General features: G+C 41.1%; 43 protein-coding genes, 2 tRNA genes and 3 pseudogenes. 19 read left to right on the forward strand and 29 right to left on the reverse strand.

Features of this window, described 5'->3' with window-relative positions:
• The first annotated feature begins 285 nt into the window (after positions 1 to 285).
• A complete protein-coding gene (locus tag ABES52_RS15360; protein ID WP_429652077.1) occupies positions 286 to 462 on the forward strand; it encodes a hypothetical protein in 177 nt (58 codons plus the stop codon).
• A 40-nt stretch (positions 463 to 502) separates the two neighbouring features.
• Here ABES52_RS15360 and ABES52_RS15365 read toward each other — a convergent pair whose 3' ends face one another.
• Positions 503 to 1,420 carry a DMT family transporter gene (locus tag ABES52_RS15365; RefSeq protein ID WP_429652079.1) on the reverse strand — a complete coding sequence of 306 codons (918 nt, stop codon included), beginning with the start codon at positions 1,418 to 1,420 and terminating at the stop codon, positions 503 to 505.
• Between the two features lie 141 nt (positions 1,421 to 1,561).
• On the opposite strand from ABES52_RS15365, the gene ABES52_RS15370 reads away from it, so the two are divergent.
• The 9 genes from ABES52_RS15370 to ABES52_RS15410 all read left to right on the forward strand — a co-directional run bounded on the left by ABES52_RS15370 (position 1,562) and on the right by ABES52_RS15410 (position 9,496).
• Positions 1,562 to 2,245, forward strand: coding sequence for an MgtC/SapB family protein (locus ABES52_RS15370; protein ID WP_429652146.1), 684 nt, complete (start codon positions 1,562 to 1,564; stop codon positions 2,243 to 2,245).
• 251 nt (positions 2,246 to 2,496) lie between these two features.
• Positions 2,497 to 4,008, forward strand: a complete 1,512-nt coding sequence (gene trpE / locus ABES52_RS15375; protein WP_429652081.1) for an anthranilate synthase component I — start codon at positions 2,497 to 2,499, stop codon at positions 4,006 to 4,008.
• Positions 4,005 to 5,030 (forward strand): anthranilate phosphoribosyltransferase, encoded by a 1,026-nt coding sequence (trpD, locus tag ABES52_RS15380; protein WP_429652083.1) that lies wholly within the window; start codon positions 4,005 to 4,007, stop codon positions 5,028 to 5,030. The genes trpE and trpD overlap by 4 nt, the downstream gene beginning before the upstream one ends.
• Positions 5,011 to 5,775 (forward strand): indole-3-glycerol phosphate synthase TrpC, encoded by a 765-nt coding sequence (gene trpC / locus ABES52_RS15385; protein WP_429652085.1) that lies wholly within the window; start codon positions 5,011 to 5,013, stop codon positions 5,773 to 5,775. Before trpD ends, trpC begins: the two co-directional genes overlap by 20 nt.
• A complete protein-coding gene (locus ABES52_RS15390; protein ID WP_429652087.1) occupies positions 5,765 to 6,412 on the forward strand; it encodes a phosphoribosylanthranilate isomerase in 648 nt (215 codons plus the stop codon). Before trpC ends, ABES52_RS15390 begins: the two co-directional genes overlap by 11 nt.
• A complete protein-coding gene (gene trpB / locus ABES52_RS15395) occupies positions 6,393 to 7,607 on the forward strand; it encodes a tryptophan synthase subunit beta (RefSeq protein ID WP_429652088.1) in 1,215 nt (404 codons plus the stop codon). Before ABES52_RS15390 ends, trpB begins: the two co-directional genes overlap by 20 nt.
• On the forward strand, positions 7,588 to 8,397 hold the full coding sequence (trpA, locus tag ABES52_RS15400) for a tryptophan synthase subunit alpha (protein ID WP_429652089.1): 810 nt from the start codon (positions 7,588 to 7,590) through the stop codon (positions 8,395 to 8,397). The genes trpB and trpA overlap by 20 nt, the downstream gene beginning before the upstream one ends.
• A gap of 127 nt (positions 8,398 to 8,524) precedes the next feature.
• Positions 8,525 to 8,698, forward strand: coding sequence for a DUF4083 family protein (locus tag ABES52_RS15405; RefSeq protein WP_429652091.1), 174 nt, complete (start codon positions 8,525 to 8,527; stop codon positions 8,696 to 8,698).
• Positions 8,699 to 8,845: 147 nt separating this feature from the next.
• Positions 8,846 to 9,496: a glycoside hydrolase domain-containing protein gene (locus ABES52_RS15410; RefSeq protein ID WP_429652093.1), complete on the forward strand. Its 651-nt coding sequence runs from the start codon at positions 8,846 to 8,848 to the stop codon at positions 9,494 to 9,496.
• Positions 9,497 to 9,538: 42 nt separating this feature from the next.
• Here the strand turns inward: ABES52_RS15410 and ABES52_RS15415 are convergent, their stop codons facing one another.
• From ABES52_RS15415 to ABES52_RS15435, 5 genes and pseudogenes are all read right to left on the reverse strand, one after another.
• Positions 9,539 to 10,816, reverse strand: a complete 1,278-nt coding sequence (locus ABES52_RS15415; RefSeq protein ID WP_429652095.1) for a S41 family peptidase — start codon at positions 10,814 to 10,816, stop codon at positions 9,539 to 9,541.
• A gap of 679 nt (positions 10,817 to 11,495) precedes the next feature.
• Complete coding sequence (locus ABES52_RS15420) at positions 11,496 to 12,026, reverse strand: chromate transporter (RefSeq protein WP_429652097.1); 531 nt, start codon at positions 12,024 to 12,026, stop codon at positions 11,496 to 11,498.
• Entirely contained in the window at positions 12,023 to 12,583 is a 561-nt protein-coding gene (locus tag ABES52_RS15425) for a chromate transporter (protein WP_429652099.1), read from the reverse strand. The genes ABES52_RS15420 and ABES52_RS15425 overlap by 4 nt, the downstream gene beginning before the upstream one ends.
• A 37-nt stretch (positions 12,584 to 12,620) precedes the next feature.
• Entirely contained in the window at positions 12,621 to 14,231 is a 1,611-nt protein-coding gene (locus ABES52_RS15430) for a gamma-glutamyltransferase family protein (protein WP_429652101.1), read from the reverse strand.
• Positions 14,228 to 14,407: pseudogene (locus tag ABES52_RS15435) on the reverse strand (oligopeptide/dipeptide ABC transporter ATP-binding protein); the annotation flags it as partial. The gene ABES52_RS15430 and the pseudogene ABES52_RS15435, both read right to left, overlap by 4 nt.
• 29 nt (positions 14,408 to 14,436) lie before the next feature.
• On the opposite strand from ABES52_RS15435, the gene ABES52_RS15440 reads away from it, so the two are divergent.
• Entirely contained in the window at positions 14,437 to 14,622 is a 186-nt protein-coding gene (locus tag ABES52_RS15440; protein WP_429652103.1) for a hypothetical protein, read from the forward strand.
• Between the two features lie 177 nt (positions 14,623 to 14,799).
• On the opposite strand, the pseudogene ABES52_RS15445 reads toward ABES52_RS15440, so the two are convergent.
• Positions 14,800 to 15,501 (reverse strand): annotated as a pseudogene (locus tag ABES52_RS15445) (MFS transporter); the annotation flags it as partial.
• 318 nt (positions 15,502 to 15,819) lie between these two features.
• Positions 15,820 to 16,367, reverse strand: a pseudogene (locus ABES52_RS15450) (LysE/ArgO family amino acid transporter); the annotation flags it as partial.
• A gap of 334 nt (positions 16,368 to 16,701) precedes the next feature.
• On the opposite strand from ABES52_RS15450, the gene ABES52_RS15455 reads away from it, so the two are divergent.
• From ABES52_RS15455 to ABES52_RS15480, 6 genes are all read left to right on the forward strand, one after another.
• Positions 16,702 to 17,070: a VOC family protein gene (locus ABES52_RS15455; protein WP_429652105.1), complete on the forward strand. Its 369-nt coding sequence runs from the start codon at positions 16,702 to 16,704 to the stop codon at positions 17,068 to 17,070.
• Between the two features lie 141 nt (positions 17,071 to 17,211).
• Positions 17,212 to 17,445, forward strand: coding sequence for an ion transporter (locus tag ABES52_RS15460; RefSeq protein WP_429652107.1), 234 nt, complete (start codon positions 17,212 to 17,214; stop codon positions 17,443 to 17,445).
• A gap of 692 nt (positions 17,446 to 18,137) precedes the next feature.
• Complete coding sequence (locus ABES52_RS15465) at positions 18,138 to 18,377, forward strand: heterocycloanthracin/sonorensin family bacteriocin (RefSeq protein ID WP_429652148.1); 240 nt, start codon at positions 18,138 to 18,140, stop codon at positions 18,375 to 18,377.
• A 170-nt stretch (positions 18,378 to 18,547) separates the two neighbouring features.
• Entirely contained in the window at positions 18,548 to 20,512 is a 1,965-nt protein-coding gene (locus tag ABES52_RS15470; protein WP_429652109.1) for a putative thiazole-containing bacteriocin maturation protein, read from the forward strand.
• Entirely contained in the window at positions 20,509 to 22,452 is a 1,944-nt protein-coding gene (locus ABES52_RS15475) for a TOMM precursor leader peptide-binding protein (protein ID WP_429652111.1), read from the forward strand. The genes ABES52_RS15470 and ABES52_RS15475 overlap by 4 nt, the downstream gene beginning before the upstream one ends.
• Positions 22,453 to 22,474: 22 nt before the next feature.
• Positions 22,475 to 24,052, forward strand: a complete 1,578-nt coding sequence (locus ABES52_RS15480) for a SagB family peptide dehydrogenase (RefSeq protein ID WP_429652113.1) — start codon at positions 22,475 to 22,477, stop codon at positions 24,050 to 24,052.
• Positions 24,053 to 24,346: 294 nt separating this feature from the next.
• Here ABES52_RS15480 and ABES52_RS15485 read toward each other — a convergent pair.
• From ABES52_RS15485 to ABES52_RS15550, 14 genes are all read right to left on the reverse strand, one after another.
• A tRNA-Ala gene (locus ABES52_RS15485) sits at positions 24,347 to 24,419 on the reverse strand.
• Between the two features lie 409 nt (positions 24,420 to 24,828).
• Positions 24,829 to 25,524: a hypothetical protein gene (locus ABES52_RS15490; RefSeq protein WP_429652115.1), complete on the reverse strand. Its 696-nt coding sequence runs from the start codon at positions 25,522 to 25,524 to the stop codon at positions 24,829 to 24,831.
• Positions 25,508 to 25,756 carry a hypothetical protein gene (locus ABES52_RS15495; protein WP_429652117.1) on the reverse strand — a complete coding sequence of 83 codons (249 nt, stop codon included), beginning with the start codon at positions 25,754 to 25,756 and terminating at the stop codon, positions 25,508 to 25,510. The genes ABES52_RS15490 and ABES52_RS15495 overlap by 17 nt, the downstream gene beginning before the upstream one ends.
• Positions 25,757 to 25,763: 7 nt before the next feature.
• Positions 25,764 to 26,048: a hypothetical protein gene (locus ABES52_RS15500; protein ID WP_429652119.1), complete on the reverse strand. Its 285-nt coding sequence runs from the start codon at positions 26,046 to 26,048 to the stop codon at positions 25,764 to 25,766.
• A gap of 15 nt (positions 26,049 to 26,063) precedes the next feature.
• Positions 26,064 to 26,639 (reverse strand): mediator of RNA polymerase II transcription subunit 21, encoded by a 576-nt coding sequence (locus ABES52_RS15505; protein ID WP_429652121.1) that lies wholly within the window; start codon positions 26,637 to 26,639, stop codon positions 26,064 to 26,066.
• 259 nt (positions 26,640 to 26,898) lie between these two features.
• Positions 26,899 to 27,474 (reverse strand): hypothetical protein, encoded by a 576-nt coding sequence (locus ABES52_RS15510; protein WP_429652123.1) that lies wholly within the window; start codon positions 27,472 to 27,474, stop codon positions 26,899 to 26,901.
• Positions 27,475 to 27,573: 99 nt separating this feature from the next.
• On the reverse strand, positions 27,574 to 28,218 hold the full coding sequence (locus ABES52_RS15515) for a hypothetical protein (protein WP_429652125.1): 645 nt from the start codon (positions 28,216 to 28,218) through the stop codon (positions 27,574 to 27,576).
• A 31-nt stretch (positions 28,219 to 28,249) separates the two neighbouring features.
• Positions 28,250 to 28,486 (reverse strand): hypothetical protein, encoded by a 237-nt coding sequence (locus ABES52_RS15520; RefSeq protein ID WP_429652127.1) that lies wholly within the window; start codon positions 28,484 to 28,486, stop codon positions 28,250 to 28,252.
• 19 nt (positions 28,487 to 28,505) lie between these two features.
• The gene (locus ABES52_RS15525; protein ID WP_429652129.1) at positions 28,506 to 30,353 is read right to left on the reverse strand and encodes a hypothetical protein; all 1,848 of its coding nucleotides are present in this window, start codon (positions 30,351 to 30,353) and stop codon (positions 28,506 to 28,508) included.
• Positions 30,354 to 30,365: 12 nt separating this feature from the next.
• The gene (locus ABES52_RS15530; RefSeq protein WP_488168061.1) at positions 30,366 to 30,581 is read right to left on the reverse strand and encodes a helix-turn-helix domain-containing protein; all 216 of its coding nucleotides are present in this window, start codon (positions 30,579 to 30,581) and stop codon (positions 30,366 to 30,368) included.
• Positions 30,582 to 32,626: 2,045 nt separating this feature from the next.
• Positions 32,627 to 32,833, reverse strand: coding sequence for a hypothetical protein (locus tag ABES52_RS15535; protein WP_429652130.1), 207 nt, complete (start codon positions 32,831 to 32,833; stop codon positions 32,627 to 32,629).
• On the reverse strand, positions 32,833 to 33,744 hold the full coding sequence (locus tag ABES52_RS15540; RefSeq protein ID WP_429652132.1) for a tyrosine-type recombinase/integrase: 912 nt from the start codon (positions 33,742 to 33,744) through the stop codon (positions 32,833 to 32,835). The genes ABES52_RS15535 and ABES52_RS15540 overlap by 1 nt, the downstream gene beginning before the upstream one ends.
• An 87-nt stretch (positions 33,745 to 33,831) precedes the next feature.
• Positions 33,832 to 33,903 (reverse strand) — tRNA-Ala (locus ABES52_RS15545).
• A gap of 915 nt (positions 33,904 to 34,818) precedes the next feature.
• The gene (locus tag ABES52_RS15550; protein WP_429652134.1) at positions 34,819 to 35,004 is read right to left on the reverse strand and encodes a hypothetical protein; all 186 of its coding nucleotides are present in this window, start codon (positions 35,002 to 35,004) and stop codon (positions 34,819 to 34,821) included.
• Between the two features lie 255 nt (positions 35,005 to 35,259).
• Between ABES52_RS15550 and ABES52_RS15555 the strand changes: the two genes are divergently transcribed.
• The gene (locus ABES52_RS15555; protein WP_429652136.1) at positions 35,260 to 36,252 is read left to right on the forward strand and encodes a potassium channel family protein; all 993 of its coding nucleotides are present in this window, start codon (positions 35,260 to 35,262) and stop codon (positions 36,250 to 36,252) included.
• Here the strand turns inward: ABES52_RS15555 and ABES52_RS15560 are convergent, their stop codons facing one another.
• From ABES52_RS15560 to ABES52_RS15575, 4 genes are all read right to left on the reverse strand, one after another.
• Positions 36,253 to 36,660: a YugN-like family protein gene (locus ABES52_RS15560; protein ID WP_429652137.1), complete on the reverse strand. Its 408-nt coding sequence runs from the start codon at positions 36,658 to 36,660 to the stop codon at positions 36,253 to 36,255. It abuts the gene before it with no gap.
• A 106-nt stretch (positions 36,661 to 36,766) separates the two neighbouring features.
• Positions 36,767 to 38,116: a glucose-6-phosphate isomerase gene (locus tag ABES52_RS15565; protein WP_429652138.1), complete on the reverse strand. Its 1,350-nt coding sequence runs from the start codon at positions 38,114 to 38,116 to the stop codon at positions 36,767 to 36,769.
• A gap of 188 nt (positions 38,117 to 38,304) precedes the next feature.
• Positions 38,305 to 38,502, reverse strand: a complete 198-nt coding sequence (locus tag ABES52_RS15570; RefSeq protein WP_429652140.1) for a cold-shock protein — start codon at positions 38,500 to 38,502, stop codon at positions 38,305 to 38,307.
• Between the two features lie 208 nt (positions 38,503 to 38,710).
• Positions 38,711 to 39,874 (reverse strand): iron-containing alcohol dehydrogenase, encoded by a 1,164-nt coding sequence (locus tag ABES52_RS15575; protein WP_429652141.1) that lies wholly within the window; start codon positions 39,872 to 39,874, stop codon positions 38,711 to 38,713.
• Between the two features lie 149 nt (positions 39,875 to 40,023).
• Between ABES52_RS15575 and ABES52_RS15580 the strand changes: the two genes are divergently transcribed.
• Positions 40,024 to 40,257 carry a DUF378 domain-containing protein gene (locus ABES52_RS15580; protein WP_429652142.1) on the forward strand — a complete coding sequence of 78 codons (234 nt, stop codon included), beginning with the start codon at positions 40,024 to 40,026 and terminating at the stop codon, positions 40,255 to 40,257.
• A 55-nt stretch (positions 40,258 to 40,312) separates the two neighbouring features.
• Here the strand turns inward: ABES52_RS15580 and ABES52_RS15585 are convergent, their stop codons facing one another.
• The 3 genes from ABES52_RS15585 to ABES52_RS15595 form a co-directional block, all read right to left on the reverse strand.
• Positions 40,313 to 41,557 (reverse strand): Glu/Leu/Phe/Val family dehydrogenase, encoded by a 1,245-nt coding sequence (locus ABES52_RS15585; protein ID WP_429652143.1) that lies wholly within the window; start codon positions 41,555 to 41,557, stop codon positions 40,313 to 40,315.
• 47 nt (positions 41,558 to 41,604) lie between these two features.
• Positions 41,605 to 42,798, reverse strand: a complete 1,194-nt coding sequence (locus tag ABES52_RS15590) for an ornithine--oxo-acid transaminase (protein ID WP_429652144.1) — start codon at positions 42,796 to 42,798, stop codon at positions 41,605 to 41,607.
• A gap of 83 nt (positions 42,799 to 42,881) precedes the next feature.
• Positions 42,882 to 43,226, reverse strand: a 345-nt coding sequence (locus ABES52_RS15595) for an aldehyde dehydrogenase family protein (RefSeq protein ID WP_429652145.1), incomplete at its 5' end; no start/stop codon positions are given.

Consider the following 43,226-nt stretch of genomic DNA (forward strand, 5'->3'; position numbering starts at 1 on the left):
TTTAGTTTTCAAGGAACAATCACTTTTTTTAACAGCGACTTCTTCAATATATCATAACTTGTCGAAAGAAGTCAACTACTTTTTTATTTTTTTGTTCCATCGCTTGTCTCTCGCAGCGACGTTTATAAATATAGCACGAGAATATTATCTTAGCAATACTTTTTTTAAAAAAATTTATCAAAAAATTTTTTGATGTGTTTCCCAACGTTCATAAAACCATATTTTCTTTCATACATATCCATTAAAATTAACTATTCCAATTAAGATGGGAGCGATCGTCGTTTCATGCTAACGTCCCTAGCACTATACCTTTCATTGATGATGGCCATTTATTTATTTTCGTACTCTTTCATTGAAGGCTTAAAAATAAGCGAGTCAGATGATCACGTATACGGTGGTACATTTATTTTTTCCGTCACCATGGCGTTTGTCTTTTCTGGATTGACTTATGTATTCTTATAAGTAACCGAGCTCATTTTTTCGAATGGAGCTCGGTTTTTCATTAATCATTTATCATTATTTTTCCTTTTGGACGAAGCATCGCTTTACTTTTTCGTTCATCTAATAAGAACAACGATACACCTATGATGACAATTCCTCCACCGATAACTTGGGTAAATAAAATGGGTTCGCCTAATAAAAAATACGCTAAAACAGATGCTCCAATAGGCTCAAATAAAATAGCCATGGAGATCGTAGAAGTACTCAACCATTTTAACGACCAATTGAATAAACTATGACCTAACAAGGTAGGTACTAACGCCAGAAGAACAAAATAAGCCCATTCTGCTACAGGATATGGATAAAGTTGTTCTCCAATGACTAGAACGTATAGGAACAACACGATGGCACTGATTGTATAAACAACGGTCGTATATGTGACGAGAGATAATCTTTTTCTAACATTTTGCCCAAACAATAAATAAGCTGTGACTAATGCACAGGCTAATAGAGCTAAGAAATCACCAAATAAAGCCATTCCACTAATTTGTAAGTCGCCCCAACTAATAATGACACTTCCGACAATAGCTGCAATACCACACAAAATAGCTTTTAATGATATTTTTTCTTTAAAAAATAAAAACGTTCCAACAAACGCAAAAAGTGGTTGTAGTGTTACAAGAACCGTTGAGCTTGTAACGGAAGTATAGTGAAGTGATTCAAACCACAAAATAAAGTGGAACGCTAAAAACACTCCAGCAATAATCGAAAACAGCCAATCCTTTTTTGTAATGTTTTTCAACTCATGAACGTACTTCATAAGGAAAATAGGTACCATAAAAAGAACGGCAAAAAATAAACGATAAAACGCAATTACCCCCGAATCCGCCGCTGAGACTTTTACTAAAATGGCGGATGTTGAAACAGATATGACACCAATGGCTAATGCTACATATGGATTTAATTTCGGTCCCCCCATATCCGCTCCCCCTATCCATTTAGAAAAAATATGGTAAAATAGTGAAAATAATCAACAACCATTTTACATCCTTTGAAACAATTAATCTATGTTTTATTATTTCTCACTCTTCAAAAAGGAGGGTATTGCAAATTGGAATTGATTGATATCTCTATCTTGATAAAATTAGGTATTTCTGCTGTTCTTGGACTTATTATTGGTTTGGAACGAGAATTAAAACGAAAACCCGTTGGATTAAAAACAAGTCTTGTCATATCGATTGTCAGTTGTTTATTAACAATTGTGTCCATTGAATCGGCTTACGTTTTTCCAAGCGATGAAGATGTCAACATTACGATGGATCCGCTTCGTTTAGCCGCACAAATTATTTCAGGAATCGGTTTTCTTGGAGCTGGGGTGATTTTAAGACGTGGAAATGATAGTATTTCCGGATTAACGACTGCTGCCATGATTTGGGGAGCAGCCGGAATTGGTGTTGCAGTAGGTGCTGGATTTTATATCGAAGCAATGTTCGGCGTTTTTTTATTAATTATTAGTGTAGAGTTCTTACCAGCCCTGTTTACGCTTGTTGGTCCAAAGAGATTACGGGAAAAAGAGCTATTGTTAAAAATTATTGTGACAGAGAAAAAAGATATTGCTCATATTATTAATCAAGTGCAACAACAGGACATGTCAATTCAACACATACGTATTAAAGATTTAAAAAACCAAACGCATTTCGCTGAGCTAAATATTGCGGTTGATTACCGCAAAAGAACAACGGATGTATACTACACCATTTCCAATATAAAAGGCGTTGAAAGTGTTGAAGTCGAGAGTTTATAATTTTTCCATTTCTATTTGACATTTTCCTATTTTTAAAATATGATAGTGACAACTTTCTTTTGAGTTTAGATTTAGTAATTGAGTTAGAGTTGAGATGAGTTTAGGGTAGATGAGTAGAGCAGAGCGGAGTTGAGGAATGAATGATGAACGTCTACCCAAAGTGTGTTCACTTTGGGTTTTTTTATTCCACTCATAAATCCTCAAATGATCCTCCGCCATTGTTCTCTCCAACCCGTTTGGAGGAATGAATAATGGAACCATCCTTTACTTCATTTGTTAAAGATGCGCAAAGGTATCGTACAATTCCGATCATTCAAACTTTTTATGCCGATTTGTTTACACCCATTCACATGTTTCAAAAACTGCAACACGATGCAGCTTACATTCTTGAAAGTAAAGACGAATACTCCCCTTGGTCGCGCTATTCATTTATCGGACTGAATCCGATGATGAAAATAACGGAGAAAGATGGCCATCTCCTCATTGTGGATACGATTATGAAAAATCGATTCAAGGTTTCATCGCTCCAAAAAGCGATTCAACGTGTCAGCGATTGGTTACAGATCAAAATTCCAAAAACATCCTTACCATTCATTGGAGGGGCGGTCGGTTACATCGGATACGATGCGGTTTCCACGTTCGAAAAAATACCGCCACACCCGCAAAATGACCTACACATGCCGATGTATCAATTTGTCTACGCCGAAACCGTCATTGCTTTTTGTCATCAAACAAAAGAATTAACCGTTATTCAATGGGTGCGTTTAAAAGGGGATGAAACCGAGAGAGCGCTAAAAGAAAGATACGACCACGGAATCAACATGATTAATCAGGTCGCCATGCAATTACAGCATCCTTCAACATTCCCTGCATTTCTTCTTCCCCATCAAACTATAGAAATCGATTGGGGTATCGTTACATCGAATTACAACCGGGACGTATTTTTATCACATGTCAATAAAGTGAAACAGTACATCACTAGCGGAGACATTTTTCAAGGGGTCATCTCGCAACGGTTTGCCGTTCCGGTCAAAACATCGGGATTTGATTTATATCGATATTTGCGCATCATTAATCCTTCACCCTATTTGTTTTACTTACCTTTTGCAGATGTTGAAATAGTCGGAAGCTCACCTGAACGACTCTTATTAGTTGAAGGGCATCACGTCGAAATTCATCCGATTGCCGGAACAAGGCGACGCGGAAAAACGAAATCTGAAGACGAGCGGTTAGCTAACGACTTAACCAATGACGAAAAAGAACAAGCCGAACATTACATGCTCGTTGATTTAGCGCGTAATGACATCGGGCGCATTGCCGAGTACGGTTCGGTCCGCGTACCTATGTTAATGGAATTAAAACGATTTTCGCATGTGATGCATTTAGTCTCTAAAGTGACTGGAACGTTGCGCTCTGATGTACATCCAATAGAAGCCCTGTTGGCCTCTTTTCCTGCCGGGACTGTCTCAGGAGCGCCAAAATTTCGCGCAATGGAAATTATTCGAGAACTTGAACCTACCGCTCGGAATTTATACGCTGGGGCCATTACCTACATCGGGTTTGACGGAAATATCGATTCGTGTATCGCCATTCGGACGATAGTCGTAAAAAATGGCACAGCTTATGTTCAAGCCGGAGCTGGAATTGTCTCCGATTCCAAACCGGAACTTGAATGGAAAGAAACACGAAATAAAGCGAGTGCACTAATTCGCACAATTACGTATGCCAACACCATTTCACTAAAGGAGGAGACCTATCAATGAAAGCTATACTTTCTAAGTGCATTAACGGAGAAACGCTATCCATTCAAGAAGCTGAACATGCGATGGACTTGATGATGACAGGAAAAGCTACCCCAAATCAAATGGCCAGCTTGTTATCCATCCTTCGTTTTCGCGGGGAAACCGTTGACGAATTAACTGGATTTTTACGTTCTATACGTCACCATATGCAAACAATCGATTGGGACGAACCTGTCATCGACGTATGTGGAACGGGTGGAGACGGGGCATCCACGTTTAACATTTCTACCGCTGCCATGCTCGTCGTCTCTTCACTTGGTATTCCCGTGGCGAAGCATGGGAATCGAGCCGTTTCTTCAAAAAGCGGGAGCGCCGATGTACTTGAAAAATTGCAACTCCCTATCCAATCTACTCCAGAAGAGGCAAAACAAGCGTTAAAAAACCATCGCATGTGTTTTTTATTTGCTCCCCTTTACCATCAAGCGATGAAGCATGTCGTCAAACCCAGAAAAGAAATCGGTTTTCGTACCGTTTTTAATATGCTTGGGCCACTTGCGAACCCTGCTCGTAGCACGCGTCAAGTCATTGGCGTGTTTTCTAACGAGGCGGCATACAAAATGGCGAAAACCTTGCAACAAACCGATGCAGAACATGTTCTTTTCGTGACCGGTCAAGATGGATTAGATGAACTAACGGTTACAACGGCTACGAATATCATTGAACTAAAAGACGGCCACCTAGCATCGTACTCGATAACACCTGAGGAAATTGGCATCCCTCGAGGAGCTTTAACCGACCTCCAAGTACAGTCGGTGGAAGAAAGCGCCGCCCTTATTGAACGCGTGTTACAAAACGAAGCAAACGAAAGTGCTATGAACATCGTGTTAGTCAATGCCGGTGCCGCTATTTATGTAAGTGGGGCTGTTTCCACTATTCAAGAAGGCGTCCATGAAGCCCGTAAAGCCATCACCACCGGACGTGCATACCAACATTTTAAACAAATGCAACGAAAGGAAGAACGTTATGCTGCAACAAATTATTGAAACGAAAAAAGAAGAAGTCTCCCAACTGACTCTTCCAGAAAAAACGAATTTACCGCACCGATCATTATACAAAGCGTTTAACCGCCGGAAACGTCCTGTCGGTTTGTTAGCCGAAGTTAAACAGGCCTCTCCTTCAAAAGGAAAATTAACCTCTTCGTTTAAACCGTTATTAATTGCTCATGCCTATGAACAAGGCGGGGCGGATGCGATTTCGGTGTTAACGGATCGAACCTTTTTTCAAGGAGCGCCAGAACTCGTGACGACGATTAAACAAAAAGTGAATCTTCCAGTCTTACGAAAAGACTTTATTATTCATCCGAAGCAAATTGAAGAAAGTGTGCGTATTGGGGCAGATGCGATTTTACTCATTGCGGAAGTATTGCCCCCAAAACAGCTGCAAGAGTTATACGTACAAGCACACGAACAAGGGCTCGAATGTTTAGTAGAAGTCCATTCCGTCTCTTCCCTTGTGCAACTCCTCGATGTGTTTACGCCAAAAATGATCGGAGTGAACAATCGTAACTTGTATACGTTTGAAACATCAATTGACCAAACGATGCAAGTAGCTCCATACCTTCCGAAAGATACGTTGTTTATCAGTGAAAGTGGGATTCAATCCTACATAGACATTCAGCTATTACAACAAGCGGGAGCTGATGGAGTCTTAGTTGGAGAAGCGCTAATGAGAGAGGAAGACAAAGTGGCCGCCATCCAACGGTTAATGGGGGATGCCGATGCTTCTTAAATTTTGCGGTGTTCAAACGATGATGGATTATGGTTTAGTAGTACAAAGTCAAGCAGATTATATCGGTTTTATTTTTGCTCCTAGTAAACGGAAAGTAAATCCTGAAGAAGTAGGAGATTGGGTCAGACGAATCGGTACCAATCAGAAAAAATTAGTCGGGGTATTTGTTAATGCAGAGGAAACCGAGATTGCCCAAGTCCTACACTCGGTTCCGTTGGATGTATTGCAGCTGCACGGCAATGAGATGCCTACAGTTGTTCAGAAGGTAAAAAAACGATTCAATCTTTCGATTTGGAAGGCACTTCCCCATGGACCGAATACGATGCCTTTGATGAAAAAATATCACGGATTCGTTGACGGATTTTTAATTGATACAAAGGTAAAAGGGGCATTTGGCGGTACTGGTCAATCGTTCGACTGGACGCATGTTCCCGTATATATTAAGGAATCTCACCATCTAGAAGTACCTTGTTTCATTGCCGGTGGGATTCATGCTATGAATGTGGAAGGTTTACTTACGTACGCCCCAGATGGCATTGATGTCTCAAGTGGGATTGAAAAAAATGGACAAAAAGATCGAATGAAAATTCAAGTAATCGAACGGAAGGTGAAACGAAATGACATATACACTCCCTGACAAACGAGGAAGATTCGGAACGTTCGGAGGGCAATATGTTCCAGAAACGTTAATGGTCCCGCTAAAAGAAATTGAACAAGCGTTAGAAGAAGCAATGCAAGACGAACAATTTATTCATACGTATCGGGCAACCCTTCAAGAGTACAGCGGGCGCCCAACAGCGTTAACTTTTGCTAAAAACGTGACGAAAGAACTGGGCGGTGCCAAAATTTATTTAAAACGCGAAGATTTAAATCATACTGGAGCCCATAAATTAAACAACGCCATCGGCCAAGCGCTATTAGCTCAGCGGATGGGAAAGAAATGCTTAATTGCAGAAACCGGCGCTGGTCAGCATGGGGTTGCCGCCGCTACCGTTGCGGCTCGCTTTGGAATGACGTGTAAAGTGTTCATGGGAGAAGAAGATACGAAGCGACAAGCGTTAAACGTGTTTCGGATGCAGCTTCTTGGAGCGGAAGTCATTCCTGTCACAAGCGGAACTCGAACGTTAAAAGACGCCACGAATGAAGCGATTCGCTATTGGGTACAGCACTGTGAGGATCATTACTATATGATTGGTTCTGTCGTGGGGCCTCATCCATATCCGAAAATGGTTCGTGATTTTCAACGTATCATTGGCGACGAAGCAAAAGCCCAATTTTTAGCCTATGAAGGGAAGTTACCACATACCGTTGTGGCCTGTGTGGGCGGCGGCAGTAACGCGATTGGTATTTTCACCCCTTTCATTGAAGATGACGTACAGCTCGTTGGTGTAGAAGCAGGAGGAAAAGGAATCGAGACGCCGCTTCATGCCGCGACAATGACGAAAGGTTCAAAAGGAGTGATTCACGGTTCGATGACGATGTTACTCCAAGATGAACACGGCCAAATCCAAGAGCCGTATTCTATCTCGGCTGGACTCGACTATCCGGGGGTCGGCCCGGAACACGCCTATCTAGCCGAAAGGGGCCGCGTGTCGTATGAAACCGTGACCGATACAGAAGCGTTAGAAGCGTTACTGATGCTGACAAAATTTGAAGGAATTTTACCAGCAATTGAATCGGCCCACGCCCTCGCAAAAGCTTTTGCGTTAGCGAAAAAACTCCCTCCAGGGGATACGATTCTTGTTTGCTTATCGGGTCGTGGAGACAAAGACGTTTATACGTTAATGAAGGAATTGAATGGAGGGGAAAACGATGCACATACCCGTATCTAAACCGTACTTTATCCCGTTTATTACAGCAGGCGACCCTCATCCAGAGGCGACCATTGAATTAGCTCTTGCCTTGCAAGCAGAAGGTGCCGCTGTGTTAGAGCTTGGGGTCCCCTACTCCGACCCGCTTGCTGATGGACCTGTCATCCAACGGGCTTCCAGTCGTGCCTTAAAACAAGGAATGACACTCTCCCGAACGCTCGAACTGGTTGGCAAGATGCGTAAACGTGGGGTACACCTCCCTATTGTTCTATTCACTTATTACAACCCAATTCTCGCCTTTGGAGAAGAACGGTTTGCCAATGTCGCCAAACAAGTAGGTGCAAACGGTGTTCTCGTTCCAGACCTCCCTTATGAAGAGGGGGCTGCTTTTCGAAATATTTGTCGGAACCATGGGCTTGCGTACATTTCATTAGTCGCCCCAACCTCACAATCACGTATTGAAAAAATCGCTAACGAAGCCGAAGGATTTTTATATTGTATTTCCTCTCTCGGAGTAACCGGTACCCGTGACACATTTTCGAAGGAACTAAAATCTTTTGTCGATACAGCTAAAAAATACAGCCCTGTTCCCGTCGTCGTCGGCTTCGGCGTGTCTAAACAAGAGCAAATCGCCCATCTTTTGACGTTTAGTGACGGCATCGTCATCGGTAGTGCGCTCATTCGTCGTATTGAAGAATTACACGACTTGTTATATGAACCGGCCATGCGACATAAAGCGGTTCATCAATTCCGGCAGTTTGTTCGTGAGTTAATTGCTCCGATTCTTGCGATGGATACGTTTAATAGATAAAGATGAAAGTAGTATGCTTGAGGTGTGAATCCCTCAAGCTTTTTTGTATTAAAAAGGAAATTAATGCGTTTTTGTAGAATAATTTTATTAAAAAGTAAAGATAGATGCGAGGGTGATTTTTATGCATATGGGGGATGTTATATTTCAACTATTCATTTTTCTTATGCTTATTTTATTTTTTGTTTCCTTTGCCTTTTTTATTTCATCATTATTAAAAAACCAACGACAAAAAGTTCAATCAAGTAAACATCTAGAGCAAAAGCTCGACCGAATCATTGAGCTGTTGGAAAAGAAAAAATGAGGAATAGTCAAAAACGTACAGCTATCCAACTAACGACTTGTTTCTATTGCTGGAAATAAAGGCGTTTATTTTTTACAAAGCGGTGCACAGGACAGGTAACCAAACAATATATATGATGATAGCATCAAAGAGAAAGGATGTTTGCCTGTGCCCGAAATTTATTGGGGTGTTGATTCAGCGGAAGTGGTCACAAAGAATTTATACAACTGTGTGTTAAATAATTTTGGCAAACCTTTGTTTTGGGGACGATATTTATCCACGGTTACTGGGGCATCAGAAGGACTTATCCAAGAAGAAATCGACCTTCTCCATAACAGCGGGACCAAAATTCTACCCATTTATAATAATTTCACGTCTTCGATCGGGTACCAAACCGGACGCATTACAGCCCAAAACGCGATTTTTCACGCGCGCCGGTTAAATGTTCCAAAAGGGACGCCTCTTTTTGCCAATGTCGAACGCTTTTTTGATGTGAACAGCTCATGGATACTCGGGTGGTTCGACCGATTGATCCTAAGTCCCTACCTACCTGGTTATTACCTCGACCCGACGGAAGGGAATTTTAGTGACGCCTTTTGTTCAGCTGCCACTGAAAATCCACAATTACTGACCCATTCGATTTTATGGAGTGCTGAACCCGAACCAGGCGTTACGAAGGCAAGAGAAGCTCCTACATTCAATCCAAAGAAACCACCATGTAATGGTAACGTCTGGGCTTGGCAATACGGGAGGGACGCCAAAACATGCCCTATTGACACGAATTTAGCGACAAAAGAATTGTACGAAAAATTGTGGTAAAGTCCCCAACCGAATTCATTCGTGGATTCGGTTGGGGTTTTTTCACACGTTTTGTTTCAACAATTGAATCGCCTTTTGTATATCCACATCTTCTACAAGATGCGCCGGTGTCCACGGGATATAAATATCAGGTAGAATACCGACATTGGTCATTCCTTCCCCTTTATCAATCCTTGTTAGCCTTGATGTTGGGTACCATAATTCGAACGTGTCTTTCCATTTCATGCCTACAAGATTGGAGTAGTCGTTGAGTCCAGCAGTAGGCCGGCCTATGACTGTGACTTTGGCGGATGTTTTACAAAGCTCGACAAATGAATCCCCCGCACTGCCACAAGTCACATCTGTTAAAACGATCACTTGTTTTGGTGATGCTTTTCCCTTAAAAATGACCTGCTCCGCTACTTCAGAAAAATCAAAGGGCACAAACCCTTTCCCGCGATGCTTTTCCCATTCGTTTCGGAACACACGCAATACCTTTTGCATAATTGGATCTTTTACCGATTTCAAAATTTCATCCAACTCTTTGACAGCTAGCTGATAATTTCGCTCCGTACAATTGAAGAGCATCCTTGATTCGCTTTTATCACTTAAATTAACGAATCGCTCCTCAAAAAGATAAGGTAACAAAGAAAAATACGCGGAATCACTACCACCACGATTCACCCTGACATCGATAATTAACTGTTGACTTTGGTCGAGTTCTTCTACATGATCTTTTATTAACTGGTTAATCGCATCTGGATTTGTAAAGTCGGTGAGGGTCATGAGCAACAAGTCGTCTTGTAACTTCTCCAATGTGTACTTTGGCACATACGGTTCTATTTCGTATCGTTTCAGCTTTAAAGTACGATGATTCCCATTTCGATCCTCCACTTCACACGTGTGAAATTGAGGTAGGATCTTGTTCCACTTTTCACGTTCGGGGTGATGTTCAAAGAGGGCTCTTTGATGTAATTGGGCCAGTTCGGGAATCGACTTGTCGTCCAGTGAAATAATCCGTTCTCCTACTTTTACCCGTTTTTCTTTCCCTACATGGGTAATAAATAAATGGTCGCCATACCTTCTAACTTGAAAACCACAATCAGACCGTTTCTGCTTATGGCTGTTTACTAATTGAAAGTACATATGCGGATCTTTAAAATCGAGCAAATAATCTTGAACGATCTCGACAAATTGTTCTGGTGTAAGTGAATCATTTTCTTCTAACCTCTTAATTTTTTCAGCATATTTATTCGGATCATCCCACCCTTTCTTGTCTAAGCAACCAGCATAATCGTTATGCATAATCGAGACGATTTCTTCAAAAATGGCTGAGTACATCTTCCCTTCCCCTTTTCCTGAATATCAATATATATTTTATAAAATTTGGTAATCAAGACACCGAAAAATTGAAAAGATGAAACCGCCTTTAAAGTCGCCTAGAGCAATGTAAACCAGAAACACAAAAAGAATGATAAGGGGGGTAGAGTGGGGGAAAGCTGTTTAATTCATAGTTAAGTCTTCCTTTTTTATACGATTGTGGTCCCCAATACATAATACTTATTAAAAATCTCCTCTAAGTTTACATCTGTGGAGTAAACGTTGTCCCCTACGATATTTGTAGTCATGGTAAAACGGGGTCACTTTGGTCCGTTTCGTAAAATGCTACTCCAAATTTTTGTTAGCTTAGAAACACTTGTGTTCGTTATCATCGGAAGTTTTATACTATTTTTTATTGGAGGATTAGGAACATTTTTGCGGAGAATTTATTAATAACAACTTTTATGAAATTTTTTAGGGTGTCCCATAAGTAAAGGGATCCCTTTTTTGATACCATTTATACGAACATAACATTGATAACACGTATAAATATTTTATCCTGTTTGAATGAGAACAACCTTTTGAGCCAGCCCTCTTATTATGGAGCATATCGTGCTCGAACTGGTGACCTCTACGTGCAATTGTTTATATATATTTTTATAATATAAGGGACCATTTCTCCATCACATTGGTTGAAACCTCATCCAAGAAAAATAGCCCCATAAATCAACGCACTACTTATAACATAAACAGGGTGAATCTTCCATTTTTCTAAGAGGAAGAAACTTACGACTCCAATGATGACGGTTTGCCAAAGTCCAATTCCATTGTAAGCCGTACTAAAAAAACTAATGGTCATGATCCCTAGTAGTACGGCAATTGCTGGGCGCACGAGATTCGTCAACTTCTTCACTTTTGGAGAATCTTTATACTTCATTAAGAGACTAAGCAACAGAAGCATCATTATTAATGAAGGGGCGACCGTTGCAAAAACTCCGACAGCAGCTCCTAGAATCCCTGCTTGCTGGTACCCAATATATCCAGCCATCTTGGTGGCAATTGGACCAGGTAACGCGTTCGCCAGAGCCAAAACCTCACTAAATTCATTTACCGTTAGCCATCCATACCGGTCAACCACTTCATTTTCAACAAGTGGAATAGATGCTGGACCTCCACCGTACCCTAGTATCCCTGGAATAAAAAAGGCTAAAAAAATTTGAACATAAATCATGAAGCTTTCACCTGCTTTTCTTCTCTTGATGTTCGCGAGAGAAGAGCGAATAATAGTAAAGCCAAAATCACAATTGCAGGGTGTATGCCTAAGACGGACAGTAACAATACACATCCTACTAATAAAGTAATTGTTCGTTTCCAACCAAGGCTCTTTTGTGATTTCTTCACAAAATCCCAGGTAAGAACGCCGAGCATGACACCTACGACAGGAACGACTGCTTGAGACATCCCTTGTACCCACGGTTTGTCTTTATATGAATTTAATACAGAAAGGAAAAACACCATGAGAATTATGGTTGGTAGGATACTAGCTAATACCGCGTTGATCATTCCGAACGCACCGCCAACTCTCCAGCCAATATAACCGGCCATCTTAGTGGCAATCGGACCAGGCAATGCATTTCCAAGCGCTAGAACATCTGAGAAGTCATCATCATTCATCCATTTATATTTTTCAACTACTTCTTTATAAACTAGCGGAATGGAGGAAGGTCCTCCTCCATACCCTAATATACCAACGCGAAAAAAAGCTATAAAAATATGCCATTGTGTCAACGTTGTCACCCTTTTTTATAATTAATAAATAAATTTTTTACCAGGCGGCAATTGCTCCATCTGTACGCGATTCTGTTCCACCCATTAGTACTCCCGTTTGCCAGTCTCTCCAAATAATCTGGCCACGTCCAAATGCGCCATGGTCGGTGGCTACTTGAATATCATGTCCTTTTCTCGCAAGAGCTTGCGCAATATGATTTGGGAAATGAGGTTCAACTAATACTTTCCTCTCTTTCATCCACTGCCATCTTGGAGCATCTAATGCCGCTTGGGGGTTAAAATGAAAATCAATCGTATTCATAATCACTTGGAAATGACCTTGAGGTTGCATGTAGCCCCCCATGACACCAAACGGTCCGATAGCTTCGTCCCCTTTTGTTAAAAATCCAGGAATAATGGTGTGATACGTTTTCTTGCCTGGCTTCAGTGCATTCGGATGTTCCGGATTGAGCGAGAAATCATGCCCCCGGTTCTGTAGGGCAATTCCTGTTCCTGGAATGACAATACCTGAACCGAATCCCATATAATTGCTCTGTATATAAGAAATCATATTTCCTTCTTCATCTGCTGCAGCTAAATACACAGTTCCCCCTTTAGGAGGTTCATAAGCTTGTGGTAAAAGAGCCTCTTCTCCGATAAGATCTCTTCTTTTTTTTGCGTATTTTTCAGACAATAATTCTTCTACGGATAGTGGCATATCTTTTTCTTCTGTAATAAACGCTTTTCCATCTGTAAATGCCAGTTTCATCGATTCAATTTGCTTGTGATATGTATCCACTGCGTCCTTCTCATAAAAATCGAAACCTTTTACAATATTAAGTGCCATTAAAGCCACAAGTCCTTGACCATTTGGTGGGATTTCCCATACATCGTATCCTCTATAATTCGTTGAAATTGGCTTTACCCATTCTGCCTTGTATTCAGCTAAGTCATCTTCGGACAAAAATCCACCATGTTTTTTAATATAGGAAGAAATTTTTTCAGCTAGCTCTCCTCTGTAAAAACTTTCTCCTTCCGTTTCTGCAATCGATGTTAATGTCGATGCATGACCAGCAGAAGACCACATTTCCCCAATAAATGGGGCTCTGTTCTTTGGAGCAAATGTGTCAAACCAAGGTTGAAATTCTTTTCCTTTCAACAATGCTTTAAATTTTTTATAGGATAGTCCCCAATACTTTCCTAGGGTCGGGCTAATGGGATATCCTTCTTCAGCATAACGAATGGATGGAGCTAACACTTCTTTCAAAGGGAGTTTTCCAAATTTTTTCGAAAGCTCTACCCATGCTGCCGGGGCACCAGGAACCGTAATAGGGATCACTCCATGGACCGGCATGGACTCATTGCCTAGTTCTTTTACCGCTTCAATGGAAATGGATTTTGGAGAAGGTCCACTGGCGTTAAGTCCATGTAATTTCCTTTTTACCCAAACGAGTGCAAACGCATCGCCTCCAATTCCATTCGAGGTAGGTTCGACAACCGTTAAGGCAGCCGCTGTTGCAATCGCTGCATCAATCGCATTCCCACCTTTTTGCAAAATCTCTAACCCCGCCTGAGCGGCTAATGGCTGAGACGTCGCTACCATACCTTTTTTAGCAAACACCGTATTCCGAATGGACGGATAAGGCTGAAATAAATAATCCATTTTCATGAAAGTTCACTTCCTTTTTCTACATGATGGCATGCGACAAAATGATTATTCCCCTTATTTCTCCATTCCGGTTTTACTTGTTTACATACCTCTGTCGCTAATGGACAGCGTGTATGAAAAGCACACCCAGATGGTGGATTGGCTGGATTGGGAATTTCACCTAGCAAATGAATTCTCTGATGATTTCTTCCAGGGGAGGTTACTGATGAAATTTAAATATCGATTGATCATAGGGTTTATCGGTTGTTTACTTCTTTTTGTCTTTGGAATTACCCGTATGTTAAATGATTCATTAAGCAATGGTTCTCTTATTTTTGCCCTTATATCTGTAATCGGTTCACCTATTGCAGCAATCGCTATAGCAATAAACTACAAGAGGCTTAGTAATTGAATAAACGATCCTCATCAGCATTACCCAAAAATGTAAAAAAGGACATAATCCATATTACAGGTTTGCGCCTGTTTGTTAAATTTTAAAGTTATTCAAACTAGGATAACGATATGATTCACTTACGGTTGACACGAAAAATCAGTTTCTATTTCTAAACCTTTTTCAGCTTTAGCATTTTTATATCTTCATTACATTTTCTTTAATAACTAATTCCGACTTTTGCTTTTTAATTATGATTACAAATAAACTCGCCAATAAGCAAAAGATTCCCGCTAAAAAGAATGCCCATGTGTAAGAATTAAATATCTTATAGATAAGACCTCCACCGTATGCGGCGACTGCTGCACCTGCTTGGTGAGACGCAAAAATCCACCCGTAAATAATTCCACTTTTCTCTATTCCAAAGACTTGCCTTGAAATACTAATCGTTGGGGGCACAGTCGCAATCCAATCTAAACCGTAAAAGACAGAGAAGATCATTAGTAGGATGATAGAGCCTTCTTTTAGCGCATAAGTAAGTAATACTAGAGAAGCTCCTCTTAGACCGTAATACCAAAACAACTACCACCGGTTATCTAGTCGGTCTGATAACCATCCAGATATAGTTGTTCCAATTAAATCAAAGATTCCCATAAATGAAAGCAAAGAAGCTGCTGTTACAACAGGTATTCCATAGCTAATACAGTAAGAAACAAAATGCGTCCTAATTAAACCACTCGTTAAAAGCCCACAAATAAAAAAACTACCCGCTAACAGCCAAAATTCCTTCACTTTTACAGCCTCAAATAAAGACTGGAACGCGATAACAATAGGATTTTTCTTTTGAACTACAGTAGTCTCTTTTGGTTCTTCTTCAAAGCCATATGGAAAAATGCCAAGACAAATAAAATTTTGCTAACTCTTTGTTTTTAATTTAAATTATCCCAAGTAATCATCTAAACTTAGCTAGAGTGTGTTCTTTATCTACTTTTCTTTTAGCTTGATATCTTCCTACACTTCAATCAATTAAGGTAAATAAATATCTTTTTCCATCTTTTTACCATTAGCTTTAGCATTAAGAAAAATCATATGACCTATAAACGCAAAAATGATGATAAATAATATCACAATAGATACGAGTTTATTTACTTCAAATGAAGTCATTACTTGAATTCCGATATATAATCCTACTCCCCAAATGATGATTCTTGAAACCTAATTTAACCGTCTTAACAATGTTCCCTGTGTATCAATTCTCCCAATTACATGACCAGCAACAGCTAACCCTAAAAACCATAACCAGGATACAAAAATACAGGCTAAGCTGAAAGCTAACTTTTGCGGTCCCTCATAATTTAATGAACTTGTACCAATAACACCAATCGTATCTAAAATAGCGTGAGGATTTAGTAAAGAAACAGACATAGCAAACAGTATTTGTTGCTTTATTGTCATTTGGCGGTGATTATTATCTGTTGATGAAGGATCACTGTTCCAAATGCTCCAACCCATATAAAGTAAAAATAAGAAACCGCTCATAAAAATTCCTAGTTTTAGCCAAGCAAATGTAAGAACAACCACAGAAACTCCTAAAACAGCTAAAGAAATAAGTAACGTGTCACATAATGATGCAACTAATACGACGGGTACAGTCCTGATAAAAGGCTTCTGTGTTGCCCCCTGGTTAAATACAAAAACATTTTGGGCACCTAATGGTAAAATAAGCCCAAAAGCTAATAGTCTCCATGTACAATAGGCTCAAGCATATAATCACCTTTTTAAATGTTTTTTTATAAAGTTGAATTTGAAGATATTATAGATTAGGAACTGGGGAACTTTCTACAGATTTATTACCTACTAAACAAAATGTTTTTGGCGATAATTTCTCTCTTTAAATAGTCTTCTATTATGGTTTTCTTTCAGTTACCATTAATGCATCATCATATCTGTACGTACTGAATGAACCTCTCCTATCTACACTTCGCTTAGATGTGGGAGACTTTTCGGTAAACATGTTAAAACAATTAATTCTGAATATAAAGGATTTCAAACCATATTATAGAAAATAACAGTAAACAATTCCAAAAGGAGGATGTTTTAATGAGCGAATCTTTAATCAATGGAATCCACTACTTTAGAATTCCTGTTATTGATTTAGGTGAATCCGTAAAATGGTATACGGAATGCTTAGGTTTCAAATTAAGACATAATAGAGGCGACTTAGCTGTTTTGGAGTTAAAGACGGGTCCATTGTTAGTTTTGGTTCAAGCAGATAAAGATTCCCGCGGGCATTTTACTATAAATGACCAACCTGAATTTTCAGTAGGGTTCACGACTTCAGAAATCGAAAAATTACATAAACATTTATCTGATCACGGTGTAGAAGTTGATGAAATACAAATGGATAATGGACATCACTTTTTTTACTTTTATGACCCAACTGGTAACAAGCTTCAAGTCCATAATTAAAAAATTATATTTATAAAAGGTTAACTACTGTAGGATACTTCTGCAGTTTTTTTGTGTTTAGAAACTTCATTCCCTATTTATAAGTAATCCGGATGGTGAATGCACTTTTATTAACGATACCGGCAATTCCAAGTGGTGACATTGGAATCATGGGCTAGCGGTGTAATGAGACCGATTTTTGAGGAAATTCCATGGTCTTGGCTGTATTTTGTCACCTTTATCTTGTTTGGTACTTTTATTATTTTTAACTTGCTCGTCGGAGTTATTGTCAATAATGTTGAAAAAGCACATGACATGGATGATGAAACAGATGCTAAAAAAACAACATCTAAAGAGGAAGAATCAGCTGCTTTACGAAACGAAAATCCGGATTAAAACGGTTGATTGTAAAGATGCAAAGGTCGGATCCCTTACAAAATAGATCAAGCTAGTGGTGACTACCACTAGCTTTTTCCGTGGTTGGCTATATTAATTGGAAGGTCCTTTTTATTAATGTTCTTGATTTTATGGTTCGTACTCTCTGCTTTTGGTTTTATAAGGTGTTGAAAGTTTAATAAAATGTGAGCTTCCCAAGTTTTTATGGTCTTTGCTATTTTATGATAAGTAATCACTAATAATAATAATAAATCATTGTTAGAGAGATTAAGGAGAACCGAATCATAAGTAAATGAGGTTTGTGCCAAAGCTTGATAATCGATTACATAAGAATTTAAAGATGCCCCACAAATTAGACGTTGAAATAAGTTACTTGTATCCCCAGGCTTGCTAACTTAGTCTTGGTTTTTCTGAAAATCTGCAGCCTTATTGATCATGTGATCACCCCCATCTCATTTCCATTTTGTACTGTTTTACGAAAACTCAGTAAAAATAGGCCTTTCAATCAGTAACAATACCCAATTATCATTCATATTTTGTTGGGGAGAGTACTCGAAGTATTGTCAGATTTATCTGTTAAACAATTGTTTTTCAGAGGATATTCGCTCTGTTTCCCTTTTCGTGTTGCTGGCAACCCTTATGAATTTAAATACGGAGGTATGAAAATGAATAATTTCCATAGGGAACTTCAAATGTTGAATGTTGGTGATTTCCAGGCGAGTGAGGCAGTTCCTTGGAACCAAAACTATTATATTGATTCGGCTCGACAATGCGGTGGTTTTGGTCGTTGCTCTTTTAGTTGCTTTTTTAGTTGCTTTTTTTGCTTTAACTGCTCTAACTGTTTTCGTTGCGGCGGTCGTTGCGGTGATCGCTGTGGTGGTCGTTGCGGTGATCGCTGCGGTGGTCGTTGTGGCAATCGCTGTGGTGGTTAATCATTCCAGTTTTCTAAAGAAAAACTTATTGCCTAAGAAGCCCCTGCATGAGTTGTTGCAGGGGCTCTTCTCTTTAAGATTAGACATAACAGACAAAATGCGGTTCATAGGATGATAGTGAAAGTAATTGATGCAGATTCGAGAACAGCTTACAGGTAAGGAGGAGCAGAATGACAAATTTGACCCCTTCTATGCGTCTGAAAGTGAAAAGGGATACGTTTTTTCTCCCTGATTCAAACAGCGGTGTGTATATTCGAAACAACTTAAGTTCGTTCCGTATGGAAGGCAGTATGATCGATAAGTGGGTTGAAAAACTGATACCGATGTTCAATGGGGAGTACACGTTGGGGGATTTGACAGACGGATTGCCGGGACCATATCGGGATCGGGTGTATGAAATTGCAGAAGTGCTGTACCGAAACGGGTTTGTTAGGGACGTGAGCCAAGACCGTCCGCATCAATTAGCTGATCAGATTCTTAAAAAGTATGCTTCTCAAATTGAATTTTTGGACAGTTTCGGTGATTCGGGCGCGTACCGTTTTCAAGCCTATCGTCAGGCCAAAGTGTTGGCGGTCGGCTCTGGCCCTTTTTTTATCTCGTTGGTTTTTGCGTTGATTGAATCTGGATTGCCCAAGTTTCACGTGTTGGTTACGGAAACTGTGCCAACTAATCGGCAGCGGATAGTGGAACTGGTGTTACATGCCCGTAAAACGGACCCCGAGGTAGTGATAGAAGAGGTCACACTGCAGAAGGAGGAGGAACGTTCTTGGCGGCAGATTGTGCAGCCGTTTGATTCGATTTTGTATGTGTCGCAGGATCGCGATGTAGAGGAACTTCGACTTCTTCATACGGTTTGTAGAGAAGAGAAGAAGATGTTCCTCCCCGCCATATGTCTGAAGCAGGTGGGACTGGCAGGTCCGCTAGTCTCCCCAGACTCTGAAGGATGTTGGGAGTCTGCATGGCGCTGCCTGCACCAATCCGCGCTTAGCAAAGATCAGCCATTAGACACTTTCTCTTCAACAGCAGGAGCGATGTTGGCCAATGTGATTGTGTTTGAATTGTTTAAAAAGGTTACCGGAGTGACCGAATCGGAACAAAAGAATCAATTCTTCCTGCTTGATTTGGATACATTGGAAGGAAACTGGCATTCGTTCATGCCTCATCCGTTGGTGACTGGACGTATGACAGCCGAATGGGTTCAAGATTTCGATTTGCGGCTCGAACAGAGAGCAAGCCGAGGTGAACCGAGCGAATTGTTTCTTTACTTTAGCCAGTTGACATCGGAGAAATCGGGGATTTTCCATATTTGGGAGGAAGGAAATTTAAAGCAGCTGCCGTTAGCCCAGTGCCGCGTTCAGACAATTGACCCGTTATCGGAGGGACCGGCTGAGCTGTTGCCAAGCATTGTATGTACAGGTCTGACACATCAGGAGGCACGTCGAGAAGCCGGCCTGGCCGGAATTGAAGCGTATGTGTCGCGAATGATCAGTGAGCTCGTTACGGCTCTACCTCCACATCAGCAAGTAGACAGTACTATGGTAAAACCGCAGGAATTTATTGGTGTTGGAGCGGGTGAAACGTTTGCGGAAGGTGTTTGCCGTGGGTTACAAAAATATTTGGCTGAGGAACTTAGAAAGCAACAGATCGCTCAGAAGAATTCTGTCTCTCGGGTGCAGTTGAGTACGGTAGAAGATGAGCGCTGCCGGTATTATTTGCAAGCACTGACAACAATGCAGGGAGCACCAATAATCGGCTTAGGAGAGAAAGTGGCCGGCTTCCCTGTGGTATGGGTTGGAACGAACGGTCGCTGGTATGGTAGTGTAGGTTTGAATATAACATTGGCGTTACAGAAAGCGCTACAACAGGCAATTATGAAAGCACAAAACGAAGAGGATTGTCTCACGATACAAGCTTTGGAGGTTTCATCCGTACCTTTGGAAAAAAAGGTGCCGCTAAGCCTTGTAGTCCCTACATGTGAAGAGACGACACAATCTGAGGTCTTACAGTCCGCAATGCAGGTGTTGGAACGAAACCACAAGCGGCTCTTGGTCTTTGAACTAGCGCTGGAACCATTTTTGAGAAAGGAATTGGCAGGAGTGTTTGGTGTATTGGTGCGAGAGGAGGAATCCCGGTGAGTGCTATCGTGGTGGTTGTCGGAGAAGGGTTATTGGCTGATTTTGTGTGCGAAAAACTGCCTACCCAATACCAGGTAGTTCGTCGAACCGACTTCGAGGCAGGCGTACCGGAAGCAACCGATTTGGTTCTAGTATTGCACGATGGCTGGAATCCATCGGTTCATAAAAAAGCGGAAGAGGTGTTACGACCAATCGGTATCCCTTGGCTGCGAGGCTTTGTTTCATTTGGTGAGGGGGTGATTGGTCCACTGGTAAGCCCGGGTACGCCGGGGTGCTCTCAGTGTGCAGACACGCGTCTATTAATGGCAGGACGCGACCGTAAAGAGATGTGGGAGATGCAACAGAAGCTGGCGAAGCAAGGAGGAATATCGTGTGACGCGTGGGTATCTCGCACGGGACTTTTGCAGATGGCTTACTTGCTAGCGGAGGAGGCACAGAGGGTCTTACAAGGCAGCTTGCCCCGCTCGGAAGGACGGGTGTTTTTGCTTAACCTAAAAACACTGGAGAACTCATGCCACTTTATTTTACCCGATTCGTTGTGTGCAGTCTGTAGTCCTTTACCTGACGATTCATCGACAGCAGCCCAAATTTCACTGAAACCAAGTCCAAAAATCAGCCCCGATAGTTACCGTTGCCGTACGATGGACGATCTCAATAAAGTTCTGCGTAAAGACTATCTAGATCACCGGACCGGATTTTTGAATGGTAAAATATATGAATTCGCGACGCCGTTTGCTGATGTCATCGTAAACCTACCTTTGTTCACGGCAGATGAGGGAGTAGCAGGCCGGACTCATTCATATGCGGTAAGCGAGTTAACTGCCATTTTGGAGGGCTTGGAGCGGTCCTGCGGTATCGCCCCCCGTGGAAAACGGACAGTGGTGCATGATAGTTTCCGTAATCTGAGAGATCAAGCTCTCAATCCTGTCAAAGTAGGGGTACACGCGAAAGAACAGTATGAACAGCCCGGTTTTCCATTTAAACCGTTTCATCCTGATCGCCCAATGAATTGGGTATGGGGCTATTCGTTTTTACAAGAGCGTCCGATTCTGGTTCCAGAGTTGCTTGCCTATTACAGCTTGGGTTGTGGACAGGGGTTTGTCTATGAAACGTCCAACGGATGCGCGTTAGGCGGGAGTTTGGAGGAGGCTATTTTCTACGGTATTTTGGAAGTGGTGGAGCGTGATTCGTTCCTGATGACTTGGTACGCGCAGCTGTCTCTCCCGCGTCTTGACCCTTATTCTGCTAACGATCAAGAATTGCAGTTGATGGTCGATCGTGTAAGGGCGGTGGCGGGATATGATCTGCATTTGTTTAACTCGACGATGGAGCATGGAATTCCAAGCGTTTGGGCGTTAGCGAAAAATAGGAAGCAAAAGGGATTGAATATCATTTGTGCGGCTGGAGCTCATCCAGACCCGGTACGGGCGGTGAAAAGTGCGGTTCACGAGTTGGCTGGTATGATGCTGACGCTTGACGAGAAATTAGAAGCCAACCAGGAGGAGTATGTGCGAATGTTACAAGATTCTTCCCTTGTCCAGAAGATGGATGATCATGGAATGCTGTACGGTTTACCACAAGCGGAAGAGCGCCTACAGTTTTTGCTGGATGATAGTCGTCCGTTGCGAACGTTTCACGAGGAATTTAAGTGGAAGGCGAGACATACAGACCTGACCGATGATTTGCAGGACATTCTTCAGGTATTTCGTGGATTGAACCTTGATGTGATTGTGGTGGACCAGACCACATCGGAAACCTTAAGAAACGGATTGTATTGTGTGAAAGTGCTGATTCCGGGGATGTTGCCGATGACATTTGGACATCACCTTACTCGCTTAATAGGGCTGGAAAGGGTGTTGAAGGTACCAATGGAACTCGGGTATGCGAAACAACCACTGACACTTGAACAGCTCAATCCATATCCGCATCCGTTTCCATAAGTGGAGACTAGGAGGTACGAGGATGAGTCTAGAAGCATTTCTACACAATCTACATTTTGACATTGAGAAGGCAAGCCCACCGGACTGGGAAGTGGATTGGGAAGATGCACCGCTTGCGTATAAGCTCTATCGCGGTTTGCCTGTGGTTCCTCTTTCTCTGGAAGTACCACTGACGCTTGAAGGACGAAAAGTTCCCACAACGCCTGACCTTCGTGAAATCGGTCATTTTCTCTGGTATGTATACGGTCTCACTCAATTTTGTCAGTCAGTCTTTCCATTGGATTCGACAGAACAAGAGGCCGACCTCATGCAGTCATATCGACGATTTGTTCCTTCCGGCGGGGCGTTATATCCAAACGAATTGTACGTATATCTAAAGATAGAGGATTTGCCTGCTGGAGTGTACCATTATGATGTAGCGCATCATCGCTTGGTATTGTTACGAGAAGGGAAATGCGATTCATATATTGCCCGTGCTCTCGGTAATCGCTGTGACGTGTCTGCTTGTTTCGGTACTGTGTTTGTGTCAACTATGTTTTGGAAAAATTTCTTTAAATACAATAACTTTGCCTACCGTCTGCAAGGGCTGGATGCTGGTGTACTGATTGGACAGTTACTAGAAGTGGCAAAACGGTTCGGCTTTGCATCAGGGGTGTACTTCCAATTTCTTGATCGGGCCATCAACCATCTCCTTGGGCTATCCGAACAGGAAGAAAGCGTGTATACGGTTATTCCGCTATCGGTGGAACCTACAGTCTTGTTTACGAACGGGAGTGATATAGACGAGATTGTTTCTTCCGACGAATTATGCCAAGAGTTGCCAGCAATTGATTGTAATCACTATGTCCGGTCACGGAGGATTATCGACTATCCGATGTTAACTAAAATGAATGAAGCATCCATGCTGGAATCAACGCGATTGTTTCGACAGATCAAGGCAAAGGAAAGGATGAATAGTGAAGGTGAATCGGTGGTTCTACCTCACGTGAAGCGGCTATCTTATGATTTGGCGTCGGTCTGTCGAACACGATATTCACCGGACATGGATTTCGTTTTGGGAAAGGTAAGTCAACTGCAATTGGCCGCACTACTTCAGGAGGCAACGACATCCTTCTCGTATCGAAATGATTTGGATGAAGCACATAAGATGCATGAGTCCCGTGTCTCATTGTATGGCTGTTTGTATAATATTGAAGGTATTCCGAATGGTGCATATCATTATGATAGCGCTGCCCATACATTACGACAGATACATCTCGGAGATCATCGTCTCCAGTTACAATACGGAATGTCTGGACATAATGTAAATTTGTTCCAAGTACCGCTCTGCCTACATGTAGCAGGGGACAAGGATCACTTCATAACGGAACTGGGATATAGAGGTTATCGTATCCAACAGATGGAAGCTGGTATGCTCGTGCAACGATTATTGTTAGCGGCGGCAGCCCTCGGGCTGGGGGGGCACCCACTCCTAGGGTTTGATGCGAACTTATGTGATGCGATTTACAAGATGGGGCCACAAGGAAAAACCACCCTAATCCAAATTCCGATCGGTCCATATCGACCTCGCGCTTGGTTGAAGGGAAGTTTGCATAGCTAAGTAAGAAGAAGAATGAAAGCATTGGTTCTGCTATGAGTAAATGTGTTATTCAGCTTTCACCGTTAAAAATTAGCCCTAAACTTTAATGGATTGAATGAATCCACTTCCTGTCCTACCACCTTAGGATAAACAATAGAGGCTATAAGTCTAGTAAAGAACAGTAAATTGTTGAATTTATTAAATAATACGTATATGACCAAAGAGTTAGTTTAGCAAGAGTTTCTATTTGCTATATAAACAAAATTAAAGAAAAAACCTTGATATATCAAGGTTTTTTCCGCTTGTGTATAAGTATGGAGCATACCGGGCTCGAACCGGTGACCTCTACGCTGCCAGCGTAGCGCTCTCCCAACTGAGCTAATGCCCCGTACAGCCACAAGGCTTGAACCTCTTTTGGACTCCGTACAGGTTTAATTTTCAGTTTTTATTGTACAGAGTCCATCTGAAGGTTGTCAACTCACAAGTTTTACGCTGTGCGGTACGTCACTGTTGAGTTTTTAGCTCCCATGACAACAACCTCAGAGAAGCCTTGTTTGTACTTTTTTTGTTCATCCCTGATTAGAGCTCTTAGAGCAGGGGAGGGGTTCACCTCAGTGTCAATGAAAACAATTAATTTGTTAGACAGCGCAAAAGAGTTTTTTACCTTCAAAGGTTCCGCCTCCAGTTTTGTTAAAACAAAAGAGCAATCCATCAAAGACTGACCCTAAAGACTCCCCTTGCTGGAAGCAAGGTTCAGCGTCTTGTGTGAATCAGTCTGAGAGGGAAAGCTCCTTAGCTTAGTTTAATGGTTTTTGTTTTTCCTCCTCGTCATTGTCCTCTTTCTTGTTCATTGGCACGGAATCAAGCTTCTTGAGCCAAGCGTCAAGAACACTTTGAGACTGGTTCTGAGAAGTTTTCTCTTTCTTAGTCCATCCCATTTCTTTACAAGCCTTCATTAAGTCCATGAGTGGCTTTGCTGTGTGCTTTGAACCTCTCTCCAGTCTACCGCTGTTGAGTAAGCGGAAATGCAAAACAGCGTCATGAAGTAAGCCCTCAAGAATCACATCACCAAGACCTTCCTCAACCTCGTAATTCTCACGAACTTTCTTGTCAAGCCATGCCATGAATTGAATTTCCTCGTCAGTTAGAGACTTCACGAAAGTAGACTCCTCAGAGTAGAGACCATGAACAAAGCTTGCTTCTGGTCTAAGGTACTTCATGGTAACCAACTTCTGAGCTGGTGTTCTCTCCTCTCCAGCCAGCGAGTTGCCACCATGCCAAGCACAGCGTTGAGACCCCTCAACTGGAGAACGTAAGCAAGCTGAGTAAACTCCGTCTTTTCGTTTGAGAGCGCCACAAATGACAGTTTCCTTTTGGAGTTCTAACCAGAGCTCTCTACACTCTGGAGAATCTTTTCCCAGCTCATTAGCGTAAGTTTCAATCTGTCTCACTTTTAGCTGTAAATCTTTACTCAGTTCAGCGAATCTTGGCACTGTTTTCACCTCCTTGGTCAAAGACCTTGCTCAAGTAAACATCAATGACAATGTTTCCTTTTCCTTTGTTTGCTTGTGTTAAGTCGTTGAGGAACCCCATGGAGAATTCCTCGCCAACTAAGTAACAAAGCTCTTGTTCGTACTGGAACATGAGAGCCAAATCACTGCTAAAAACAGCTTCTTGTAAGTTCTTCATGGTTTCTGCAATTAAAACACGTTTGTCTTTGTCCATCTCACTCTCACCTCTGCTCAAAAAGTTGTTCACTTTTGAGAACAACAGCTTTAAATTTCTTGTCAACATCTACTGAGTTGTTAAGCTTTTTCAGAAGGTTCTTTCTTAACTCTGAAAGCTTTAAAATTTGTTCGTCTGTGTCTTTGAATTGAATCAACTTCTCATGGTGCAAATCCTCGTTTCCATTACTTCTAGCGTCACTCATGGCAACCTTTAGAGTTTCTTTCTTGTTCATTAACAGCTGAAGGGTGGTGTCAACCTCATGAATGAGCTCAAGAATTTCTTTTTCCATCTGAAAGCCACCTCATCAAAGCTTGTAGTTAAACTTCTTAGCGTACTCTTCGTAAAACTCTTGTAGTTCACGCTCCTCACGTTCTTTCTCAAGGTGTTTCATCTTAGCGTTAACCTTTGTGAAAGACTTCTCCACATTGTTAGCCTTCTCTTTCAACACCTTGAGACGTTCCTTGAGGGGGAGACTCTCAAAGAATCGCTTCTCAGCTTGCTCAAGAGCTTTCTTACCAAGAACAAGAGTCATGCTCAAATCAATTCTCTCACTGAGAGACTCCTTCTCAGTTTTCTTTTGCTTTCTTTCCTCCTCAGCTCGTTTGAGCAAGTCTTTTAGTTCGTCAATCTCAGCTTTGTTGAGTCCTTCATCATTCAGAGCTTTTTCAATCAGCTCGTTAATTCTTTCCCAGTTCACCTTTTTAGCCATTTTCTTTTCCCCCTTGAGTTGCTCATTAAATTTCTCAGTTTTGGTTCCATTAAGAAAGGAACCCCCAGCGAAAAAGCCAATCTTTTCACCATTAGAGCCATTCTTGACAACCAGCTCACCAGAGAACAAGCGAGTAATTTCTTCCTCGCTAAATGTTTTGTTTAGACTCAACTTTCCTCCCTCCTAGTTTCAAAACTTTCAACTCAGCATTGAGCTTCATCTGTTTTAGTGAAAACTTGAGGAGCTCATCTCTAAATTGAGACTCATGCTCTGTCATTCTTTTAAGCTCGTTTAGTCTCCAGTTAAAAAAATCTGAGTCAGTTTTGCTTTTGAGTTTGAACATCACGCACCCCTCCGTTTGAATTAGTGCACCTCTCCCTCTTGTTTAATCAAAGGAAGGAGGGAGAACTAAACTCCCTCATCAAATCACTTAAAGTCCAACAATCTCTTTAATTTGAGCAATCAGAGAAGCCACTTCTTTTTCAGCTTTCTCACGTGCTCGCTTGCTAGCTTCTTCGCACTTATCTAAGCCTTCTTGGTGCTCTGGTCTAAACTCTTCACCGTAGCGTAGACCGTAAAGCTTTCTTAGTGGTTGGTAATCAATCAAGCCAGTTTTAGACTCAACAACTGGAGTCAAACGAGTAAGTTCATTTCTTAGCAAGCTAATTCTGTGGTGACGGTAAGCGTAACCCTCAAACTCTTTAACCGCTTTGTCAAGTTTCTCTAGTCGCTGTCTCTCAAGCTCAGCGTCAATTTCAGCTTGAAGCTGGTTAGCTCTTTGTTGGTGCTCAGCAATTTCAGCTTCAATCTTTTTAATTCCTCCCTCGAACCGCTTAATTCTTTTCTTAATGTCTGAAGCGGAACCCTCAAGCTCTAACTCTAGTTGAGCTGAACGTAGTAATGTCTGGTACTTACCAAGCTTATCTCTCAACTCAGACAAAGTACCTTCAATCAACGCAAGTTCCTCACGGTTTTTAGTCAATTCATCTTTTTTCTTAAACATCATCATCACTCTCCATGTTTGTTTTAGTTTTTAATCCACGACAAAGAGCCCTCTGAGTCGACCTCACAAGGCTTGCTGTGGGGTTTAATTCTTTTCGTAAGCTTAAACAACCTCAGCGTTAATGACTCCCTCTTGAGCTAGTAGAATGACCTCAAGAGGAATCTCTTGACCGTAGTTCTTGTTAGAGTCTGGAGCAAATTCAAGCTTGAGAGTAATCTCCACCTCATGTGCTCCTTTTGGTACTTCTGGGAGTTGAATTTTACCTTCTTTGAACTTCTCAAGAACAAGTAAGGTGTTAAAGTCGTAGTTGTCAGTTTTCCGCTCCAGTTTTACCAGTTGAGTGAGACGTTCCTTTTTCATTTCCCTGCCAGACTCACGGTAAAAAAAGCGGTACTCTAGCATGACAACCTTCGAGAAGTTCAAGAGCTTAAATTCCTCGTAGTCTTGCTCAGCTTGTCGTTTGAAAATCAGCTCTCTGGCTTTTTCTTGTCGTTCGTAACTGAATGGCTGGTACTCATCACTTACCATGACAGCTTCCCCATTGAAAAACTCTGGGGTGACAAGCTTCTTGTCAATCAGCTCATCAATCCAGCTGTTGAATTTCTTCACTTTGTAAAGCATTTTCATGGGTTTGACTCCATTCCAAGGCTTCTCACGGTGAAGAGTCTGTACAATCATGAGACAGCGCTTTTTACCTTCATCAACGACAATGAAGCGAGTTAAGCGCAAGGTGTTCACGTTCTCCATCTTCCTCTCTCTCCTGCTGAACTTACAGCTTTTAGTTTTCTTCACGAACCATGTAAAACTCTGGTCTGCATTTTAAGCGTCTGAGAACATCAAGAATCTTTTTTTGTGTTTTCCAGTAATCACTCTTGTTGAGTTGACAGTAGCTGTAAGCGAGTTTCTTTGACAATGCTTCTAGCTTCTCAAGGTAAACTTTCTTCAAAGCTCGTTTGTCAACATTCTCAATGACGAATTGAACAATGTCATGTTCGACTCCGTAAATTTTTCTCATTGAGTAAACCCCCATTGTTTTAATTTTTCTCAATGTGGTAGCCAGAGAAGCAAATTTCTAATTCTTTCATTAGCTGGAGAACATCTCTGTTTTTCTTAATCTCTGACCACTGTGTTCTTCCAATTCTCAAGACTTCCTTGTAAACGTAAGAGCATTTCACCTTTGTTCCAGCTGGCTCATTAGCAAACTCAAACAACCAGTCAATGAGTCGCTCCTTAGAAGTCTCACCTCCAAGCTCTACTGGAGGGTTCCAGACTTCAAACCTAGCTCCAACAAAGTCCTTTTGGAAAGCTTCAACAACCTCTGGGTAACGAGTAATTAAGTAAACAGTTTTCATTTCATCAGCGTTGTAAGGTCTTAATCTACCAACAGCTTGCTTTAATGTCTCAATTAAGTCACCCATGAGGTAACTGTGAGTGTTCTCATCCTTGAAGAAAATTGTCGGTCTCTTAACCACCTCAAAGGTTTTTACTTCACCGTAAATCAAACGAGTGTTTTCAAAGTAGAAAGACTCACGTTTTCTAAAAGTACCAAGCGGAAGAATTGCGTCACACTTAGCAAACTCATTTGTTGCTGTCAAGCTGTTGAAGTAAACCAGCGAGACAGCTCCAGAGTCAATCTCGTCTTTTAGAGCTTCATGGTACTTGTTGTAGTAATCACTGAACACAATTACCAGAGTTTGTTTGTGTTGTTTTGCTACCTCTTTGGCAAGCTTCACTGAAGAGTAAAACGTGTTAAGGTCTTTAAGTTTCTCTTTGGACAACTCAAGCTTGTTGTAAATCTTGAAAGTTACGTTCTCGGTAGCTTGCCTTGCTACCAAAGGAAACATTGCATTTTTCTCAATGAGCTTGTAATCCCTAGAGTCTGAACTGGTTCCATCAAAAATTATCGTGTTCATGTAGCTCAAATCGTAAGCTCCCTTGACAGCTACAATCACGCTGGTTCCACTTTCAAACACATTAGCGGTTCCTCCTCGCTTAATTACTTCTTGGAACGCTGGGAGAAGGTCTTTGTCTTTGTCATCAACTGAGCTTATCCAGTCAGCAAGCAACTCAGAAGAAACAGAGTAAGAAGGGTCAACTGGCTCAACTAAAAATGTCTTAGCGTCACTTTTACCTCTTGGAGCTGTTAACACCTCATTGAGTTGGTCAGCTAAATGTCTCACCCGTAGGTAGTAGCCTTCAAAGTCACTACCATGCTTCCTCTGGTTAATTCCTCTAACAAGGTCAACAAAGCGGTTCAATCTGTCTGGGGTAATTACCACGTTGTTTAACAGCTTTGGTTTCTCATCAATGAGGAGCTGTACTCGTCTTTGTTTTGCTCCAGTGTAGTTGTACCAAAAGTCAATCTCATGGAGTTTGCTTGTTTTGGTAATCACCTCAAGCATTGCGTGAGTGAGAATTAACACTGGAAACTTTGCTTGTTCATCAAATTGGCTTCTGTATTTCGCTTTGTCAGCGAACATTTGTGAGCCTTTCAAACCAAAAGCAATTTTCCCATTCTTGTTAAGTGCTTTCTCAAGCTCATCAATCTGAGTAATTTTTTCAACAGCAATTACACAGCCAAAAGTTTCTGGTCTAAGCTGGCTCATGGTTTCAACAAAAGTAATCATCATGGTTGTTTTACCAAACCCAGTGTAACCAGCTGAAACAATTGGAGTGCGGTAAGGTGCTTCATAGCTCATGAAGTGGAAGTTAGCGAGTGAAAAGAACTTTTCTTCCTCGGTCAATTTCTTTCCTCTCTCACTCATTACTTCAGTGAAAGTGTTGTTCATTTCTTGAGCCAGCTTGTTAGCTTTCAATAAACCAATCAAGTGAGTGAATTCTTTAGGGTTGTCTAAATCAACTTTCACAGCTTGTAAATTCATAGTTTCACCTCTTTAGTCTTGAATCACAATTACTCGAATTACCTTTGTAATGTCTGGCTCACCAAGAGCTTCAAGAATTTCTTGGAGTCGCTCAAGAGTGTAGCGCTTTTGTTTGCAAATCTTTGAAACGGTAGGTTGGTCAACTCCTAGCTTTTCAGCGAACTGAGTTTGAGTCATTCCCTTGTTCTTAATTGCATTAGCTAAATCGTTAACAACAATCAACTTCATGACTTTAACCTCCTTAGAATGTAAATTAGCTCACTTCCATTCATTTTCTTGGCATTTAAAAAGAACAGCTAAAGAGCTGTTCACCATTGAGAAAAATTAAAAGAATGGAAGTTGATTAAGAAAATGTGTTCAGTTTTATTAAGTAATTTCTTATAAAAGCGAACACTTTTTGAGTTAACCTAACTAACTTGAAGCTCTCTCGCTCGCTTCTGTGTCTCACCTCAGAAGGTCTTGGCAAAAGAGCAACAAGGGAGAGAGTGCACCTCAAGAGGGTGCATGATTGAGCGAAATTCTTAAAAGCAACTTTGAGTGAGAACCTTAAAAAAGTGCCCTCATTAATAACCTTTACAAAAGTGTTCATTCAAAAAGTGCCCTCATTAGTGCCCTCATTAATAACCTTTACGAAAGTGTGTATTCAAAAGGAGCTTTTTCCCACCTCTGAGGAAGTGCTTTTGAGCTTCAATCCCTTGTGTACCAAGGAGTTTGAGCGTTTTAGCTTGCTTCCTCAGCTACTCAATACTGGAAACAATTACTTAAAAAAATTTTTTTTGAATCCATGAGAAAGGAAAAACGAGGTTAATTAGTGAGCTAACTCAGAGGAGGAAAAACTAAAATGGTAATATTTTATTAGGAAAACTACATAAAAAGTTACCTTTTGGAGCATTAACCATGAGAAAGAAAAATGAGGTCAACCAAGTGAGCTGGCTCAAGGAGTTAACCTTCTTTTTTGTTTTTGTAAGTAGGTAAATCTAAAAAACCAGCAATCTAGTTATAATCTATAAGTAGGTTGCTAGTTTTGAGTTAAGCTTCCTCATGGTTTTTGTTTTGAAAATGAGGAAAAGAAGTTTAAGAGAAAGTGTCAATGAGGTTAACTAATGAGCTGACTCGTGAGGAAGAGTGCTTAAAAGCAAAACCCCAACTAAGCTTATAGTTATGACTATAACAAGAGTTGGGGTTTCCAACTCAAAGATGGTTGAGGTTAACTAACGAGCTGGCTCAATGGGTGTGCCTACTTTTTGTTTTAATTAAGTAGAGATGAGGTGAAATTGGACAGTTTTATTAAGAATTTCTTATAAAAGTGTCCTTTTTGAGGTTTGCTGTCTCAATGGTTTTTCTTTGGATTGAGAAGAAGGGAAACTCCTTGAGCTGGCTCTAAGGCTCAACTCAAAAGAGGTTCTTGCAGGAATTTTGACCTAAAAGGTACAATTTTTTAGAGAGATTATCACTTAAAGGAGGTCATTTCATTGGGTAGAGCTAAAGAGGAACTAATTAAACAAAACGAAAGAGGGAATCACTTAGAACGTTGCATGAAATGTAACGCTGTCTTGAGAACTTGGGAAGAACGAGAAATTGCAATCTGCGAGAATTGTTACAAGCACTCACTTGAAAAAGATTAAAAGCAAGAAGGTGGAGCTTTGGAGGGTTTCTCTCAAAAGCGGGTTTCTGAGAAAAATTTTTCAAAAAAAATTGCGAGGTGGCTCTGAAGAAGTACCCCCCCCTAGTTGCTTAGGGGAGGGGGCTGGAGAGGGTGACTTGGGAGCTGGCTCAGAGGGTAACCTCAAAAGCGGGTTTTGAAAATTTACCTCATGTACAAATGGCAAGGTGCGAGCTGGAAGGCTCCCCCTGTCTAATTTTTTTTTGGAGTCATCCCTTTGAGGTAGCCAGCTCCAGAGCTAAGCTCTCGAAAGCTCCACTGGAGGAGTCGCTAGACTCCGACTGGCTCCACTGTTGAGGTAGCCAGCTCACGAGAAAGCCTGTTAAATCAACACTTTTTTGGACTGAGTACAGCTGGTAATGAGTCCATTAACTGTTGCGTTTCTCTGGAGGGAAAACTCCAAGGCGTGGAGGGGAGTGTAAGCACTCTGAGGAGCTCTCTGAGCCACGCTCAAGAGGTTAACTGAGAAGGGAAATGTCCTTAGTTACCCAGCTCACAGGAAGGCTCTGAGAGACTTCTAAGCCTGTCTGGTGAGGTGTACTGAGGAGGGAGCTAACTCATGAGTAAGTAAAAAAGAAAAGAGCCAGCTCACTTGGAGCCAGCTCAAGAGTCAATCTTCTTTGTAAGTGATGAATGGCGGTAATTCTCCTCCAAGCAATCTTTCCAAGCGCTCAAACTGTTTAGGGTGCTTGTGAGGTGACACTGAGAGAAGCACGCCAATGAGTTCAATCTTTACGTTAATTCTGTTTCCTTGTTTCCAAACTCGAATGGGTGAGTGGAAGTACATGTGTGAGTCGTTTAATGGTTTAAATTCCATTACAGCAATCCCCTCAATGGGTTGTTCTCGTCAAGACACTCTTTCAACTCATGTGAGAAGTAACCAATGTACTGCTTAGTGACTTCAAGCTTTGAGTGACGAGCTAAGAGTTGAACCTCTCGAATGTTTGCTCCTCCCTTGAGAAGTTGCTTAATGTAGAAGTTCCTCAAAGTGTGAGGGGAGAAGTAACCCTCTAAACCAAGCCTTGCTCGAATCCGCTTGAAAATGTTTTGAATGGAATCCTTCTTCAATGGTTCTCCTTGTCTGGTCACAAACAAAGCGTCTGGAACGCTTGGGAGCTTCCTCTTGAGATAATCTTGGTAGTCCAGTAATTCAGCTCTCAGAACATCACTGAGCGGAACACTTTGAGCTTTTCTGCTTTTACTCGTTCTAATCATGATGAGTGAGTCATCAAAGTTTACGTCTTTCCAAGTCAGTTTTTGGACTTCTGACAACCTCAAGCCAGTTCCAGCGAGGAAGAGAATCAAAGTGTAGTTTCTTCTGGCTGTGAAGCTGTCTTCTCTTCGTTTCACCCTTCTGAGGTAGCGTAAAACATCTTGTAAATCCTTCTCAGAGAGAATCTTTGGAGCGTCATCCTCTCGTTGAAGCTTTATGTTTTTGGTAAATGGCTCCTCAATCAAGCCTTCCTCAACCATCCATTTTGCGAGTGCTCTCAAAAGCTTTAGTTTAGAGTTGATTGTCTTTGGTTTGTTTCCTCGTTCTTCTTGACACCAGAGAAGGAACTGTTTAGTTGTTCTTGGATTTAGCTCCTCAATTCTTTCAATTCCCTGTTGAGCAAGCCACTCATTCCAAATTTTGAACAAATCAACGTACGATTTAATGCTTCGCTCAGTCAACCCTTCAAAACGTTTTTCTGCTAGGTAATCCTTTTGAACCATCTCAATGAGCATTAAAAAAACCTCCTTAATGTTCTCCTGTACGGAGTTCATCAAGAAGGTTGTTTCAGCTCACAAGCTGAGCCCTGTGCAATTGTTAAATGGAGATGATGGGAGTCGAACCCACGACCCCTTGCATGCCATGCAAGTGCTCTCCCACTGAGCTACATCCCCACGGAGAATTAACCAGCGGAGAACTGCCAGCGTAGCGCTCTCCCAACTGAGCTAATGCCCCGTATTATTTTTTTAACATTTTCCCTCATTGCGTAAGAAATATTATAACGTTTTATAACTGTCATTGGCAAGAGGAAATAATAAAAAGCAAAATACCTATTATATTATTACTTAAAAATATTACATTCACGACTATATTAACGTTTAATAGATAATATACGAACCTCCTTTATTACAGTTGGATTACTTTTTTCGAATTCAATCGGAATTATTACCAGTTTCAAGTAATTATTCTAGTTAACCAACTTTATTACTGGTTTGACGCTGTTCATTAAGTTCCGATGATTTTTTTCTCGGTTTCGCCCATATTTAGGTTTAACATCAATAATTCGAGATTGTCACCACTTTTTCAGTTTGCCACTTTTCTTTAGAAGGTCTCAACCTTTTGTTTTGCACTTTTCCACCTCTGATTTGCATTTACCTACCTTTGTTTTGCTGTTTTGCACATCTTTTTGCAGTTTGACGCTACTCTTTTGCAGTTCCCAGCCTCTGTTTTGCACTTTTCCGTCTTTCTTTTGCAGTTTCTCCACTCTGTTTTGAAGTTTGCCTCATTTCTTTTGCATTTTGATCCGATTTACTTGCCGTACAAAATTTATGAACAATTATTTTAGGTTTAAGGTAAAAAACTCTGGTCTTATGAGTAAATTTTCTATATTTACAAGAAAACCAACTAGGATATGGGAATAAAACTTAAACTTATGAGCAATTTCTTATTTTTTATGAGCAATATCACTAGGATATGGGAACAAAACTTAGACTTATGAGCAAATTTTCTATATTTATGAGCAATACCATCTATGAGAAGAGAAAAAACTATGACTTATGAGCAATTTCTTCATATTATGAGCAAAAAATTTATTTCTCCAAATGCCGCTCATAGACAACATAAGAATACAACCGATAGATGACAGTAAGTATAGGTATAATTAAGATTAGATTTTCATAGCCCTTAGCAACAAAAAAACAAATCATACCAATGATGACCGCAATGATAGTCCCGAATGTTCCAGAAAATCCGTTAATTGGCACATTGTCTAACAAAAGGGTTTTCACTCCTTTTTAGGTCTTTTATGTAGCAGCCCTCATGATATGGGACGACTTGAAATTATAAAAGTAACAGTCACTAAATCCCCACGGAATGTGATTTCTCGTGAACATCGGTTACAATAAATCTTTTTGGGCAAAGCGTTCTCCTCCCCATCTATCGTCTATGGTTATTTTTACCATCCCTATGTTTGTGGAGTTTACCTTTCGTCCATACTGTAACAATGGGATGGTTTGAAGGAGATGAACGTGATGCATCCGGTTTATCAAATATTTTTACGATTTCCAATATCATTACGTGTTTTTTTAATAGCAATGGCAATTATTTTTTTGTTTGGGGGCGTTATCCATCTCATTGAGCCAGAGAAGTTTCCGACGGTGTTTGACGGTGTTTGGTGGGCAATCGTGACGATGTCGACCGTTGGGTATGGCGATTATGTACCCGAGTCAATTCTCGGTCGGTTAATCGCTATGCTTGTCATCTTAAGTGGAGTCGGGTTTTTGACAACGTATTTTATATCGCTGGCGAGTGCGGCGGTGGCGACACAAAATGCCCAATTGGAGGGAAAAGGAATGTTTCGAGGAAAAAATCATACGGTCATCGTTGGTTGGAACGAGCGGGCGAAAGAGGTCATAGATCAACTGCTTCTTTTAAAGAACGGAACGATGATTACGTTGATCGATGAGACGCTCGATAAAAATCCGTACACAGACCATCATGTACATTTTATTAAAGGAAAACCAAATTTAGACGCCTCCTTGTTAAAAGCCAACATTCGTCATGCGTCGATATTATTGATTACGGCCGATCAAAATAAAGACGAGCACCAAGCAGATATGTATTCCATTTTAACATTATTAGCCGCAAAAGGGTTGAAACGTGACTTATATTGCATCGTAGAAATTTTAAAAGAAGAAAATACAACGAATGCTAAGCGGGCGGGAGCGGATGAAATTATTCAAACAAACAAGCAATCAAGCTTTTTCATGCTCAATAGTATTTTATCGAACGGGATTTCGAACACGATATTATCGATTTTAGATGAATTAAAAGGAAGCAAAATTAAATTCATTCCGGTAAAGGAAGAGTGGCAACCTTTATCGTTTCAAGAATTGAGCTCTCATTTACTCGAACAACAAATATTACTATTAGGCGTCAAAAAAGAGGGACAGACATACATCAATCCCCCGCTTTCGATCCAAATATCAAAATGTGATGAACTCCTTATCATTTCGAATGTGTAATTATTCGTTTAACAACATTTGTTCAAGATCTTTGACAAGTTGTTTCCCAGTTTCAATATGCTTTTCCGGGAACTGTGCATCCGAATCGGCCGGTTCGGAAAATTGATTAATTGAACCCGAAAATGTTCCCGTATTCGCATAGTCGTCTAACCCTCTCTGATACCTATGAGAAAGCAAGTACGGTCGTTTGAACTCCACAACGGTTCCCCGGGAATCTAATTGACCATCGACCGCTTGAAACGGTACACGCAAAAACTGATAGCCTACTTCATCCGCAATTTTGTAATCAAACGAACCGTGGTCGTAGTCCCAGTTACCGCCAATCTCATAACCAAGCGGTTTCATTAATTTTTCGAGCTTATATAAATCAAAATGCCGACCTTCTAGTTCTGAGGGAATTTCAATCATTTTTTGTACCTCCTCACCTTTTGTGAGATTAGTTTCCCTCATTTTCGGTTATTTCATCCGTACATATAAAAAGGACCTCTCCCTTCAAGGAGCAGGTCCTTTTCGTTTATTTTAAGCGCTCTTCAAGTTCCGCTTTTTTCTCTTCGTATCCTGGTTTTCCAAGTAGGGCAAACATGTTGACTTTATATGCTTCTACACCAGGTTGGTCAAATGGGTTAACCCCTAATAAGTAACCGCTCATCGCACATGCTTTTTCGAAGAAGTAGACTAAATAACCAAATGTGTACGCATCCATCGCTGGAATTTCTACCACTAAGTTCGGTACGCCTCCGTCAGTGTGCGCAAGAAGTGTTCCTTCGAACGCTTTGTTGTTCACGAAGTCGACTGTTTTTCCAGCTAAATAGTTTAAGCCGTCGAGATTGCTTTCCTCTTCTTCAATAACGAGCTCGTGACGTGGGTTATTTACTTTAATGATCGTTTCAAATAAGTCACGACGACCTTCTTGGATATATTGACCTAAAGAGTGTAAGTCCGTAGAGAAATTCGCAGATGCTGGGAAAATTCCTTTTTGGTCTTTTCCTTCACTTTCGCCGAATAATTGTTTCCACCATTCGGCAAAGTATTGTAAGCCTGGCTCATAGTTAATGAGCATTTCGATTGTTTTTCCTTTGTTGTATAAAATGTTACGAACCGCGGCGTATTGGTATGCTAAGTTGTCTTCTAGCTCAGAATGGCTGAAATCTTCACGAGCTTTTTGGGCTCCTTTCATCATCGCTTCGATGTCGATTCCACTAACCGCTATCGGTAGCAAACCAACCGCTGTTAACACAGAATAACGTCCCCCGACATCATCAGGAATGATGAATGACTCATAGCCTTCTTCATTGGCCAATGTTTTTAACGCACCTTTTTGACGGTCCGTTGTTGCATAAATACGTTGACGCGCTTCTTCTTTGCCATATTTTTCTTCTAATAATTTACGGAAAATACGGAAGGCGATCGCTGGTTCAGTTGTCGTACCTGATTTTGAGATAACGTTAATGGACCAGTCTTTTCCTTCTAATAAGTCCATTACATCGCGCATGTACGTAGAGCTGATGTTGTTTCCAACGAATAACACTTGTGGAGTTTGGCGTTTTTCACTTGGAAGGGCATTATAAAAACTGTGGTTTAACATTTCAATTGCTGCACGCGCCCCTAAGTAGGAACCACCGATCCCAATGACTACAAGCACATCGGAATCGTTTTTAATTTTTTCGGCCGCTTTTAAAATACGGGCAAATTCTTCTTTATCATAGTTCACAGGTAAATCAATCCATCCTAAAAAGTCGTTTCCTGCTCCCGTTTTTTCATGTAACGAATGGTGAGCGACTTTTACGGCGTCACGTAAATATGTAAGTTCATGCTCTCCGAAAAACGACAACGCTTTCGAATAATCAAAACGAATATGTGTCATTTTCTTTCCTCCAACTAAAGTTTTCTTCTCCTTTCACTTTATCGAAATGGCCTCCGATTATCAAGAAAGGCGACTAAATGTAAGCGTATCCAATAATATTTTTCTTCCATTTTCCTTTTTCTATTTGTCAGGACATCAAAAAAGCTGTCCAACCCCCATTGGGTGAACAGCTTTTCCTTCAAGTTCACTTATAGTTGTACGTTTGCAGCTTGTGGGCCACGAGCACCTTGCTCGATTTCGAATCTGACCGTTTGACCTTCTTCTAACGTTTTGAACCCTTCGCCTTGAATGGCAGAATAATGAACGAATACATCGTCTTTCCCTTCTACAGCAATAAATCCGTAGCCTTTTTCAGAATTAAACCATTTTACTTTACCTGTTACCATTTCATTTCCTCCTAAATGTAAACACATAAAAAATATTTATTTCTGTTCTGCCTCAACTTTCAAGACGAAAAGCGATAAATGCCTTACTCTTTCAAATGATTCGAACAAAAACATTAAATTAATGTTACCATAGTTCATCATAAAACACAAGGAACTTTTATGATTTTTTTTCGAAAAAAGAGGAAAGCATACGCCTTCCTCTTTTTTTCTATAACGATGCACGTAAAATCGCGAGTACATCTTCCTTGTTTAATTTTTTAAAGTGACCGAATTCGCCAAATACGGTCGCTTTTTCGGCCATCAGTTCTAATTGACTATCATCAATACCGTAATCCGCTAAGCGAGACGGAGCACCGATACTTGTCCAGAATGCACGAAGTTTTTCGATTCCTTCTAAAGCTACTTCTTCATCTGTTTTTCTTGCTGGATCTACATCAAATACATTAACGGCTAACTGCTTAAAGCGTTGCGGATTCACATGTAACACATGCTTCATCCAGTTCGGGAAGAGAATCGCAAGTCCTCCAGCATGTGGGATATCATACACAGCCGAAACCGCATGCTCAATGTTATGGGTCGCCCAGTCCCCTTGAACCCCCATGGAAAGCATCCCGTTTAATGCGATGGTACCACTATACATAATCGTTTCACGAAGCTCATAATTTTCTAAGTCATTTACAAGCTTCGGAGCTGCTTCGATGACAGTTTTTAATACGCTTTCGCACATCCGGTCTTGAAGAGGTGTATTTTCTACGTTGTGGAAATATTGTTCAAACACATGGGACATCATATCAACAATGCCATACACCGTATGCTCCTTCGGTACCGTCTTCGTGTAGGTCGGATCTAATATAGAGAATTTCGGGAACACTACTGGACTTCCCCAACCGTGCTTTTCTTTTGTTTCCCAGTTCGTAATGACGGAACCTTTGTTCATTTCTGAGCCGGTTGCGGCTAACGTTAATACCGTTCCTAAAGGTAATGCTTCTTTCACTTCGGCTTTTTTAATGACAAAATCCCATGGATCGCCATCGTATTTCGCACCCGCAGCGATCGCCTTCGTACAATCGATGACACTTCCGCCACCAACAGCTAATAAAAATTCAATGCCTTCTTGTTTACAAATCTCTACACCTTTTTTCACAGTGGAAAGGCGTGGATTTGGCTCGACGCCTGATAATTCGAACACTTCTGCACCAATTTCGTCTAAGTATGTACGTACTTCATCGTATAAACCGTTTCGTTTAATACTTCCTCCACCATAAACAAGCAATACTTTTTTCCCGTATTGTGGTACTTCAGTTTTTAATTGTTCTAATTGACCTTTTCCAAAAATTAATTTCGTTGGATTGTGAAACGTAAATTGATTCATTAATGATCCCTCCTCTCTTTTATTATGGTCTATTTGGAACGATGTGACAAAATTTTTTGCTTACTTGAGAAAATTTACAATGTCACATGTATATTTTTTGAAGAAACACACATGATAGTAAACGAATCATCTTAAAGGAGGAAATCAACATGAGCACGATTCAACGTATTGCACTAGTTCTTACTATTATTGGCGCCATTAACTGGGGACTAATCGGATTCTTTCAATTTGATCTTGTAGCTGCTATTTTCGGTGGCCAAGATAGTGCCCTAGCAAGAGTCATTTATGGCTTAGTAGGAATTGCCGGCTTAATCAACCTTGGTTTACTCTTTAAGCCTAATGAGGGATTAGAACGTGAAGCGCAAGCAAAACCAACACGTTAATATCATATTGAAATAACCAAGCACCCGATATAAAATCGGGTGCTTGTTATGTGAATTATACCCAACCTCTAAATTTCGATGCTTCAGCCATTTTACGAACTCCGACCATGTAAGCCGCTAAGCGCATATTGACACGACGGTTTTGCGCGGTTTGATACACATTATCAAACGCTTCTACCAATTTTTTGCGTAGTTTTTCATTCACTTCTTCTTCTGTCCAGTAATACCCTTGGTTGTTTTGAACCCACTCAAAATAAGAAACAGTCACGCCACCAGCACTCGCTAATACGTCTGGAACTAATAATATGCCACGTTCGGATAAAATGCGTGTCGCTTCCAAAGTGGTTGGTCCATTGGCTGCTTCAACAACGATGGACGCTTTAATATTATGAGCGTTTTCAGCTGTAATTTGGTTAGATACAGCTGCTGGTACTAAAATGTCACAATCAAGTTCTAACAGTTCTTTGTTCGTGATGGTATTTTCAAACAACGTTGTAACCGTTCCGAAACTATCACGACGATCTAATAAATAATCAATATCAAGTCCGTTCGGGTCGTACAATGCACCATACGCATCCGAGATTCCTATAACTTTTGCACCCGCATCATGCATAAACTTCGCTAAAAAGCTGCCCGCATTTCCGAATCCTTGGATAACGACTCGGGCACCTTTAATATCAATCCCTTTACGCTTCGCAGCTTCTTCGATACAAATGGTGACCCCTTGGGCGGTTGCTTTTTCACGGCCTTGAGACCCACCAAGAACGAGCGGTTTTCCAGTAATGAAACCTGGAGAATCATATTCACGTAAACGGCTATATTCATCGACCATCCACGCCATAATTTGTGAGTTCGTATACACGTCTGGGGCAGGAATGTCTTTTGTCGGACCAACGATTTGGCTAATGGCCCGAACATAACCACGGGATAAACGTTCTAACTCTGCCATGGACATCGTGCGTGGGTCACAGACGATGCCGCCTTTTCCTCCTCCATACGGTAAGTCAACGATGCCACATTTTAAGCTCATCCACATCGATAGTGCTTTTACTTCTTCTTCATCTACTTCCGGATGGAATCGGACGCCTCCTTTTGTTGGACCAACGGCATCATTATGTTGAGAACGATACCCAGTAAACACTTTTACCGTTCCATCATCCATACGGACAGGAATCCGAACTGTGAGCATACGTAACGGTTCTTTTAATAATTCGTACATTTCTTCGTTGTACCCTAATTTTTCAAGAGCCTCTTTAATGACATCTTGTGTTGAAGTAAATAAATTGAGATTTTCCGCCATTGAATTCGCCTCTTTTTCTAAAATCTGTCTACGATGTCATTGTAACATTATGACAGCACTTTTTTAATACGCTCGATTGCCCAATCGAGTTCTTCTTTTGTAATCACTAAAGGGGGAGCAAAGCGAATGACCGTTTCATGAGTTTCTTTACATAATAGTCCTTCTTCTTTTAAGGCTTCGCAATATTTACGGGCAGGCTCGTGAAGTTCAACCCCGATAAATAAGCCTTTACCACGAACTTCTTTAATCACTGGGTTGTTAATTTCTTTTAATTTGCTCATGAAATATTCACCAAGTTCAAGCGAACGTTCCGCTAATTTTTCTTCCACTAACACGTCTAACGCCGCCAATGAAACCGCACAAGCCATTGGGTTTCCACCGAATGTGGATCCGTGAGAGCCTGGGTTAAATACACCAAGAATGTCTTTGTTAGCAACCACACAAGAAATAGGGAATACACCGCCACCTAGCGCCTTTCCTAAAATGTACATATCAGGCTCTACATCTTCCCATTCGCAAGCAAACATCTTACCGGAACGACCAAGACCTGCTTGAATTTCGTCAGCAATGAAAAGAACGTTGTTTTCTTTACATACTTCATAAGCTGCTTTTAAGAAGCCTTCTGGAGGTAGGACAATTCCTGCTTCTCCTTGAATAGGCTCAATTAAAAACGCTGCGGTATTTGGAGTAATCGATGCTTTTAATGCTTCAATGTCTCCGTATGGAATTAATTTAATCCCAGGAAGCATTGGACCGAAGCCGCGTTTGTATTCCTCTTCAGAAGAAAGCGAAACCGCTGTCATCGTACGGCCATGGAAGTTTCCTTCGCAGGCAATAATTTCTGCTTGATCGTTTGGAATACCTTTTACATCGTAACCCCAACGGCGAGCCGCTTTAATCGCTGTTTCTACCGCTTCTGCCCCAGTGTTCATTGGTAAAGCCATTTCTTTGTTTGTTAACTTACAAATTTTTTCGTACCACGGACCTAATTGGTCGTTATGGAACGCACGAGAAGTTAAGGTCACACGATCCGCTTGGTCTTTTAGCGCTTGAATGATTTTCGGATGACGATGTCCTTGGTTCACTGCAGAGTAAGCGCTTAACATATCCATATATTTATTGCCTTCCGGGTCCTTTACCCAAACGCCTTCCGCTTCAGAAATAACAATTGGTAGCGGATGATAGTTATTCGCACCGTAACGTTCCGTTTGTTCAATAATTTGTGCTGTTTTTGTCGCCATAAAAAACACTCCTATTTCGCATAATTTTCTGACAAAAAATAAAGAGAGGAAGAGCCTTTATTCAAAGGCTCTTGACTATTTGATTAAAGCATTTCCGAAGTTGTCTTCGCTTGCATGTGTAAGATTAAGTAGTCTGGGCCACCGGCTTTGGAGTCTGTACCGGACATGTTGAAGCCACCGAACGGTTGGTAACCAACGATGGCACCTGTACAACCGCGGTTGAAGTAAAGGTTTCCGACATGGAAGTCTTCACGTGCTTTTTCGATGTTTGCACGGTTGTTAGAGATTACTGCTCCTGTTAAGCCGTATTCGGTGTTGTTCGCAATGTCAATCGCATGGTCGAAGTCTTTCGCTTTTGTAAAGGCCACGACTGGTCCGAAAATTTCTTCTTGCATGATGCGCGCCTTAGGATCCACATCCGCAAAGAC

The sequence above is a fragment of the Aeribacillus pallidus genome, assembly GCF_050478865.1.
In the GTDB taxonomy this organism is placed as follows: Bacteria; Bacillota; Bacilli; order Bacillales; family JACDOC01; genus JACDOC01.

Coding starts and splice junctions, on each gene's coding strand:
- ABES52_RS15590 (WP_429652144.1), bottom strand. CDS start 42,798: ATGGCGACAAAAACAGCACAAATTATTGAACAAACGGAACGTTACGGT.
- ABES52_RS15440 (WP_429652103.1), top strand. CDS start 14,437: ATGAAATTTAAATATCGATTGATCATAGGGTTTATCGGTTGTTTACTT.
- ABES52_RS15455 (WP_429652105.1), top strand. CDS start 16,702: ATGAGCGAATCTTTAATCAATGGAATCCACTACTTTAGAATTCCTGTT.
- trpE (WP_429652081.1), top strand. CDS start 2,497: ATGGAACCATCCTTTACTTCATTTGTTAAAGATGCGCAAAGGTATCGT.
- ABES52_RS15540 (WP_429652132.1), bottom strand. CDS start 33,744: ATGCTCATTGAGATGGTTCAAAAGGATTACCTAGCAGAAAAACGTTTT.
- ABES52_RS15415 (WP_429652095.1), bottom strand. CDS start 10,816: ATGTACTCAGCCATTTTTGAAGAAATCGTCTCGATTATGCATAACGAT.
- ABES52_RS15530 (WP_488168061.1), bottom strand. CDS start 30,581: ATGAAGTTGATTGTTGTTAACGATTTAGCTAATGCAATTAAGAACAAG.
- ABES52_RS15580 (WP_429652142.1), top strand. CDS start 40,024: ATGAGCACGATTCAACGTATTGCACTAGTTCTTACTATTATTGGCGCC.
- ABES52_RS15565 (WP_429652138.1), bottom strand. CDS start 38,116: ATGACACATATTCGTTTTGATTATTCGAAAGCGTTGTCGTTTTTCGGA.
- trpC (WP_429652085.1), top strand. CDS start 5,011: ATGCTGCAACAAATTATTGAAACGAAAAAAGAAGAAGTCTCCCAACTG.
- ABES52_RS15405 (WP_429652091.1), top strand. CDS start 8,525: ATGGGGGATGTTATATTTCAACTATTCATTTTTCTTATGCTTATTTTA.
- ABES52_RS15430 (WP_429652101.1), bottom strand. CDS start 14,231: ATGAAAATGGATTATTTATTTCAGCCTTATCCGTCCATTCGGAATACG.
- trpA (WP_429652089.1), top strand. CDS start 7,588: ATGCACATACCCGTATCTAAACCGTACTTTATCCCGTTTATTACAGCA.
- trpD (WP_429652083.1), top strand. CDS start 4,005: ATGAAAGCTATACTTTCTAAGTGCATTAACGGAGAAACGCTATCCATT.
- ABES52_RS15525 (WP_429652129.1), bottom strand. CDS start 30,353: ATGAATTTACAAGCTGTGAAAGTTGATTTAGACAACCCTAAAGAATTC.
- ABES52_RS15500 (WP_429652119.1), bottom strand. CDS start 26,048: ATGGAAAAAGAAATTCTTGAGCTCATTCATGAGGTTGACACCACCCTT.
- ABES52_RS15390 (WP_429652087.1), top strand. CDS start 5,765: ATGCTTCTTAAATTTTGCGGTGTTCAAACGATGATGGATTATGGTTTA.
- ABES52_RS15495 (WP_429652117.1), bottom strand. CDS start 25,756: ATGGACAAAGACAAACGTGTTTTAATTGCAGAAACCATGAAGAACTTA.
- ABES52_RS15535 (WP_429652130.1), bottom strand. CDS start 32,833: ATGGAATTTAAACCATTAAACGACTCACACATGTACTTCCACTCACCC.
- ABES52_RS15465 (WP_429652148.1), top strand. CDS start 18,138: ATGTTGAATGTTGGTGATTTCCAGGCGAGTGAGGCAGTTCCTTGGAAC.
- ABES52_RS15520 (WP_429652127.1), bottom strand. CDS start 28,486: ATGAGAAAAATTTACGGAGTCGAACATGACATTGTTCAATTCGTCATT.
- ABES52_RS15420 (WP_429652097.1), bottom strand. CDS start 12,026: ATGATTTATGTTCAAATTTTTTTAGCCTTTTTTATTCCAGGGATACTA.
- ABES52_RS15555 (WP_429652136.1), top strand. CDS start 35,260: ATGCATCCGGTTTATCAAATATTTTTACGATTTCCAATATCATTACGT.
- ABES52_RS15470 (WP_429652109.1), top strand. CDS start 18,548: ATGACAAATTTGACCCCTTCTATGCGTCTGAAAGTGAAAAGGGATACG.
- ABES52_RS15560 (WP_429652137.1), bottom strand. CDS start 36,660: ATGATTGAAATTCCCTCAGAACTAGAAGGTCGGCATTTTGATTTATAT.
- ABES52_RS15575 (WP_429652141.1), bottom strand. CDS start 39,874: ATGAATCAATTTACGTTTCACAATCCAACGAAATTAATTTTTGGAAAA.
- ABES52_RS15365 (WP_429652079.1), bottom strand. CDS start 1,420: ATGGGGGGACCGAAATTAAATCCATATGTAGCATTAGCCATTGGTGTC.
- trpB (WP_429652088.1), top strand. CDS start 6,393: ATGACATATACACTCCCTGACAAACGAGGAAGATTCGGAACGTTCGGA.
- ABES52_RS15570 (WP_429652140.1), bottom strand. CDS start 38,502: ATGGTAACAGGTAAAGTAAAATGGTTTAATTCTGAAAAAGGCTACGGA.
- ABES52_RS15515 (WP_429652125.1), bottom strand. CDS start 28,218: ATGGAGAACGTGAACACCTTGCGCTTAACTCGCTTCATTGTCGTTGAT.
- ABES52_RS15585 (WP_429652143.1), bottom strand. CDS start 41,557: ATGGCGGAAAATCTCAATTTATTTACTTCAACACAAGATGTCATTAAA.
- ABES52_RS15510 (WP_429652123.1), bottom strand. CDS start 27,474: ATGATGTTTAAGAAAAAAGATGAATTGACTAAAAACCGTGAGGAACTT.
- ABES52_RS15360 (WP_429652077.1), top strand. CDS start 286: ATGCTAACGTCCCTAGCACTATACCTTTCATTGATGATGGCCATTTAT.
- ABES52_RS15480 (WP_429652113.1), top strand. CDS start 22,475: ATGAGTCTAGAAGCATTTCTACACAATCTACATTTTGACATTGAGAAG.